This is a genomic window from Chitinophaga sp. (genome assembly GCF_035538455.1).
Lineage (GTDB): Bacteria > Bacteroidota > Bacteroidia > Chitinophagales > Chitinophagaceae > Chitinophaga.
Window position 1 is genome coordinate 1 of record NZ_DATLKJ010000051.1, and the last position, 49329, is coordinate 49329.

Genomic DNA, 49329 nt, shown 5'->3' on the forward strand with positions numbered 1-49329 from the left:
AGATCATGTACTATTGTCTATTCCTAAGAAAGTTCAATCTCCGCTACATTTCAAATACCTAAATACCTAAATCAATAAATACCTAAATAACTCTTACTTATTAAGCAGCTCCTTTACGAGAGCGGAAATAACCTTTCCATCAGCTTTTCCGGCGAGCTGTTTGGTGGCAGCCCCCATCACCTTTCCCATATCAGCAGGGGAAGAAGCGCCGGTAGTGGTAATAATTTCAGCGATAGCAGCACGAAGCTCCTCTTCTGTTAAGGGTTTCGGAAGGAAACGCTCTATAACAACCAGTTCTTCCTCTTCCTTCACAGCGAGGTCTTCACGGTTCTGCTGGCGGAAAATTTCAAGGGAATCTTTACGCTGCTTTGCCAGCTTCTGCAGAAGTTTGGCTTCGTCAGCTTCGGTGAGCTCACCGCTGCTGCCTTCCGCTGTTTTCGCCAGGAGAATAGCCGCTTTAATAGCGCGGAGTGCGCGAAGATCAGCTTCCTTTTTCCCCAGCATCGCAGTTTTGATCTCTGCGTTGATATTTAGTTCTAATGACATATGGTTACATTTAATGGATTATTTTCCTTCAGCCGTCTGTTTTTCCTGGAATTTTTTGAAGAAGTCACGTGCAAACGCGCGCAGCTCATCTGCCTGATCATTATAATGCGTGGCCCTCGCATAAGTGTCGGCCATGGTCATCATGGTCTGGAAGAAGAAGTCTGCCATTTCATCCACCATCATGTCTTTTGTCCACAGGTCTATACGCAGCGCTGCCTTCTCCGCACTGTCCCAGAAAGCCACCATCATGGCTTTAGCCTTGATCATCCGTTCTTCCTTATTATCCGTTGCGCTCCATTCTATTGTTTCAGGAACCTTATTATCGTCCAGTCCTACCTGGATCTGTATGGTAGATTTTTTACTCATGATTTTCTGTTAAAGCGCAAAAATAACTATCATTTAGGAAATAGCCGACCATAACGTTGTGGCGGCCAGCTCCCAGTCTGAAGCCGGCTTTACGGGAGGCTCCTGAGCCAGCAGCCTGGACCTCAGCTGTTCATCCTTATACAACACACTCATTTTTTCGGCAAGATCATCAATGTTGGCAGGATCAGTATACAATACAGCGTCTCCGCCTGCTTCCCTCACAGCCACGCCTTCCAGAGCCACCACCGGCACGCCACAACGGGCAGCAGCCAGTACCGGGTACGCGAGGCCGTCAAAACGGGTAGGGTATATGAGAGCATATGCTGCCGCTGTAGCCCGTGCCAACGCAGCTTCATCAAGATCCTTCAACCAAACCACGTCCTGCCGGAACTTAAATGTTTCCAGAGCGGTAGCGATTTCCGCCCCCGCAGCAGTAGCGCTGCCGGCTATTACTAATCTGAGGTTGGTACGCTGTCTCTTCTTCAGTGCAGAAAAAGCCTTGAGTACCGGCATAATATTATTGCGCGGGTGCATACTTCCTGTAACAAGGAAGTACTCCACTCCGCCGGAAAACTCCTTCTTGGCAGCCTCTCTGTCTTCCCACTCGAGTGGTCGGTAGATTTCGCTTACAGCAGGTTCCAGCTTCACCAGCTTCTCTGCGGCAGCAGGTGATACGCGCTTTACTTCATCGCCCGCGGTACTTGATAATACCACGATACGCCTGGCGCGATCAAAATATCTGAGGATATTCTTTTTAAGTGATGACTGTACTGCAGCAGGTTGCAGGCCGGCGCCCTTTGTGAAAGACAAATCCCTGACCAGTAAAGTGGCAGGAACCTTGCTTCGCAGCGGCAGGGCACTTTCCAGACCAATATAGTAATCAGCCTGTAATGCCTTCAAGGCACGTGGTAGCTTCCATTCGAGCCACCAGTAACGATCCCACTGGCGGTTACCCGTCAGCGGGAGCACCACCGGCTTCACGTTGGCAGGAAATTTAATGCCTTCCGGCACTCCACCATCAAAGAAAAAAGTAAACTGATGCCCGGGTTGCTGCCGGCACATCGCGATAATTATTTCAGTAGTTACCCGCCCGGTATCTGCAGGCATGTCCCGTCTTAAACAGGCGGCATTAACAGCAATTTGCATAATCGATACGTTAGTGTGCCAGCCTGCAAACCTAAACTATTTTGAAGTTCCCGTGCCCGGGAATTTTATGCGGTTGCTATAAGCTCTTCTTATTGGTGATGAAGAATTCGGTTGGTGTCGATATATTGGCGGTATTGCCCAGTGAGCTTAATGTTACAGTAACCTTATAAGGTTTCAGCTCTTTCAGGTGTCTGAGCGTAATACTGAAGGTCTTCTCTTTGGTATCCGGTATCTCTGTCTGTCCCAGTGGTATACCGGCAGGATCTGTAGCTACATTCAGCTCAACGCGCACTCCTTTCTCCGGCATTCTGGACGTAACGTTCACCTTAAAGGTATAGGTGCTGTCCATCGCGATGTTATATTTTCCCACCTGTATTTCAGGTACCTCAAATTTCAATGCTTCCTCTTCCACCGGCGGCGGCGGGGTAACATCACTTTTATTTTTTTTGCTGCACGAAGTAAAACTGATCAGGGCAAAGGCCAGTAATAACGGTAGGGAACTTCTGAAAAGCATAAATAAGGTTATAAGACGCGATAAAATTATGTTTTTTTGATATGTAAATCAAATTTTGCTTCTCACGTCCAGGGCATCGCGCAAGCCATTCCCTAACAGATTGAAAGCCAGCACCAATAGCATAATAGCCACGCCGGGAGCCAATGCCAGCAGGGGGTTATGGGTTATAATAAAATTGTAGTTTTCTTTTATCATGAGCCCCCATGAAGGTTGCGGAGGTTGTACCCCCACACCCAGAAAGCTGAGTCCCGCCTCTACTACGATGGCAGTAGCAAAATTACCGGCAGCCACCACCATTACAGGCCCCATAATATTAGGCAGTATGTGTTTGATGATAATCCGCGTATGCCCGTAGCCAAGCGCCCGCGTAGCTTCTATATATTCCAGCTCCCGGATGCTAAGTATCTGACCACGGATGATGCGGGCCACTCCCACCCACAGCGTAAACCCAACTGCGATGAATACCTGCCAGAAACCCTTTCCCAGCGCCAGCGTCAGCGCAAATACCAGTAGCAGCGAAGGCATGGACCATACCACATTTACCAGCCACATCACCATATCATCTGCGAAACCCCTGAAATAGCCCGCCAATGCACCCAGCAACACACCGATAGTCAACGACACCAACACGGCCACGCAGCCTACACCCAGGCTTACCCGTGTGCCCACGAGCAAGCGGCTTAAAATATCACGGCCAAATTTATCTGTGCCCAGCCAGTAGGTCTGTTCAAATATGCGTGTGTCACTGATCTTATCCTGCAGCTCTTTCAGTGACATGGAGGTAGTTGACCGCTTCCCCGCCCATACTTCTTCCAGGTTGTATTTCTCCTCCCGCACAGTGGATTCATCCACATAACGCTGTACAATAATGGCACTGTCCCTGAATGCCCATGAGCGTATGGGAATCCACGTTACATCCGACTCCTGACCGAAGAGCATTTTTTGAAAAACAGATACGCGGGGTACCGTCTGTTCCTTCTTTACTACCAGCATGTGAATATGGAATCCTGGTCGCTGGCCTTCAATTTCCAGCACCATCCTGTTGGCATCGGGCGTATTGTCCGGCGCCAGCAGATAAGCTGCAATACTGATAATAACTGAAAAGGTAATCACCAGCAACCCGGCCACTGCGGCTTTATTCCGCTTCAGCCGTTTCCAGGCGGATAGTGTATTGGACAAGTGATAAATAATTTAATTAACCTGCCGGCCTTTCCATTGATAGCTTCCGAATTTCCCCAGCCAGCCGGCAACAACAATATAAGGAATATGAAAGAATTGTCCGGGAATAAACCACGTAAGCAATGGTGTTTTATGAAAGAACCTTGCCACCGGCATCATGAAGTACAGTTCCAGTGTTACTTTAAACAGCATCAGGATCAGGAATGGCGGCAGCCATACTGGCAGGAACAACGCTATAGCACCTAATACCAACAGCCCTGCGTTGAAGAGATATACCAGCAGCAATACCCAGGTTATGCGTTTATCTTCATATTTATCCGCCTTGGACGACCAGCGGATACGCTGGTTCATAAAGTCTTTCAGCGTGTCTACCGGTAATGTACGTACGATTGCTTCTTCACTTTTGAGATACATTACCCCCTCCGGATAAGCGCTGTAGATTTTATACATCAACAGCATATCATCGCCGGAGGCGATACTATCAATCCCTGTAAAACCACCTACTTCATAAAAGGCAGATTTCTCGTAAGCCAGGTTAGCGCCGTTGCACATGGCTCCCGCCCGTAGTTGCGCAGCTGCTCCTGTGATACCCTGCATGGTCATAAAATCAAGTGACTGCAACTTTTTAAAGAAGTTCTGCTCTTTATAGAAACTGACCGGAGCTGCAATAAACTTAGGTTTATGTATCTCATAACTCTGCACGATCGTCTCTATCCAGCGCTGGCCCATTACGCAATCCGCATCAGTAGTAACGATCAGGTCTCCGGTAGCAAAGCCTACAGCCATTTCTATCGCTTTCTTCTTGTAGGAATTGAGTCGCTGTTCTCTATTGAGATGATCCTGCATGCGTAATACGCGGATGTTATCTGCCGGGAATCTCTCCACAATACCAGCAGTATCGTCAGTCGAAAAATCGTCTATCACGATTACTTCCAGCAAGGAGGCAGGATAGGTCTGTTGCTGTAAAGCATTGAGCAGCGGCGGCAGGTTATCAGCTTCATTCCTCGCCGGAATAATTACGGTCACCTTTGTGCTGCAGGTCTTCTGCTGTACAGGTGTGAATGCAGGCAGGCGTTTCCAGCCAAAGCTGTACCACAACATCAGTACGCCGTAACCTAAAGCCAGTCCGATAAGTATAATCAAGAAAAAGTACATCCAGATCTATCTAAAGATTGTTTTTAATGATGGTCCCCAATTGCGCTGATATAAGCTGATGCCCTTTTTCAAGTATCAGTTTTTTGCAGTTGAAGCTGCCATCTGCGAAGCGGTCACCCAGTACGGGAGGAATTACGCGGTCATATTTCCCGAATATCAGGAGTGTTAAAACGTTATATTTTGACAATAATTGTTTGCATAGCTGTTTATCCGGCATCATTTTTCTCATGATAGTCCATACATTATATACCTGCTCACGTTTCTCCAGCTGATCCATCCTCTGCGACACAAATTTATAAATGCTCTGATTAAGCAATCCTAATTTCTTTGCCACATCCATCAGGCTGAACAAAAATTGCGGATGATAAGTGACATACCGGAAAATCCGGTTACCAACAGTTGTCTGCGTAACAAACAGGTGCCAGGGATTGTTCCGCAAACCATCTGCCGCAAGCATGATCAGGTTATCTATACGATCCGCCATACGTTGCACAAGGCATAATGCGAGACGGCCACCCATGCTGTAACCCAGCAGTGAAAAGCGTTTGTGGCCGTACTGTTGCAGCGCCAGTTCCACCACGGCTACCAGGTCATCCTTCTCGAAGGGCCTGTCTTCATGCCATTCTGTACACCCATGCAGCGGCATATCCAGCGCCACAATAGTAAACATATCTCCCAGCCCTTCCGCCAGCGGAGTAAAATACACCGCACTTTCACCAAAACCGTGCAGGCAGATCAGGAGTTGTTCCCCGGAACCTGCAGTGCAGCCATGAAAGCGGCTTTTTAAATATGGTACATAAAAATCCAACATAACGAAAAGGGGGACAATGATAGTAAAAAAAAATTATGAATCGGTTACCGCAGATAAAGGAAAACCGGACAACATTAACATTTGGTGTTGTCCGTAATTCATAATTTATTAAGTAAATTACGGAAGTACAAAAAATTTCAGAAACATGGATGCAACAGTTGAAAATAAGGCTGCGCTTAAAGGCGCAGAGTTCCTGGTAAAGGAAAGCGCTCCAGAGGAAGTGTTTACACCAGAAGATTTTTCAGAAGAACAGCTGATGATCAAAGATATGGCCGACCAGTTCATCAGTAAGGAAGTTACTCCGCTGATCGACCGGCTCGACAAACTTGAGGAAGGGCTGATGCAATCACTGCTGGAGAAAGCCGGAGAACAGGGCCTGCTGGGCGCTGCTTTCCCGGAAGAATATGGCGGTTTGGGTAAAGATTTTGTAACAGCTACCATCATCAATGAAGGATTGGGCGCCGGCCACTCATTTTCAGTAGCTATGGCTGCGCATACAGGTATAGGCTCGCTCCCCATACTTTATTTTGGTACAGAAGAACAGAAACAGAAATATATTCCCAAACTGGCTACCGGTGAGATGAAAGGCGCATACGCGCTTACAGAGCCGGATTCCGGCTCCGATGCTCTCGGCGCCAGAACAACAGCTAAACTTACAGAAGACGGTAAACACTACCTGATCAATGGCCAGAAATGCTGGATCACCAACTCAGGTTTTGCAGATGTATTCACCGTTTTCGCCAAGATCGACGGCGATAAATTCACCGCTTTCATTGTTGAGAAAGACACCCCCGGATTTACGCTGGGCGCGGAAGAACACAAGATGGGTATCAAAGGCTCTTCCACCCGTCAGATCTATTTCCAGGATGCCAAAGTACCTGTTGAAAATGTGCTCGGCGTAATTGGTAAAGGCCACCTCATTGCGTTCAACATCCTGAACATAGGACGACTGAAACTCTGTGCCGCCGCCATCGGCGCTGCCAAGAAGTGTATCAACACCTCTGTACAGTATGCCAATACCCGCGTACAGTTCAAGCAACCTATCGCTAATTTCGGCGCCATCAAACACAAACTGGCTGAAATGGCCATCCGCACCTGGACATCGGAGTCAGCCCTGTTCCGTACAGCGCAACTGATCGATGATAAGGAAAAGGAACTCCTGGCTGAAGGCAAGCCATTCAATGAAGCCCTGCTGGGTGCAGCTGAAGAATATGCAGTGGAATGTGCCATCCTCAAAGTAAATGGCTCCGAAGTACTGGACTATGTTGTGGACGAAGGCGTACAGATTCACGGCGGCAACGGCTTCAGTGATGAGTACGTGATCTCCAAAGCCTACCGCGATTCCCGCATCAACCGCATCTTCGAAGGTACCAATGAGATCAACCGCCTCCTCACGCTTGATATGACACTCAAACGCGCCATGAAAGGCAAACTCGATCTCATGACGCCCGCCATGAACGTGATGAAGGAATTAATGAGCATTCCTGATTTTGGCAGTGATGATGAAAGCGCCTTCAGCAAGGAAAGAAAACTGATCACCAACTTCAAAAAAGCGATCCTGATGACTGCCGGCGCCGCTGCTCAGAAACTGATGGTGAAACTGGAAAACGAACAGGAAGTCCTGATGGATATCGCAGATATGGCAATCGAAACATTTGTGGCGGAAAGTGCCCTCCTGCGCCTGATTAAACTCACACAGCACAAAGGCGAAGCAGAAGCTGCTCTTCAGGCAGATATAGTACGCACCTACATTTACGATGCAGCAGACCGTATCAACAAATCCGGTAAAGATGCAATCAACGCCTTCGCTGAAGGCGATGAACAACGCATGATGCTGCTTGGCCTGAAACGCTTTACCAAAGCAGAACCATTCAACAGTAAAGATGCCCGCAGAAGAATAGCTGACAAGCTGATTGCGGACAATAAATATCCATGGTAAATATTTTTATTTTGGTATTTATTTATGTAGATATTTTGGTTAGATCGAAACCGTGTTTAAACTAAAATATCTACATAAATAAATACCAAAATAACTAAATATCAGACGTTTATCCCTCTCCGCCTTATCTTTACACAGATATCGATGAAAGGGCATGAAACAATTATCAATTCTCCTACTACATATACTGATTGTCATAGTTACTCCCAATACGGCCAGCAGCCAGGCTTTTATACGTCTTAGCCAGCCTTCCAGGGATGTAAGCAATGTAAGTTCTTCCAGGCAGTTCATTGCCGGGCGCACCTGTTCCGGATGTATCGTAAAAGTGAACAATGACACCGTCCACGTATACAGCACCGGCACATTTGCGGTAAAGCAGGATCTTACCACTGGGAGAAACACCACAGTGATCACCGCACAGGATCCTAACGGCGAGGTGTACACGAAAACACTTACCTGGTATTATGCACCACCACCCACCCCTAGGGTAACCTCCTCCTTCAGAATAGATTTTGTGGAAATCAGTCCTAAAGGTAATCTTCAGCTCTCTCCCGGCGACACGCTGCACGTAAAAATAAAAGGATACCCCGGCGCACAGGCCACCTGGTTCAACAATGTACCGCTCCGTGAAATGCCCGCTTCGCAAACCGGTGGCGTTGCAGGCTACTACACTGGCTCCTACATCATCCAACATGCCGACTCTCTGCTGAGCGGCAGAATAAAAGTGGCACTACGCAATACCAACGGCGAAACAGCTGTATTGTACAGCCCTTATCAATATTCCGTTATGCGGCATGAAATACCTTTCACCGGCCGCACTATCGATAACATGACTTATCTCACTTCCAGCACCGAAGGCGATCGCCTGGGGCCCAATAAAATAGGGTACCTCGATGAAGATGTGCTGCTGCACATCATAGGCCGGCAAGGCAGCTATTACAAGGTACGCCTGTCATCCAGACAAACTGCCTATATTCCCGATGCACTGGTGGATACCGAAATACCACAGGAACCACTACCGGTAAGTATTGCATCGGATGCAAAAGTTTGGGGAGACACTAAAGCGGATTATGTTTCTGTAGAGCTGTCGGAAAAAATTCCTTATACATCTACCCAGATCATCAACCCACACCAGGTAATTGTAGATGTACATGGCGCCTATGCGGAAGAGCGCATCAACACACTACTCCAGGGTACCAGGGAAATTACCGGTGTAACCTGGCAACAACCAGCGCCGGATGTACTCAGGATGGTCATTTCGCTGAAACACATGCCCTGGGGATACCAGATATATTATGAAGGGAACCGTATAACGGTGAAGGTTAAACGTGTACCGGAAAAGTTATCACTATCCGGGCTAATGATAGGCTTGGATGCAGGTCATGGCGGCAGTAATCCTGGTGCACAGGGACTTACCGGCATATATGAGAAACAGCTTACGCTTACGCTGGCCATACAGCTGAAAGCTGCACTGGAAAGAGAAGGCGCCTCCGTTCTTATGTCTCGCACCGCAGACCTTTCTGTACCCAATGAAGGCCGCCTCTCTACATTCCGTAAAGCCAATCCTGATTTGCTATTGAGCATTCACCTGAATTCATCCGCTAATCCTGTAGATGTATATGGTACGGCTACCTATTACAAACATCCATTCTGCGCGCCGCTGAATGAAGCTATACATGCTCGCCTTGTCACCACCGGCCTCGCTGATTTCAAAGCCAATGGTAATTTCAATTTCATCCTTAATAATCCTACAGAATTTCCTGATGCACTCGTAGAAACGCTCTTCCTCAGCAACCCCGGGGATGAAGAAAAGATACTGAATCCTTCTTTCCAGCAGGAACTGGTGGGCAAGATTGTACAAGGCATAAAAGACTACCTGGCAGAAGTAAGTCGTTAGGCCTTAGCTGCTAACTTTTAAATAGTCCCTTTCTTCAGTTGTGCGGTCAACCTGTTGATGGCGTCAGTCACATGAGTGATCTGCGCAGGAACATTGGCCCATTGGCGTTGTTCTATCGCTTCCCTTACACCGGGAACAGTCTTCACACCATACCCTGTATAGAAGCCGGGAGCATACAACATATGCTTGTACCAGGCGCGGGAAGGCAATCCTTCCACAGAGAGCAGCTGTTGTTCCGCCTGATAGAGCAGTTTATTAAATTGTTGCTTATCGGCAATTGTTTTGCCGGCAGAAAGAGCTGCGGTTACTGTATCCAGGCCTTTCAGCGCATGTTGCAGCGGCGTAAAATCGACAGTAGGCACTATCTCACGCACTACCAGAGGTTGCAGATGCAGAGCGGTATCAAGTGTCAGGTGATATTTGTTTTCTGTTATTAGTTGATTTTCTATAGCAGTGGATTCACGCAGGCTGTTGGTCATCTCCACCAGTTCATCTGCATAGCGGTTTACAGTTTCGTATAGTTTACGGAAATCAAAGGGCAGAATAATGGCGTCAGCTACACGCAATGCGGTATGTCCGGCTGTCTGCGATAACGCTACACCATAACTGAAGATTGGATCTTTAAACCGTACATAGTCATCATAAGAATCGTAGATGGAATGATATTCCCCGCCATCATCCTCTCCACCAAAGCCGAAGTCCAGCGAAGGCACTCCCAGATGCTGTATGAAAGCAGAATAGTCGGAGCCTGTGCCCATAGCGCCGAGGGGGAGTGTTTGCCGGGCCAGCTTCTCTTTCTTCAGCTTGGTAGTAGGCGCTGTTATCACATCCCTGGCAAGCCTGCGGGCAATGATGCTTACGCCTGTCTGCGGATCTGTGATATTGCTGCCGACTTCATTCACCAGCGTTTCAAGTGCATGTGATCCTTTGGCTTCCAGGAAGCCGCGGCCATTGCTGTCAGAGTTTATGTATAACACCGCTTTGTCCTGAAGCTCAGTGGCATGATCCTCTGCCCATTCAGTGGAGCCGAGGAGGCTGGGCTCTTCACCATCCCAGGCGCAGTACACAAGGGTGCGACGCGGGCGGTAGCCTTCCTTATGTAATTCTCCTATTGACTTTGCTTCTTCCAGCAGGGCGGCGAGGCCGCTGATGGGATCGGATGCGCCGTTCACCCAGGCATCGTGGTGGTTGCCGCGGATTACCCACTGGTCGGGGTATTCACTGCCTTTTATTTTTGCGATCACATCATAACAGGGCTTCGTCTGCCAGTTAAATGCAAGCTTCAGATGTACTTTAGCCTTACCCGGGCCTATATGATAAGTGAATGGCAAGGCGCCTCTCCATGCTTCAGGAGCCACAGGGCCATCAAGTGAACGCAGTAAGGGTTCTGCGTCATGATAGCTGATGGGGAGCACGGGAATTTTCAGCAGACTGGGTGCCTGCAACCTGTCGAGCCGCTTCGCTGCAGCAGTAGAGGCAATGCCGGGAGTAAGCGGGTCTCCAGGGTAAATGACCATGTCCATCACAGAGCCACGCTGTACGCCATATTCATTTTTATAAGCGCCTTTCGGATATACGTCACCATTATAGTAGCCGTCGTCTTTGGGGTCTGAGTAGATAATACAGCCAATAGCGCCATGCTCCTGTGCTACCTTAGGTTTGATACCCCGCCAGGAGCGACCATATTTGGCAATCACAATTTTACCTTTCACACTGACGCCGGCCCTTTCCAGGTATTCGTAATCATCCGGCAGACCATAATTTACAAACACCAGCTCTGCATTTACATCGCCGTCTGCGCTCCAGCAGTTGTAGGTAGGCAGCTGGCCTTCCTGACCGGAGGTGGCATCTTCTTTTAGCGCAGGCTCTTTCAATAATGCCTGGTAATGTCCGGGAGCAGTGAGCTCAAGCAGGCGCTCCTTTGGAGTAGGGAACAGTACCTGGTAAGTTACTATTTCCGCATCCCATCCGTAGCTTTTAAAACGTTGCAGGATCTCTTCCGCCACCGCTCTCCCGCGGGCAGAGCCTAGATGATGCGGCTGAGCGGAAAGTGTTTTGATAGTCTCACCAATAGAGCGGCTGCTGAGTTTTTTGTCGAACCTGGCTTCAAGTTCGAGGTGTTGTTTGGCGTCATCTTCTGTAAAGCCCAGCAATGGTTTGTTCTGTGCAGAAGCAATGCCCACTGTGCATAGCCATAAGGCCAGTATGCGGTAAAAATAGGTTGTTGTCATAAACAGGTCAGGAAAAGTTTTGGTTGATCTATGGTATATCATTCAATATACAAATAGTCTATAATTTCGATGGGCTTTTTTTACAAACGGAAGCCTTCATAACTTTTAGTTATGATCCATAATCATACATTATCAGCAGAATAGTCTACTTAACGAGTAGATTAATCTATATTTGTAAATCGTTTCATAGATTTATCCCTTTGAAATTTTAACTATCATTCAATAAAAGAGGAATTATATGGCGAATGCGATTCAGGAGTTTAATGACTATCGGGCAAAGATGAACGAAGTGATCCTGGGAAAACAGAACAAGGTAATTAACCGGCTGTTCAACCTGGATACCAACACTTATGCAGAAGGTGCTTTAAGCACCAAAACCAAGGAGATGCTGGGCCTGGTGGCCTCTATGGTGCTTCGTTGTGACGATTGTATCAAGTATCACCTGGGCAAGTGCCATGAGCAGGGCATTACAACGGAGGAAATGTATGAAATCTTTGCAGTGGCTAATATTGTGGGCGGTACCATTGTGATTCCGCATACACGGCGGGCTGCAGAGTATTGGGAAGAACTGCAGGCTACCAACAGTTAATGTTGCCGCCTGTTTATTACACTTATCTGTCGTAACTTTACAGACCATATATTATATTTTAATTCATACAAATGTCTACAGCAACTATAGCTCCGCAGACCTTAACGGCAAAAGATTTTGCAACGGACCAGGAAGTGCGCTGGTGCCCTGGCTGCGGCGACTACTCTATACTTAAACAGGTACAGACCATTATGCCATCGCTGGGTATTCCCCGCGAAAACATTGTGATTGTTTCCGGAATTGGTTGTTCATCGCGCTTTCCATATTACATGAACACCTATGGTATGCACTCTATCCACGGCCGTGCTACTGCTATTGCTTCCGGCCTGAAGGCTACACGCCCGGAACTGAGTGTCTGGATCGTAACCGGTGATGGTGACGGCCTTTCTATCGGCGGTAACCATACCATTCACCTGCTGCGTCGTAATTTCGATGTGAACATTATGCTGTTCAACAACCAAATCTACGGCCTCACCAAAGGACAGTACTCTCCTACTTCAGAAGAGAATAAAGTGACCAAATCCACTCCGGTTGGCAGTATCGATCATCCGTTCAATCCAGCGGCGCTGGCCCTGGGAGCAGATGCTACCTTTATTGCCCGCAGTATGGATCGTGATCCCAAGCACCTGCAGGAAATGCTGAAACGCAGCCATGCCCACAAAGGAGCATCTTTCCTGGAGATATACCAGAACTGTAACATCTTCAATGATGGAGCATTCGAAGTGTTCACTGAAAAATCCAGCAAAGCCGACGAAACCCTGTTCTTAGAACAAGGCCAGCCGCTTGTGTTTGGAGCACAGAAAAACAAAGGTGTCCGCCTCGATGGGCTGAAACCCGTAGTAGTAGAGTTAGGCAGCGAATACAGCGCAAGTGATCTCTGGATTCATGACGAAAACGATTTCTATAAAGCGCAGCTGCTTACCCGCATGTTCGACGATCCTCGTATTGAAGGTCATCTGCCTCGTCCGTTTGGTGTATTCTACCAGGTACAGCGTACAACCTACGAAGACATCCTGCAGCTACAAATAGCCGACGCAATCGGTAAAAAAGGCGCAGGTGATCTCGATAAACTGTTTGCTGGAAATGAAACCTGGACAATCAAATAAGATCGTAATAGTTTGACTTGTGATGATGATCCTGATAAAAGCGAAGATGGTCTGAACTGTGATTCTTTTGATTAGTGTGATTCAGGTGATAAGCGGAGATTGTAAAGAAGATGGTAATATTATAAAGCGAATGGCCCATTTAGAATGATTCTAAATGGGCCATTCGCTTTTATCTTTGGTTATCACCTGAATCACACTAATCAAAAGAATCACAGTTCAGACCATCTTCGCTTTTATCACAGTTAATGGGTGAGTGCCACTTCGAAAAGCACCTTATACAACAATACCACTCCAAAAATGATCATGCTGGCTCCGGCAATACGGTTGAGCCACTCTACGTTGGTGAGAGTCAGCTTATGCCTGATCTTATCAGATACAAATACTTTCAGAATATCAGCTGATAATACAAGACTTAAACAGACACCGTACATCACGATACGATGCCCAACAGTAGTGGCGCTGTTCGCAACACATACACCCAGCCAGAAAATGATTACCCCGGGATTCAGCGTATTCATCAGAAAACCGGCCAGCCATATTTTAAGATAGTCATGTGTACGGAACATTTCAGGCTTTTCATCGCCGGTACTGATCCTTACTTTTTTGAAGAAGAGTCCGTATACCCCCATTCCTATCAGCAGGAATCCGCCAACCACACCGATCGAGCGCTTATATTCCTCAAGGCCGCTGATAAAGGAAGTGGTGAGATTTCCGGTGAGTACAAACAGAATGTCACTGCAGGATACGCCCAGCGCGAAGCTGATGCCTGCCTTGAACCCATTGCTGATACTATATTTTATTATGGCGAATATTACCGGCCCTACCGATAACGATAGAAAAAGCCCCAGTCCTAGTCCTGCTACAATTGCTGCTACCATGCTTATATATTCCTGGTCACTGGATGTTCCTGATTCTTAACGGTTTTTCCTTCCAGAAATTTTTCCCAGTCCTTTAGTTTTTCTCCTTTCATTACTCTGGGAAACTTGTTCATAGCACCTTCTTTACCTTTGCAACGCAGGTATTCGATGAACAGGTCGTTGGACAGCACTTCCACGAACACTTCTTTCAGTGCGGAAGTTCTTTCAACAGCGTAGTCATCATTTACCTCAGCAAGCGTCTGGTCAATGATCTCGCGGATCTTTTCCTTATCTGCATTCAGGTTGTCTGTACCAATGTACCAGCGGTGTGCGAACAGATTTTCATAAGAAAAACCGGCAACAGTAAACTCTTTAACAGTGATGCCCAGTTTTTTCTGTACATTATCAATAGCCTTGTTCATGTTGTCGATGCTCATATGTTCCCCCGCGAGGCTGAGGAATTGTTTGGTACGACCCACAATCACAATTTCGTGTTCTTTTACAGAAGTGAATTTCACCACATCGCCGATCAGATAACGCCATGCACCAGCACAGGTAGACAGCATTACAGCATATTCCACATCTTCCACCACTTCATTGATCATGTACGATTTGGGGTTAGGCTTTACTTCGCCATCAGCATCAAAATTCTCCTCATTAAAAGGAATGAATTCGAAGAATATACCGGCATTCAGCACCAGCTTGATGCCCCTTACACCGGGACGCGCCTGGAAACCGAATGAGCCTTCAGAGGCCATATAGGTCTCAATGAAATTGACAGGTTTGCCAAGCAGCTTCTGGAAGCTCTCGCGATAAGGCTCGAAGGATACGCCACCATGAATATAGATAGCCAGGTTAGGCCATATCTCATGAATGTTTTTAACACCGTGGTATTTGATGATCTCCTCAAATACGATCTGTACCCATGCAGGTACACCGCACACAGTGCCTACATCCCATTGAGGAGCTTTGCGCACAATCAGCTTGATACGCTGTTCCCAGTTGGGTTTACGGGAGATGTTACCACCCGGCTTATAAAAACGGCGGAACCACCTGGGGATATTCTTAGCTTGAATACCGCTCATATCACCCTCGTAATAGTCGCCTTTTTCGAACAGGGAAGTAGTCCCTCCCAACATGAGAATCCCTTTGGTAAAGGATTTGGGAGGAATATTAAAATTGACCATGGAGTAAAGCTGCTTTACGCCTACTTTCTTCACGGTCTTCAGCATTGCCCTCGTTACAGGGATATGCTTGCTGGCAGATTCAGATGTACCGGAACTTAAAGCGAAATATTTGATTTTCTCCGGCCAGCTCACATTAGCTTCTCCTTCCAGGCAACGATACCACCACTCCTGGTGCATTTTACTATAGTTATGCACAGGCACTCTTTCCCTGTATTGCGCCAGAAAGTTAGGGCTATCCAGCATCTCCTGGAATCCATAATGACGACCAAACTCAGTGTCCTTAGCCTTCTCCAGCAAACGGTGCAGCACCTGCAGCTGGTATTGGCGAGGTGTCCCTAACTTAAACGTGAACTGCTTCCTGATACGTAGCGACCTGGAAATCAGATTACCTATAATGGCCATTAATTTTCCCTCTCTTTAATTGAACTGCAAAAATAAGTGGAATATTGATTACTAGCAGCTATATCGTGGCGAATTACAAATTATATTTTGAAAACAAATAATGTATACATGCAAAAACAATGCTACATGTAGGTTATAATTCGCAAGCAGTAATGCTCAATTCGTATTACCTTTGCGGCATGTTAAAAACAACTTTACTCAAAGCTACTGAAGCCGGCGGAAAAATACTGCAACAATATTTCAACGGCACTTTTGAAGTGAGCAGTAAGAGCACATTGAACGACCTGGTAACCGAAGCAGATAAGAAGTCTGAATCCGCTATTATCAACGTTATTCATGAAACTTATCCTGATCATTTCATTCTGAGTGAAGAGGTGGGAGAAATCAGAACCGCTTCCAATATCAAATGGATCATTGATCCCATAGATGGCACGGTGAATTTTGCTAACGGTATTCCCATCTGTTGCGTATCAATAGGAGTGGAAAAAGACGGAGAAGTTGTGCTGGGAGCCGTTTACAACCCTTTCATGAATGAGTTGTTTGTTGCGGAAAAAGGCAAAGGCGCTACCCTGAACGATAAACCTATCCATGTTTCTTCCAAACATAATGTGGAACAATCCTGCCTCGTGACAGGTTTTCCCTATAAATGGGAAGACGGACTCAATGATCCCCTGCAGGTACTGCAATATGTGATCAGGGAAGGCATTCCGGTGCGCCGCCTGGGATCAGCAGCCATAGACCTTTGCTGGGTGGCCTGCGGCCGCTTCGATGGTTTCTGGGAACATCACCTGCAACCCTGGGATGCCGCTGCCGGCTACCTCATGGTGGAAGAAGCAGGCGGAAAGATCACCGATTTCTCCGGTAATAAATATTCGCTCTACCAGAAGCAGATACTGGCTACTAATGGCCATATCCACAGCGGTTTACAGCATCTTATTAATGGTAAATAAGTACTTAAAAAATGGATCAGGAAAGAACTGAAATAAAAGACATGGGAGAATTCGGCCTGATCGAATACCTCACCAGGAATATAGAAATACAGAATGCCAGCACAGTACTGGGCGTAGGTGATGATGCAGCCGTAATAGATCATTTCGGCAAACAGACAGTGATCAGCACAGATATGCTGGTAGAAGGCATTCACTTCGACCTGATGTACACCCCACTGAAACATCTCGGTTACAAATCTGTAGTAGTAAACATTTCAGACATCTACGCCATGAATGCCACCCCCACCCAGATTACCATGAGTGTGGCATTTTCCAATCGTGTGTCTGTAGAAGCCCTCAACGAATTTTACGAAGGTGTATACGCTGCCTGCGAAAAGTATGGAGTTGACCTTATTGGCGGCGATACCAGTAACTCTCAGAAAGGATTCGTCATTAGTGTTACTGCCATCGGCGAAGTAACACCAGACCAGTTCGTAAGAAGATCCACTGCCCAGAAAGGCGACTTGCTCTGCGTTACAGGAGATCTTGGCGCTGCATATCTTGGACTCACACTGCTGGAAAGGGAAAAGAAAATCTTCCTCGAAAATCCTTCCCTGACACCTGATCTCGAAGACCAGACCTATATCATCGGCCGCCAGCTTAAACCAGAAGCACGTAAAGACATCATAGAGTTCTTACAGGAACAGGAGATCATCCCTACAGCCATGATGGATGTAAGTGATGGCCTCAGTTCTGAAATACTGCATGTTGCCAAACAAAGTAATCTGGGCGTAGTGCTGTATGAAGACAAAATTCCTATTGCTCAGGAAAGTCGTGAAATGGCACTGAAGTTCGGCCTCGATCCTACTGCCTGCGCCCTCAGCGGCGGTGAAGATTATGAACTGCTCTTCACCATGAAACAACAGGACTACGATAAGATCGTGTTGAATGAACAGATCAGTGTGATCGGCTACATGACCGATATTACTGAAGGAGCGCACATCCTTACCAAAGGTGGAAATAAATTCAAACTGGTAGCACAGGGCTGGAATGCATTCCAGCAGTAAGTTATTTCTTCACTGTTACCTTTACTACAGGGCTGTTATGCGTAGGTGGAAGATCTCCTGCAAATATGCAGAACTTCAGCTGATATTCGCCGGGCTTGTCTGGCATAATCACCTGAAGGTTGATCAACCGGCGTAAAACAGCCCTTTCCAATGTCATCTCAGATCTTACAGGCTGCAGATATTCATCTTTCTGTGTGAAGCCATAACCCAGCACTGCCTCACGTTCACGATCAATCGGAATAGGCTGCCGGTAGCCGTTATATGGCTGCAGGAATACATTCACCGCTTCACCAGGATGTGCAGTGATCTTTTGCAACGCAGGTTTCAACTGTATAAGTGAGTAAGAATGATAATCAGGCTCGATGTGATAATCCCAGGTTCCTCTTATTGTTTTAATACTATCTGTAATTGGAATCCCGGCTCCCGGCTCAAATACCAGCATTACCGGTTTGTTCCACAACTGGGTCTCCGTATTCCAGAAATTATACTGACTGCGGCGTGAATAACGGCTGTTAAGACTGTAAGACAGCTGCCCGCTGTAAAACATATACTTGGATGGCAATTGATAGCTGTTCAGGAATACCACCGGACGCCCTTCTGCGCGGGCTGCCACCTGCGACACCCATTCCTTGTTATGATGTATTTCGGGACGCACCTCCACGCCAGGCATAAAATCCCAGATCATATATACCCTTGTAACCACCACCAGCAGCAGGGTCACTGGCAATGAATAAAGCAACAGTTTCCTTGACCAGCCCTTTCTTACAATAGTATGGTGAGCCAGGATCACTGTAGGTGCAAATACCATCACCGTCCAGTTAGCTTCTACCCTGCCTTTGAAGGTACTCACCAGGAAAAATATCAGTACACCCGCAAGACTGAATTTAAGCGCACGCTCAAATGCATTCTGCACTGGACAGCGGAAAGCGTAATACAATAACAGCCATCCCATCAGCGGACCAAACAACAGCAGTTGTCCACCCAGGTAATCAAGCGTATAAGTGATGTCATAAGAGGTGGCATTACGCTCTATAAGATGGTATTGCAGTGATGGGAAACCGTGTGTATACTGCCAGTAGATATGTGGAAAGAAAAGAACGGTAGTGATGATACACGCCACATAGAATTTGAATACACGCAGTAGGTTCAGGTTCGACAACACCGTAAACGCCACCAGCAATATGCCGTGGTACTTGCTGTAAAACATCAACGCCATGGAAACGCCCAGCAACAACGTGCTTCGCCAGCTTTGCTTTTCCAGGAAATTGCGGTAAGCCCAAAAATACAGCGCAGCAAAAAATATCAACGGAATATCCGGCACGGCCAGGATGCCTCCTATCTGCATGGCGCCCATCGCGCCAATAATGAGGTAAAAGAGTATGTTGTCGCGGGATGCAATCAGCTTGGCTGTAGCCCAGATGGTGAGGGTATTCACTATCACAATCAGCAACCTTACGCCGAGTTCATTATGGAAGATACTGTAACCGGTCTTTATCAGCAGGGCAATCATGGGTGGATGATCGAAATATCCCCAGTCCATGTGACGGGAATATACCCAGTAGTAAGCCTCATCGTCCCAAAGTTCTGAAAAGCCTGCCTGGAAAAGGCCCAGGAGCAACCAGGATAAAAAGAAGAGGTTTTTGTACTGTGATCGTGTAAAAAAGCGCGTTATAGCATCCATGCGGACTAATAATGATTTAATCCTGCGAAGATAGCGCTTATTGTCAGTAAACAGAGAGGTTCCACTGAGGCGTTATCGCGACAAAGGCCGCCAGCGCACCCGGAGCAATACGCCCCAACTTATCATCAAGCTGCATGGCCTTTGCGGGATACAGAGATGCCATTCTTAACGCTTCCTCCATTGGAATATTCACTTTCTCCACACAGTTGCGTACTGCCTGCAGCATCGTCAGGCAGGAACCAGACAGCACGCCAGTGGCGCTCACAAACCTACCATCTGCACGTATATAGATATAGTCTCCTTCCCTGTTTTCCTCAATTGCATCGGTGATCAGGAATAAACGTTCTTTCATAATTTTCTTGCTAATGCCAATAGTAGCGAAGTCCACATGAAAGCCATCCGCTACAATGCTGGCCTGTACTTCCGGATGGTCATATATGGCCCCCACCAGACCGGGCGCACGGCTCTCCAGCTGTGACATCGCATTGAACAGATGTGTAGCATGATGGATACCATTTTCAAATGACGTATAGGCCTCTCCGTAAGTGGCGTTGCTGTGGCCGGCAAACACAGTGATACCAGCATCCCGTAACTGTCTCACCAAAGCAGGGTCACAACATTCCGGCGCCAGGGTCATAATCTTTACCACATCGCGGCCGTTGTTGAGTATCCAGTCAATATCTTCCTGCCGGGGCCTTCTGATATACTGCGTTAGGTGCGCACCCTTCTTTACCGGGTTGATAAACGGTCCTTCCAGATGCAATCCCAGTATACCTTTGCCGCCCGCCTGCCAATATTCTCTTACAGCCTTCATGGCCTCCAACATGATCTCAGGCGAATGGGTAGCCACTGTTGGTATAATATGCGCAGCGCCGCCCGCCCTGCTGTATTCATAAGTAGCGGTAAGTGATTCAACGGAAGGATACAGGGAGAAAACCTTTCCATTTCCGCCATAGATCTGTAGATCTACGAAAGCCGGGGCAAGCAGGGCGCCTGCAAGGTCTGTTCTCTTAAAAGAAGGATCTGCTTCAGCAACGGGTACAACAGCAGTGATGATTCCGTTATCTGTTATAACAGCATGGTCTTTCAGCGTCCTGCTTCCAGTGAAGATCAGGCCGTTTACATACGCAGTGGGCATGGTTATTATTTTACTGGTCGAACTTCGTACAACTCTAAAGGTAACCCGTCAGGGTCAGCAAAAAAAGTAAAACGCTGCCCGGTATGCGGATCAATACGTATCATTTCTGTAGTTATTCCTCTATTGTTCAGCACGGTCACGGCAGCTTCAATATCTGTTACACTGAAGGCCAGGTGCCGCAGTCCGCAGGCTTCCGGGCGGCTTACCCTTGGCGGCGGATCTGGGAAAGAAAACAACTCGATGATGTACTGATCTCCTAATGCCAGGTCAAGCTTCCAGGAATCACGCTCTTCACGATACACTTCCCGGATAATCCGCAGCTGCAGTACATCAGTATAAAAAGCCTTACTACGCGCGTAATCAGAGCAGATTACGGCGATATGATGAACTGCATGTAATAACATCAGACAGTTTGATTTTCGAGAATGGTAAAATGATCGGCGTCTTTGAGGAAAGGTATGTTTTTCCTTATCTCATCCAGGTGATCACGTTTAAGAGTATATGTAAATATATCCTCATCATGTGATTTGCGGTAAATGATCTCTCCCATCGGATCGATCAGGCTGGTGTCGCCGCTATGATAGATATTGTTGCCATCGTCTCCCACACGGTTAACGCCGATAGCATAACACTGGTTTTCGATAGCCCTTGCCTGTAGCAGCGTTTTCCAGGCTGTACTACGCCTCTCCGGCCAGTTGGCAACGTATACCAGCACGTCGTATGCAGGTGCGCCGGTTTCGGATTGTATGGTGTTGCGCGCCCATACCGGGAAACGCATATCGTAGCAGATATTCAGATTGATCTTCCAACCCTTCACCTGAGCGATCAGCCGTTTGTTGCCCGGCTCATAATGCTCATGTTCTCCGGCATAACCAAAGAGATGACGTTTGTCGTATGTGCCGTAGGTCCCGTTAGGCAACATCCAGATAAGGCGGTTCAGGTAATGGCCGTTCTCTTCTATGATCAGGCTTCCGGTAAGTATAATATTTTTCTCAGCGGCTTTTTTCTTCATCCATTGTACAGCACTGCCGTCCATTGTTTCGGCAAGACGTTCCGGTTGCATACTGAAACCGGTACTGAACATCTCGGGTAAAAACACTACTTCGGTCCGCTCTCCGATGTTGTTGATCTTTTCATCAAACATCTGCAGGTTGGCTGCTATATCTTCCCAGTATAAACGGGACTGGATCAATGTTACTTTTAGGTCTGACATTACTAGGTTATTATTCTTACAAATTTACTACCCCTGAGGTTAGAAACTTTTTAAATTATATGCCCTTCAGTCCTCATTATTTACAATCTGTTCAAGCGCCTGGTTGATCAGATCCGATTCAAAGCCTCGCTGTAACAGGTATTGCATTGTTTTATACCGCCGCTTCATAACAGTGTCACCTTTCAGCGACTGGTATTTCTTCTCTGCCTGCTTTTTCAACGCTGCCTCATAGTCATCCGGATCTATTTCTGCCAGCCCTTTCCGGATGCAGTAAGCCGATACCTGCTTTTGTTTCAGTTCCGACTCAATCTTCTTCCTTCCCCACTGTTTTATCCGAAACTTCCCCCCGGCAAAGGCTTTCGCATATCTTTCTTCATTCAGGAAATTATCGGCAATAAGGGTGGCGATGGCTTCATCCACTTCCGCTCCGCGCATGCCTATTTCCAGGGCTTTGTATTTCACTTCCTGGTGACAACGTTCCTGGTAGGCACAATACCTGCGGAGCTGTTCTATAGCTTGCTGCATACAGCTTTCAGCGTTTATTACCGGCACGCTGACAACATGCCTGCGCACCTGGTCTGAATTTATTTGTTGACGATCCTCAGCTTAGCGTAATTGAGCATGATCTTCTTTTCACCGCCGCCTTTGGGGAATACCACCGTAGCAATACGATTATTAGTCGCGCCCTCCATAGCAGTGATAGTGCCAAAACCAAACTTCTGGTGTTCCACCTCCATACCCGGCTCCATTGTGGCTGGATCATCAGGTGTAAAGCCAGGAGTGGGTACATGTGTACTCGCTGCGGATGTAGGCCTGGCCACTGGCTTGGATGCAGGCTGGGATTGCTGTGCAGGCGCTTTCTTCTGCAACCTGTCGAACATATTGCCGCCATTGCCCCAACCGGAGGTGTTTCCTCCGCCGAAAGCGTTGCGTACACTGCCTCCACCGGCATAGCTTCGGTCAATAAATTTCTCCGGCATTTCTTCCAGGAAGCGGCTCGGCTCATTCTGTACCAGGTTACCGAAGCGGTAACGGCTGTTGGCGTGTGTGAGCCACAGTTTCGCCTTTGCACGGGTAATGGCTACATAGAAAAGACGTCTCTCCTCTTCCAGCTCCTCACGTGTGTTGATAGACATTCCACTTGGAAACAGCGTTTCTTCCAAACCTACTGTGAATACCACCGGAAACTCCAGCCCCTTAGCAGCGTGGATAGTCATCAGTTTCACAACATCACTGTCTTCATTATTCCCCTGATCTGCATCGGTCAGCAGCGTAATCTGTTGCAGATAAGAACCCATGCTCTTATCCAGCAACTCTCCTTCCTCATCAGGTGTTTCCGTAAATTCTTTGATGGAGTTCAACAGCTCCTGCACGTTTTCGTAACGGGCAAGACCCTCTGTAGTTTTATCGTTGAAGAGTTCTTTTACAATGTTGGTGGATTTTCCTACCATTACAGCAACGTCGTAGGCATTGTGCTTGTCCAGCGATGCCTGGAAGCTGCGTATCATCATTACAAACCCTTCTATAGCTTCAAGCGTGCCTCCCTTGAAACCAAACTCCCGCGCACGTTCCAAAACTTCCCACATAGTGATATTGTGTTCATTGCTAAACACAATAGTCTTTTCGATAGTGGTTTTACCAATGCCACGCACCGGATAATTGATGATCCTTTTCAGGCTTTCTTCATCCCTTGTATTCATAACAACGCGGAGATAGGCTACAAAGTCCTTGATCTCTTTACGCTGGTAGAACGACAGGCCCCCATAGATACGGTAAGCAATACCTTTGCGACGCAGGCTTTCCTCGAAAGAACGGCTCTGCGCATTGGTTCGGTAAAGGATGGCAAAATCGCGGTTCTCAAAATGATTGCGGAGCTTTTGCTCTGCAATGGTGTCTGCCACAAATTTACCTTCTTCATTATCGGTCATGGTTCGCACCAGCTTGATGGTGTCGCCTTCCATGTTGTCAGTCCAAAGGTCTTTCTCTATCTGTCCGGTATTATGTGCAATCACCTCATTGGCCACATTCAGGATAGACTTGGTACTGCGGTAGTTCTGTTCCAGTTTTACCACTTTCACATCATCATAATCCTTCTCAAACTGGAGGATATTCTGGATGGTGGCGCCACGGAAAGAGTAGATACTCTGTGCATCATCACCAACCACACAAATATTTTCATGAACAGCGCCCAGCAGTTTGATGATCTCGTACTGTGCAGGGTTGGTATCCTGGTACTCATCGATCATGATATATTTGAACTTATGCTGATACTTGTGTAATACTTCGGGGAAACTCTTCAGAAGCTGATACATTTTGAAGAGCAGATCATCGAAGTCCATAGCGCCGTTTTTAAAACAGCGTTTGGCGTACATATCGTAAATCTTGCCAATCAGTGGCCTGTTAGCCCGCATATCTTCCTGCTGCACGTAATGGTCATGCTGATATTGCTCAGGGCTCATCAGGCTGTTTTTGGCAGCAGATATGCGGTTGTATACGAAGCTGGGTTTATAGTGTTTATCATCCAGATTTAGTTCGTTAATGATGGTTTTCAGCACGCTTCTGGCATCATCAGTATCGTAGATGGTGAAATCATTCGGATAACCAAGCCTATGGGCTTCAGCGCGCAGCAACCGGGCAAACACAGAGTGGAAAGTACCGATGTAGAGATTACGGGCTTCATTGCTGACCAGTATTTTCTCCACACGTTCTTTCATTTCGCGGGCCGCTTTGTTGGTAAATGTAAGCGACAGGATGTTAAAGGCATCTACACCATTCCGCATAAGATGGGCAATGCGGGTAGTAAGTACTTTTGTTTTTCCCGAACCGGCGCCTGCAACAATCATCAGGGGGCCATTGATATGTATAACCGCTTCCCTTTGCTGTTCGTTAAGTTCATCTAAATAGTTTGCCTTCATCACGACATTTTTGTAGGGTGTAAAAGTACGAAATGAAATTACGAATTACGAATTACGCTTTCCACACCACCCGTTTAAAACCGTGATAAAAAATAAAATGGTTAACCATGCAGCTGAAAAAGCAGAAGAACAAAGGATTGTAGCCGTTTACAGTAGCAACCGGGCTAACCAGAGCCCGCAAATATAGGTACAACAGGTATTGGCCGACTATCTGCCGGGTTATTGCAGATAATACAGTGATACATTCGCGCACAATAATCCAGCTTACTCCGGGGTATTCATCCGGGTGTTCATAGAAACAGCAGCTGTCTTTAATGGTTTGTCCTGAATTTGCAGGCCCGGGTTAAGCAAAAAATTGTCAATGCCTGGTGATCCTTGTTTTCAGCATCTTCCTGGCAAAATGAATACGGCTCTTTACAGTACCGAGTGGTTCATTCAGGATAGCAGCGATCTCATAATATTTATATCCTTCAAAATACAGCAGGAACGGCTGTTTAAAGATAACCGGCAGATTATAGATTGCCATCTGTACATCCTTCACACGCAGGTCTGCTTCAGCAAAATTGCCAATGGCTGAGGGTTGATGGCTCAGCAGGAAATCACCCACTGCATTGTCGATCAGTTTGTACTGACGGTTACCACGACGGTAATTATTAATGAAAATATTACGCATGATTGTATACAACCATGCACGGATATTAGTCCCTGCGAGGTATTTGTCACGATTGGATAAAGCCCTGAACAAGGTTTCCTGGTAGAGGTCTTTGGCAGACTCAGAGTCCTTGGTCAGTGTAACTGCATATGGGCGCAGGAAATCAGCGTTTCCTAGCAGCAGATTATTAAATTCGGTGGATGACATAACGGTTAACTTTAAGCTTTTGAGAATTGACTACGGCTGACAATCTTTTTTTGAGAGAAAACTTCAAATAGTAAGCGGATGCCGGCTCATGCGGCTCCGTTGCAGGCACCTATACAAGAACTGCCAGGGCGGTATCAACACCCTGAAAGACGATACAGGTGCCTTACACAAGTGTCTCGACTATCATTGTGAATTGTTTTTAGTTAGTAAATACAGCATATGGGGAAATTTGAATGACAATAACCAGATCTGTAATCAACCAGGAATGAACGCCAACGCAGGAAGTAACAAAGACACCGGTCCGTCAGGCCAATACAGCCATTAGGGCCGTCTATATAATTGTGCTATTCCACAGCGATTAAATACATAAAGTAAGGATACCGTATCTCGTGCCAACCAGCCAGGATTTCCATTTAACAAATTCTTCAGGGTTTACATGTCCACTTCATAAACTACACCGACCAATTTTTCGTTCGTTGAACAACTCTCAGATATGGTGAAAAAATCGCGCACAACCAGGTAATATGTTTCCGTAAAAATTTCATAGAACACCTTCTCAGCTTACCGGTAATAATACCGCTATATATAACTCTTCAACAGGTAGATACACACTCTCTCCGTTATGTAGGGTAAGGGGTCAAAACGAATAAGGTGATAGGTATTTTCATAATGGTAATTTTATATGGTTACCAATAAGCGGGGTACAAGCTTTCCAGTCACAACGGCCTGCTCTTATACACCGCCAGATACCCTGGATATCGATCGAACAACAAATAACAACAGGTTTCTAAAAACATCTAATGGGGCAGCCTTGACTCTCGAGATAGATCTCACCGGATTGCATTACAGCAATAACGATAACATCCTGTTTCACATATAATTATTGATATATATATATATTTAGGATAAGGTCACACCCACATACACAATTTATAAAATTTTGTTAAAATAAACAAAACCTTTTTCAAAAGCCCCTCCCGGGCATTCCTGTCTAACAGAAGAGACTATACGCAGACGATATTACCGCTCGTGTCGGTCAACTACCAACCGGCCTTCGCGGTTGGCAATTTCCCAGGCAGTGAAAAACACCAGCCTTGCTCTGCGGGCCAGCAACGGGAAATTGATTTTCTCAACGGTATCAGTAGGTTTATGATAGTCTGCATGTGTGCCGTTGAAATAAAAAATAATAGGAATGTTGTGCTGGGCAAACATATAATGATCAGACCTGTAATAGAAGCCCTGTGGATCATTAGGGTCATTGTACTTGTAATCCAGCTTCAGCCTGGCATGCATCGCATTGGCCTTTTCATTGATAGGACGTAGCTCAGAGCTGAGCTTGTTGTCGCCAATAATATAAACATAGTTCGTGTCTTTCTCATGTGCAGGATCAATGCGCCCAATCATATCAATATTCAGGTCCGCAACTGTTTTTTCCAATGGATACACAGGATGTGATGTATAATAGGCTGAGCCCAGCAATCCTTTCTCTTCTCCGGAAACCGTCATGAAAACAATGCTTCTCCTGGGGCTGTTACCAGCTTTCTTTGCGCGGCCAAAAGCAGCAGCCAGCTCAATCACAGCGGATGTGCCGGAACCGTCATCATCAGCGCCATAGTAGATCTGGTCTTTAATCGTTCCCAGATGGTCATAATGCGCGGTAATAAATACCACTTCATCTTTCTTATCTGTCCCTTCAAGATAACCCAGTACATTGGATGGCTGCATGTTGATCTCCTTCTTCCTGAAAGAAAGACTCAGTTTATTACGCACCGATGCATACAGCTCATTTCCCTTACTCATCACCTCTGTGAGGCTATCGCTCTGCACGCCGCCATATATGGCGGCAGCTATCGCCGGCATGATGAAATAAACATTGATATTACGGGTAGTGTCTTTCAGTGTATAAATACCGGTTTTACGGATCTGGTGCTGATCCAGCATTCTATACTTGTCGGCCATAGCACTTACTATCAAGAGCGACTGTACGCCCAGTGCAGAAGCTGTTTTCAGCTTGGTTGTCAAGTATCCTTTATCTCTGGGTACCCCGGTCGGCACCCCTTCTCTGATGATAACTACCTTACCCTTTACATCAAGCCCCGCATAATCATTACGGGTATCCGTTACAAGACCATATCCTGCAAACACCACCTCCTGCACCGTAGTATCCACATTCCGGCTGCTCTTTACATCAGCATAAAAATCCTCACCAAACCGGAATACTTTATCCCCTGCGGTAATGGTGCTACCCAGCAAACTATCTGTATACAGCGGGTAATATTGCTCCCAGCCGCCGTTGCCCCCCGGTTGTAACCCCGCTGCCTTGAACTGACTGATAATATAGGCCGCCGCCCTTTCCTGACCACGGGTAGCCGTTTCACGGCCCTCCATTTCACGACCGGCAATAATTTCCAGCTGCTTTTTTACACCTGCTGGTGTAATGGTAGCGGCAAATTTTTCAACAACAGCTGTTGGCTGTTTTACCTGTGCTCCAGCACAAGAGGTCAGTAACATACCGGCAAGGGCAATAAGCAAACGCTTCATAGCGATATATTTGATACAAATAAAAAGAGCCGGTGTCTAAGCCGGCTCTTTAATATTACGAAAAAAACGTGTATCCGTTCGGGTGAAAAATAAACCGCTTTACAGGCAAACCATTTTGGTCACCCGGTTCTGATGACGGCCACCTTCGAATGGCGTACTCAGGAAAACATCCACCATCTGATTGGCAACTGCCATATCCACAAAACGTGCAGGAACACAGAGAACATTTGCATTATTGTGGGAGCGCGCCAGTCTTGCCAGTTCTTCTCCCCAGCAAATTGCTGCACGTATTCCCTGATGTTTATTGGCCGTAATAGCCACCCCATTAGCGCTGCCGCATATCAATACACCAAATCCTGCTTCTCCTCTTTCTACCGCAAAAGATACCGGGTGCGCGTAATCCGGATAATCAACTGAATCTTTTGAGTGCGTGCCGAAATCTTTTACCTTCAACCCTTTAGCCTCCAGGTAGGAAATAATTTCCTCCTTATACTCAAATCCTGCATGATCAGATCCGATAGCTATAGGGAGCGATGTATCGAGTGTATTGTGTTGCATAGATGTAGTGTTTACAGGTTAAAATTTTCATTCATCACGACCATTCTTCCGGTTCTGCTTTTTTGGCCAGCTGCTTTTCTTCGCGGTCACGTAACGCCTTCTTGGATATAAAGATACTGATTTCATAAAGAAGGTATAACGGCGTGAATACAATCAGCTGATCCACGAGATCCGGCGGCGTGATAATAGCAGCCAGGATCAGGATTACCACCACCGCATGACGTCTGTAAGTACGCAGAAAATCCGGTGTAAGAACACCCAGTTTTGTCAGGAAAAATACCAGAACAGGTAATTCAAACAGCAATCCCAGCCCCAGTACAATCTGTGTAATCAGATCAAAATAATCGTCCATGAAAAACTGGTTGATCGCCTTGTCTGTAATTGTATAAGATGCCAGGAAATTAATAGTAAAGGGTGCCATCAGGAAATAAGCAAAACATATCCCCAGGAAGAACTGGAAAGACACCCAAAAAATAGCCCCCCTGGCTCCTTTCAACTCATTCTCTTTCAGAGCAGGCTTCACAAATCTCCAGAATTCCCAAAAGATATACGGAAATGCGCATATAAAACCAATCACAAAAGCCAGCTTGAACTGCAGCATAAGCTGCCCCGTCATTTTGAAATTCTGAAACTGAATCTTTGCAGGAGTGATACAGAGACTCTCGCTAAGTCCCAGCCAGTGGCCCAGTTTACAGAGAACGATATAGGACGGAAAATCAGCATTGGTTGGCCCGAAAATAACATTATCCAGGATCCATCCACCATAGGCAAATCCAAATCCACTGAATACCACAAGGGCAAATGCCGACCTTACCAGGTGCCACCGCAGGTCCTCAAGGTGATCGAAAAAAGACATCTCTGCCTTGTCGTCATTATTGGCGAATAGTTTCTTTAGCATGTGTTATGTTATAGTAGAACGAAATTCTAAACAGATCCTGCTTTCAGGATCACAAATATAGTTGTTGAATACAACAAATTACAGCCGTACATGGATAAAGTACAGTGATTTTAATGTCCATTTAAGAAAGAAAATTTTCCGGACGGAAGAAAGAGAGTATCGCTGAAAATGAGAAACAGCCCAGATAAAAGCCGCAAGAGTACAGATGAGTTGAAACAAAAAAAAGAGCCAGCCCGAGAAGAATCAAGAGCCGGCCTTTCATCCATTGTTTGTTAACCCCAAAAAAGTTGAATTCGAGAATGTCTTTGGCTTCCAGTCAAACTACTTACCTAATTGATGGCAAGCGTTCAGAATAAGTAAGATTACTGGTCGCTTTTATTTTGTAATACAAAAATAACAAGAATTATTTTATTATCAATGTTGGAACACTTTTTTTACAACCTTTTAACAAAAATCAAATCATTGTGTTACATCATCCACGGCAAATGTATACAATCCGTGTTAAATTCCTACTACTTTTTTAAAAACGTTTTAGCAGAGGATGTTATTGTGCCCGTTTTAAGCTAACATTAACAAAAACAATAAATCATATAAACATCGTATGCGCAATTGTAATCGGATCAATCCTACACGAGAATTTTCATTTTCACCATCTCAATGCGTGTATCCGTAACGTTCAGAATATCAAATTCATAGTCGTCTATAATGATCCGCTCTTTAATCTTAGGAATAGTCTCGTGATGATTGATGATATAACCGGACAGTGTTTCACTTTCGTCTTCAGGAAAATCGAGCCCATACTTTTCATTTAAGTAATCAAGCTCAAGACGGCCGGAGAAAATGTATTCCTTCTCAGCGATCTGTTTCTCCACAAACTCTTCTACATCATGTTCGTCTTTGATTTCACCAAAGATCTCTTCCAGCACATCTTCTATAGTTACGATACCTGCAGTGCCGCCAAATTCATCTACCACCCAGGCAATGCTCTTACGCTCTTTATTGAACTTACTCAGCAGATCAATAGCACTCATCGTCTCCGGCACCGCCAGTATCGGATGAATGATACTACTGATATCCTGCGGACTCTTGAACATATCCAGCTGATGAATATAACCGAGAATGTTATCGATAGAGCCTTCATAGATAATGATCTTTGAAAGCTTCGTGTCCATAAACTTATTCCGTGCTTCTGCTATAGGACTCTTGATGTCGAGCGCTTCTATTTCCTTGCGGGGAATAAGACAGCCACGGATCTTAACATGAGCAAGTGACAGTGCATTTTCAAACAGTTCCGTATTCAGCTCCTGGCTCTCAATGTGCTGCTGCGACTGACGGATGAAATGCTCCACATCCACGCGGGTAAAGGATTCCCGGTTCTCCAGTATCCGTACATTAAAGAGGTATTTCAGCACCCATTCTGAAATAGACACAAGTACATTGCCAATAATATACAATGGCTTTGCCACCATCGAAATGGGCAGTGCAAAAAAGCTCAGTAATGTTTCGGGGCGGGATCTGAACACCGCACGCGGAATGAAAAAGCCCAGAAAAAGTATTATCAGCGTAGCAAGCAGTATTTCCAGCAGGATTACCACCGGCATAGGCACACTTTCAGGAGTGGCGCTGCTGGCTTCCCATACAGGCTCGAAAAAGCCTGCTACCAGAATGCTGTAAACAACAAGGGTGATTGTGAGGCCCACCAGGCTCGTAGCCAGGAAGCGACTCGGGTTTTCGTTGAGACTGGCAAGGATCTTACCAGTAGCACGGCCTTGCTTCTTTTTCAACTCAATACTCAGCTTGTTCACATTCGCAAACGCAGCTTCAATACCGGCAAAGAAACCGGCCAGCAATACGAGAAAAACTAAAATGATAATTGTGTATCCGTCCATCCTGACAAAAATACTGAATTAGGACAACCAACGATCAACCTGCTATCTTATCTTCAAAAAATCAGTGATCAGGTTTTTCACTTCTTCATACGCCCTTTCAAGTTGGTCGTTTACTACCACATGATCGAATTCATGGGAAAAAGAAAGTTCATAACGCGCCTTGCCCAAACGCTCTTCCAGTGAAGTCTGTGTCTCCGTGCCCCGCTCACTGAGTCTGTCACGCAGTGTTTCCAGTGAAGGCGGTTCAATAAAGATCGTGAGCGCATTCTCCTGGTATAGTTCTTTGATGGATAATGCACCCTTCACATCAATGTCCACCATCGGGATCTGGCTTTGCTGCCAGATGCGCTCCAGTTCACTTTTCAGGGTACCATAATATTTCCCGGCATACACCATTTCATACTCAGCAAAAGCATGTTCGGCAATCTTCTGATGAAACGCTTCAGCAGAAAGAAAATAATAATCCCTTCCGTCTACTTCGCCGTCACGTGCTGCGCGTGTTGCGGCAGAAATAGAAAAGGCCAGCACAGGCATGCTGGCCAATAGTTTTTTTACTATGGTAGTCTTACCCGCTCCGGAGGGAGCGGTGATAATGATAATCCTTTTTTCCATTAATACTGTTTACACTCTCTTTATGTCAGCACCCAGGTTTCTCAATCTCTCATCTATATACTGGTAGCCTCGGTCAATCTGGTCTATATTCTGAATGGTGCTCTTGCCTTCCGCGCTGAGAGCGGCGATCAACAGAGATACACCAGCGCGTATATCCGGCGACGACATGGTAATGCCACGCAGGGCGTGCTGACGGCCCAGGCCTATCACTACTGCACGGTGCGGGTCACATAATACAATCTGTGCGCCCATATCTATCAGTTTGTCTACGAAGAACAGGCGGCTTTCGAACATCTTCTGGTGTATCATCACACTGCCTTTGGCCTGCGTAGCCACTACCAGCACAATACTGAGCAAGTCAGGTGTGAAGCCCGGCCAGGGATGATCTGCAATGGTGAGTATAGAACCGTCAAGGAAAGTCTGAATTTCATATGTTTCCTGAGACGGGATGTAAATATCATTTCCTTTTATTTCCAGCTGTATACCAAGCTGACGGAATTTTTCGGGGATAATGCCGAGACTGTCTACCCCTGCATTCTTGATGGTCAGCTCACTCTGCGTCATGGCGGCAAGACCAATGAAGGAACCGATCTCAATCATATCCGGCAACATGGTGTGCTGACAGCCTCCCAGTTTTCTTACGCCTTCAATGGTAAGCAGATTAGAACCAACGCCAGTGATACGTGCACCCATGCTGTTCAGCATCTTGCAGAGCTGCTGCAGATAAGGTTCACAGGCTGCATTATAAATAGTAGTGACGCCCTCCGCGAGAACGGCTGCCATTACGATGTTGGCAGTACCGGTAACACTTGGCTCATCCAGCAGCATATAGGTGCCCTTGAGACCATTTGGGGCTTCCAACCTGAAGAAGTTATCATCATTATCATACACAAAGCCGGCGCCCAATTTCTCGAAGCCGATAATATGTGTATCCAGACGGCGGCGGCCTATTTTGTCGCCTCCGGGCTTGGGGATAAACGCCTTCCCAAATCGCGCCAGCAACGGGCCCGCGATCATTACTGATCCGCGCAGCCTGCCTGATTTCTTTTTAAACTCCGGGCTCTGCAGATAATCCAGGTCAATGTCATCAGCCTGGAATTCACATTTGTCGCGGCTGATACGGTTAATCTTAACACCAGCATCCCCCAGTAATTCGATCAGCAGGTTAACATCGACAATGTCCGGAATATTGTGAATGGTCACTTTCTCCGGAGTTAACATTACTGCACTGATGATCTGTAAAGCTTCGTTCTTGGCACCCTGCGGTATAATTTCACCCTTCAGACGGTTGCCGCCTCTTACTTCAAAAGCGCTGCTCACTTGTTCCTGTTTTTGTATTTGTTCTTATTGTTATTTGCGTTCTTTCCGCCGCTATTGCCGCTTTTGAACTTATTGTTCTGTTGGAAGTTTTTACGTTTGCCGGAACGGAAGTGTTCTCCTCCGCTGGCAGCATTGCCGCCGCCGGAGCTGAAGTTCTGGGAAGATGGAACGCTGTGTCCGGGCTGATAATCCAGCTGGTTGTTGGAAATAGACAACAGCTCAGCCTTAACAGCGTCATCGTGTACATTCTCCTTATGCCAGTTGGAGTAAGCCAACTTCATATAGTTGCCTATACATTGGGTGAAGCCCTCCTTTTTTTCAGGGTTGTCTTCATGTAATGCCTTGTCTATAACGAGTTCCAGGTTCTTGCCGAAATGGCGGTTCCTGGGATATTTTTTAGGATAAGACAACTTTTCCGGCCTTTTAGACAGCGTTTCATGTGTCGGAATCGGATATGGTGACTCTACTTTCAGGGAAAAACCGGAAATATTAAAAATATGATCCCATAATTTGTGTCTGAAATCCTCCACATTCCTCAGATGAGGGTTGAGAGTACCCATCAACTCTATCACAGCCATAGCATTGCGTTGGCGGTCATCGTCATCTTCTATGGTAACCAGGAATTCCACCATTTTCTGGATATTCCTGCCATATTCCTTCATTATCAGGTGATTACGGGTGGTATTGTATTCCATTGTCAGTATTTAAAAAAGTATTATTGTTTGATGTAGAAGCATCTCAAAGTGAAGATAGTAAATGACAACATCAATGCAAACATAACAAAAAAATATGAGGAAGTGTTAAGTGTAGCCGTGGTCGTCAGCCGCTCCTGGCGTTCTGATACCGGCAATAAAAACTAATGTTGTGCTATTGCTTCATAATTCCTAGTTTTAGTCAATGCAAACGACTAAACTCCCCATACTCCTTTTACATGGCGCATTAGGTGCCAGCAGCCAGTTTAAAACGCTGGCAACACAGCTGGAGCCCCACTATGATATACACCTGTTAGATTTCAGCGGTCATGGCGCCACCCCATTCTCAGAAAAAGGATTCAGTATTCCTGTATTTGCGTCCGAGGTACTGGAATATCTCGAACAAAAGCAGCTGGATTACACACACATCTTTGGTTACAGCATGGGCGGCTATGTAGCCATGTACCTGGCCCGGCATCACCCGGAGCGGATAGGCCGCATTATAACACTGGCCACCAAATACAACTGGAATGAGGCCACTGCCGGCAAAGAGGTCAGACACCTGGACCCTGCATTGATTGAAGAAAAGGTCCCCGTCTTTGCCAGGGAGCTGGAAACACGCCACGCCCCCGGAAACTGGAAGGAAGTGGTAGCCCACACTGCCCAGCTGATCAGCGATCTCGGGCACCAGACGCTGCTGAAACAGCCGGATTACAATCAGATTATCTCTCCCTGCATGTTAATGATGGGCGATAAAGACAACATGGTTTCTTTCCAGGAGACAATTGAAGTGTACAGAGCATTGCCGCAAGCACAAATGACAGTGTTGCCGGATATGGCACACCCGCTGGAGAAAGTGGATGTACCGCTGCTGGCATATTTTATAAAAAGATTTACTACACAAAAACTCGACGTATAGGCTACTCACCCATCGCCAGCTTTCCCCAGTTGCTCAGCTCTTCTTCGGTCCATAGTTCCGGGAAGAATACGATGCGCTTATTTTTCGGAGGCAGATACTGCTGCCAGTTAGTACCGCCTGTAGCGGCAATATCCTCCGGCCTTTTGTGCAGGTACCTCACGGCTGACTTATAATGCATCAGTGGCCACCGTACATTGATATTCAGGTCATACTCCCTGAGCAACGGCGCCACTTCCTGTTGCTGTGCAGGCGTAAGTTTAAGGTAGCTGGCCTGAATATTACTTTCCCGGTAACGGGTGGCCAGTTTCAGAAAAGGCTCCATATACTTCAGTTCAAACTGACGCAGGGTAAGCGTCTTCTTACCTGTAGCCAATTCGGTAGCTCCGCTGCGCCAATATATGTGCTCAAGTACTTCCTTAAGCTCTTTATCTCTTAATTCCGGACGCTGGGGCTCATACACCAGGTTCAATAACCCAGTGGATGATATCTCTATCATGCGGAATTGTCCGCTCTGGAACCCGCTGGCAGGCAGCAGTGCCATACGGAACTGCAGAAACTGCTCCTTATCCATACCGTCAATCATAATCTCGAAAGAGTTGATGAGGTTACGGAAATAATTGTTGATCCGTTTCAATTGCGTATTGAAAATATCAACAGTCAGCTCCGGTGCAAGGCAAATCTGTTCGATCGCCTGCAGCGAAAGTTTAAAATACAATTCCGTTATCTGATGATAAATGATGAAGATGTTCTCATCCGGAATCGGCGTGCGCGGATGTTGCAGGTTAAGCAACACATCCAGTTGAATATAGTCCCAGTAAGTCAGGTAGTCGGCGTAAAGCAGGCCGTCGAGGTAGGCGGACAGGCTCTGGCCCATAGCGGCATACTTTTCTTCGAGCCGCTCAATTTTTTCAGCAATTTCTGTTGTAACCATGACGGAAATTAGTAATTAAGCATGAAATAGCAACAGGCCGTTTCATCCTTTCTTACGTTATTCCACCACGTTGATAGTACGATAAAAGCTTTCTTCCAGAGAGATCAGGGTTTCGGTTCTTTCTATTCCTTTGATTTTCTGTAGTTCATCATGCAGGATACGGCGAAGCTGCGTAATATCTTTACAGATGATCTCTGCAAACATACTATAACTTCCGGTGGTATAATTGAGGCGCACCATTTCAGGGATCTTCCTTAATTCTTTGGCAACAGTATCATACATGGAACTCTTTTCCAGGTAAATGCCTATAAAGGCAATAACATCGTAGCCAATCATTTTCAGATCTACATGTAATTTAGTACCTTTAACTATACCTAGTTCTTGCAATTTCTTCATTCTCACGTGGATAGTGCCTCCTGATACGAACAGCTTCTTCCCCAGATCAGCGTAGGAGATTTCAGCATTGTTCATCATCTCGCTGATAATCTGTAAATCGAGTTTGTCAATATTCAAATTGTGGCTCATTTTTACAATTTGTTTTTGAATGTTTTAAAGTTATATGCAAATATTTAAAAAATATCGAAAATTCAAAAATTTTTCTTAAAAAATTTGCAAGAAATAGCCAGTCTGTTTAGATTTGCATCATAATCATTACGAAAACAGTTACTGAAAAGCAATCGCTGGTAATGATAATAAAAATTGTGGGATGATGAAACTGGCAGACATGCCCTCTTGTCTCGAGGGTGGGGAATCCGGGATAAACCGTAATATAATTGGGTTGACCACTAATCTTACTTGTATTATGGCTAACCGCCCCGTGGAGGTTCGACTCCTCCTCCTACAGCTACGCAAAAGCAAAAGCTCATAAGTAATACTTATGGGCTTTTTTGTTTTTGGGAAGCCTAAATCCCATATGGATACCCCGAAGCCCCTAAAGCACCGCATCAAGTCCACCTCAACGCCCAGATTCCTGTATGGATCAGGGCCGTAGGATAGCAATATCCCATAGGAAAACACGCCTTTCTATTCCGTCTATTCAAAAAATCCCGCTACTTTTGCGGAAATGGGACAGAAAAAATTACAACGCTTTGCTGAAATCGAGACCTTCCCCAACGTATTAATATATCCGGAAGGCATGCAGGGAAACTGGCATCAATTCTTTAAAAATAACCTTCCGATTACCCTGGAGCTTGCTTGCGGCAAGGGCGATTACACCCTTGGACTAGGCCGCCTGGTGAAAGACGAGAACTTTATCGGTGTGGACCTGAAAGGCAACCGCATCTGGAAAGGCGCCAAAACAGCCCTCCATGAATCATTGACCAATGTGGCCTTTTTGCGTACCCAGATTGAAAAGCTGGCAGATTATTTTGCGCCTGGAGAGTTAAAAGACATATGGATCACTTTCCCGGACCCATTCCTCCGACAGTCCAAAGCCAAGAAAAGACTGACCCATCCCAGGTTTCTGCAGGTATACCAGCCACTCCTGGCGCCAGGAGCCACTATTAATCTGAAAACAGACTCGCCTGAGTTGTATGCTTTCACACAGGAAGTAATTACCGCAGCCGGCTGTACATTACTGGAAAATATTCCTGACGTATATGCGTTACCGGAAGTTCCACCACTGCTCAAAATACAGACCTTCTACGAAGGAATGCACCTCGCAGATGGCAGGATCATCCGGTACCTCAAATTCAGGCTGCCCGCCGAACCACTGGACTGGCGCAGCATAAAACTGCCTTCCGATGAAGCAACCGCTGGTGGAGAAGATTGATTTTTATTATAACGAGGAGGGTTACATGGTTTTTACTGAAAAATATCACCTCGACCGTGGCTACTGCTGTGGCAACGGTTGTAAACATTGTCCTTTTTCATATGAAAACGTACCAGAGCCCAAAAGAACTGCCCTCCTCCAAAAAAGGAGTGACAAAAAAGACAGAGAAAAAGACCAATGAATCGCCTTCTTTCTTCGATACTGTCTATAAAATAGTCCGTAAAATTCCGCGTGGCCGTGTTACCTCCTATGGCGCCATTGCAGAAGCATCAGGCATCAGGCTAACGGCCCGTATGGTCGGTTGGGCTATGCATGGCGCGGGTAGTGCAAAGCCCGCAGTGCCTGCACACCGTGTGGTAAACAGCTCGGGTATCCTAAGCGGCAGACATCATTTCGCCACCCCTACCCTCATGCAGGATCTGCTGGAACAGGAGGGTATCACAGTGAAAGGAGACAAAATCATCAACTTCAAAGAAGTCTTCTGGGACCCCGGAGAAAAAAAATCACGCAAGGTCATCAGAAAGAAATTATCGTAAAGTTCAACCGGCAGTATCACATTACAACCTTTACAGTGTTACTTTTGTAATATGTCAGTACTAAAATTAAAACTGGACCAGGAGCAACTGGTAGAAGACTTTTTCGAAAGCACCTACCTCATCGGTATTGCGTCTTCTGCCCGCGACTACCAGCTCTGCTGGCAAATTAACAGGCATATGCATACCAACTTCCGGGTCAATAATAACCTGGAAATCACACTGTCAAAGAAAAACAGGCTGTTTCACTTTACCGTCCTGGACTTCCACGAACCAACCAATTCTGTCTCGCACTATTTTTATAACAATCATTGCCAGGCAGAATTTTTGCTCCCGGAACTGAAACATATCCATTTTCTGTGGATGATTAAGGGTGACTATTATCAATCAGAAGACATAAAAAAATTATTGGAAGACTTACGGCAAGTTCCGCTGGTACAATTAGTATCTTTACTGGACACCAGGGATATCAAAAATAAGATGAACCTCATATTTTAAGCAGAAGCACATACAGCAGCATAATAATTTGACCAGTACCTAGTGGAAGGCCGCCAGTTTTTATCTTTTAAAATTCCAGTTTATGTGGGAGGAAAAAAACAATCAGCTTTACCGCGCCTTTACTTTCAAGGATTTCCGCGAAGCATTTGCTTTCATGACCAAAGTGGCCCTGGTAGCCGAAAAAATGGACCATCATCCTTATTGGACCAACGTGTACAATAAGGTGGAAATCTATCTGAATACACATGACGCAGGTAATATCGTAACCGCTAAAGATGAAGCGCTGGCAAAAGCCATCGATAACTTATTATAACAAAACTTATAACTTCTTGTGAAGCGCGTCGTCCTATTATTGGCACTGTTGTACACTGCACATTCTTTTGCCACTAAATCTTACACCCCGGTAGATACGCTCGTTACCGACTCTGTATTTGCTACGGCAAATATGGACTTGCGCCCCTACATGGCTAGTCTGGCAGATAGAGAAGGACAATTGACCATCCGCGAAGCGGCCCACCTGCCCTTCGTGCATCATGACGGCATCTTTCATAACTATAAAAAAAATAATGGCCGCGTAAACAACTGCTGGCTGCGGTTGCGTATAAGGAATACCAGCAACAAAGAGCTGTCTGCCACAATGTTTGCCGGTTGGCATGACTATATGTACTGGTATGTACAACCGCCCGGCGACTCCAGTCACCTGCTGATGAAAACAGGTCTCATGCTCGATATAGGAGGGGTGGAAAGATGGGACCATTACGGCTTCAGGGTAGTGGTCCCACCAGGAAGCACCCGTACCTTTTACCTGCACATTATCAACAAGTCCTACAATGAGAACCCCTTAATGCCCACCCTCTATAATGCTTCCGGCTTCGCAGAATTTCACAACAAACAACTCGCCATCTACAGGAAGGAGGCCCTCGTAATACAGGTACTGCTGGGCATGCTGATCGTTTTCTTCAGTATATCCATCATCAACTATATACAACTGCCAGACAGATCCTATCTGTACTTTGCCACCTATATACTCGGACTGATACTTTTTTTTGCGCTCCGGCTGGAAAGCAAACCTTACCAGCTTTCCTTCTTTCATCGCTGGCCGATGCTTAAATATTACTGGGATGTACCGGGGTTGCTGTTCTGCTTCTACCTGATGTACCTGCTGTTTGGCAATACCTTCCTTAACCTGCGGGAACGCTATCCCTTTATGGAACGCGTTTTCACCTGGGTAGCCGCCATAGTAGGCGGGCTGATCATTGTATGCATGTATTGTATTGCGACAGAACGATACCACTTGCCAACCATTATATACAGCTACGTCTATTTCTGCACGTTGGTACCACTGTTGGCTATTTTCATAGCGCTGGCAAAGCGTTCGCGGCACCACCCATTGGTGCGCTTCTTCCTGTTTGGCTCTGTGTGCCTCTATCTTGCCTGCCTCGGCTCTTTTCTGATGCACATACGTCCGCTTGGCCTGCTCAGCGCACTAGGCGAGCTGGCTGCTCCCACCATACTGTTGATCGGCGGCGTGCTGCTGCAGGCTATGTTTTTCCTCGCCGGTCTCAGCTATCGTAACAAGCTGGTACATCATGAAAGAACCAAGACCCAGGAGCTGCTGATCAAACAGCTGAACAAGAACAAGGAGCTGCAACGCAAACTGAATGAACAACTGGAAGAACTGGTAAAAGAACAGACCACAGAGATCCTCCGCAGGAAACAGGAGCTGGAAGAACAACGGAAAAAGCAACTGGAAATAGAATACGACAAAAAACTTACTGAAATTGAGCTAAAAGCCATCCGGGCACAAATTAACCCACACTTCATTTTCAACTGCCTCAATTCCATCCAGCTGTTTGTCATGCAGCGTGATTACGAGTACGCACAGAAATATCTTTCTGATTTTTCCTACCTGATCCGCAAGACGCTCGATTTCTCCCGCAGGAATTTCATATCGCTCGCAGATGAGATCACTTATCTGAACACCTACCTCGGACTGGAGAAAATGCGTTTTGAAAACAGGATGGAATACGAAATCATTGTTGACCCCGTTATTGCCACTGCCGAATTAGAAATACCGGCCATGCTACTGCAACCCTATGTGGAAAATGCTGTAAAACATGGCATGACCAACCCACAGCAGCCAATAGGCAAGCTGTCCATCCATTTTAACCAGGTTGCTGCAGATATGCTGGAATGTATAGTTGCAGACAATGGTATAGGCATTGCGAAATCAAAATCACTACGCACGCTACCCAAACACCATCAGTCTTCAGGCATGGAAATAAGCCTGAACCGCGCAGAACTGCTGAACAAAATGTACAACACAGAGATAGTAATTGAGATCATAGACAAATCTGCTCAAAACGAAGAAGAGAGCGGCACTGTAGTAAGGATACTCATACCGCAGCTGTAATCACATATGCACCACCGTTAGTAAGATACTTATGATAAAGGCAATCATTATAGATGACGAGAGAAACAGCCGGGACATCATTGCCCTGATGCTGGAGAAATATTGTCCGCACATCATTATAGCAGATATGGCATCGGACTGTACAGAGGGTATTGCCAAAATTTTGGAGCATCGCCCGGGGCTGGTATTCCTTGACCTTGAAATGCCCGATGGCACCGGGTTTGATGTGCTCATGGGCACCCAGCCGGAGGTGCCTTTCGAAGCAGTTTTTGTGACCGCTTTTGAGAAAAAGTTCATGCACATTATCCGGTGCAGCGAAGTAGAGCTGATACTGAAACCTATCGATAAAGAAAGCCTGGTGCAGGCTGTGAACCTCGTAACATCTCGGATCTCCAATAACAGCAGCAAACAGCGGTACCAGGTATTGCTGGAAAATTTCAACAATAACGGCCAGGCTTCGTTGCAACTACTGTTGCAGGATGATACCGGTGAAGTTCATACGGTTCTGCTGAAAACCGTGGAATACCTGGAAGCCAACCTGGACAACTGTCTTTTCCACCTCTCATCCGGAGCGTATATCCGCGCAGAGCGTCCATTCCGCTACTACGCCGACCTCTTTACCTCCCTCCACTTTTACCAGATCAACAATATGCAGATGGTACAGCTTTCCAATGTAAGCCACGCAGATGCGGGCAATGGAAAAGTAGTGCTGAAAAGCGGTGTAGTACTGGATATCACCGAGCGAAGGAAACGCGATCTGATGACCAGACTTCACGGTGCTTAATACTTTCCTATCGCGTATATACATTACCGTAATTAGCTGTTTTCAATTTTTTTTGTGGGCTTTTATTGATTCATTCAATAAAACAGTTTGTTTTTTACACGACATTGAGAGGTTTGTACTTTTCTTGTTGTTTCACTTAGTGCGCGAAGAATACGTAACAATTTCTTAACAAAAAAATTTGTGTGAATTACTTTTGGTTGTACTTTTGACTCGTCAAACGAAATAGTCAGACAGTCAGAACACAGACTGGTAAAGTATTCTATGGCAGAACAAGACCTAAAACGAACCTTAATACTGGAAGCAGCCCTAAAGCGCTTCAAACGGTTTGGATTGTCTAAAACTACCATGGAGGAGATAGCAAGAGATCTGGCCATTTCAAAAGGCTCTTTGTATTACTATTTTTCCGACAAGGAATCCATTTATGTGGCGGTGGTAGAGCGCATGATCGCAGATTGTTTTGTGGACATGTCTGACTACGTGGAGGAAGCGCCCTCCATTGATGCGATTATGAACCGGTATCTGGAGCTGAAAGAGAAGATGCTGTTAGAATACCACTTCCTGTTCGGCGTGAACGAGTGGGTAAAGGAAATGCCTTCCAGCCTGATGCGACAGATCAAAGAGTTATTGCAGCAGGTAGAAACAGCCTTTCTTTCTACCACTATCAAAAAGGGAATCAGTACCGGCGAGCTGTGTGAAGAGATTGACACAGAGTGTATTGCAGAATTGCTGGTAAGCGTGCTGTTTGGCCTCTGGGTAATCTGGTGTAAATGGCAGGCCACAAGCTTTGACCCAACCGACCGCAAGGGGCTGAGATGCTTCATGGACCGCGAAAAAAAAGTACTCACCATATTTTTCAATGGATTGAGATATCGACCAACATTCAACTAAGAATGGCTTTAATGTATGTAGAAGAATCAAAGAAGTATAGAACAGTTTTAATGTATATTTAAATTTTACGAAAGATGAAAAAGTTGATTGTAATGGCCGCAGTAGCACTGTTTGGTGCACAAGTAGCAAAGGCTCAGTTAAAGAAAGGCGATATTCTCCTGGGTGGAACAGTAAACGTTTACACAAAGTCTGAAAAAACTAAAGATACAGACAAGAAAACCACTAATACTGGTTTTGGTGTTAGCCCAAAAGTAGGTATGGCACTGAATTCTAACTGGGTAGTTGGTCTCTTCGCTGAAACTCAGTTCACTTTTGACAAAATCAACGGTGTAAAAAACAATACCACTGCTATCTATCCTGGTGTATTTGTTCGTAACTACCACATGCTGGGTCAGAGCAAATTTGCATTCTTCGCAGAAGCTAATGCAGGCTACGCTTACGAAAAAGAGAAAAGAGCAGATAAAGACTACAGCAAAACCAACGGTTTCAAAGTAAATGTACTGCCTGGTATCACTTACTTTGTTACTCCTCACTTCATGGTTGAAGGTGCATTCGGTGGCCTGAGCTACGCTTACGGTCAGGAGAAATTCGAAGGCACTGACGTTAAAGTTAACCATAGCAATTTCGACTTCACCTTTACCAGACAGTTCAACCTGGGTGTGAACTTTATCTTCTAATTGTTGATCAGTTAAGTGTTTAACATAAGATAGTTATAGGGTTAATAGATTGGAAAAACCCCGCCACTTTAAACGTGGCGGGGTTTTTGTCTTTTTATGCCGTATAAATAAAATTCAATCTGTCATGCGAAACTGTAAACTACTTCTGTTACTGGCGCTAACCAGCTTCATGGTGGGTAGCTGTGTAACAAGCTATCCTGTATATGAAGGAGGTAATCCACATGGATTGCCGCCGGGACAAGCGAAAAAGATCTATGGTACCAAATCCGCTAAACCATTTGCTCCGGGGCAGCAGAAGAAATACAACTATTAATCGTAAACATATTCAGCAAATAAAAAACCCGTCAGGAATACCGACGGGTTTTTTATTTGCTGAATATGTTTACGATTATCCGTTCATGGAAATCAGGAACTCTTCGTTATTCTTGGTTCCACGCATGTGTTGCAGCATGAAGTGCATAGATTCATCTGTATTCATGTCTGCCAGGTGGTTGCGCAGGATGTGGATACGTTTGAGTGAATCCTTGTCCAGCAGCAGATCGTCGCGGCGTGTAGAGGATGCAGAAACATCGATAGCCGGGAAAATCCGTTTGTTGGCCAGTTTACGATCCAGGAGCAACTCCATGTTGCCAGTTCCTTTAAACTCTTCGAAGATCACCTCATCCATCTTGGAGCCTGTATCAATCAGAGCAGTGGCCAGGATGGTGAGAGAGCCGCCGTGTTCTATTTTACGTGCAGCACCGAAGAATTGTTTAGGTTTCTGCATGGCATTTGCTTCCACACCACCACTCAACACTTTACCGGAAGCGGGAGCTACGGTATTGTGCGCTCTTGCGAGACGGGTGATGGAATCCAGCAGGATCACTACATCATGGCCGCATTCAACAAGACGTTTTGCTTTTTGCAATGCGATGGCAGATACCTTCACGTGCTTTTCAGCCGGCTCGTCGAAGGTGGAGGCAATCACTTCCGCCTTCACGCTACGTTCCATATCAGTTACCTCTTCAGGACGTTCGTCTATCAGTACCACCATCAGATAAATTTCAGGGTGGTTGGTAGCGATAGCGTTGGCTACTTCCTTCAGCAACATGGTTTTACCTACTTTCGGTTGGGCTACGATCAATCCGCGCTGCCCTTTACCAATCGGGGTAAACATATCCATGATACGGGTGGAGTAGTTATTGGAAGTGGTAGTGAGTCTTAATTTTTCGAATGGGAAAAGAGGAGTCAGGTAATCGAAAGGTACGCGGTCACGTACTTCTTCCGGTGACTTACCGTTGATAGTTTCCACTTTCAGCAGGGCAAAGTATTTCTCGCCTTCTTTTGGCGGACGTACAGAGCCTTTCACAGTATCTCCTGTTTTCAAACCAAACAATTTGATCTGGGAAGGAGACACATAAATATCGTCAGGAGAACTGAGATAGTTGTAATCAGAAGAGCGGAGGAAACCATAGCCATCAGGCATCATTTCCAGCACGCCTTCGCTTATAATCACACCGTCGAACTCAATGTTGAAAGCCACGTCCTTCTTAGGAAAGCGGTTTTTCTGAGCAGCTGGTGAAGAAGTTTCAATAGTATCAGGCATCACAAAGTCATCATCATCGTCGTCTTCCTCTTCTGCCTGTGGAGCAGCAACCGGTTCTTCTTCCTCCTCCTCTTCTTCTACTTCATCTTCAGTGAATGAAGGAATGATAATATCATCATCATCATCGAAAGTAAGGGAAGGAATACTATCCAGATCTATTTCGAAGTCTTTTACTTTGGGTTTGGGTGCCGGAGCTGGTGCTTCTTCAGCGTCTTTAGCTTTAGTGCCTGTAGTCTTCTTAGCAGCTTTTTTAGCAGCTGGTTTTTCTTCAGCAGCAGCCGGTTCTTCAGCAACGTGATTTATTTCGTCTTTCTTTACAGGCTTACGTTTGCGTGCTTTTTTCTCTTCTCCGTTGGACTGGTTATCTTCTGAGGCCATTACCGCTTGTTTGTCCAGAATTTTGTAGATAAGATCCTGTTTGTTCAGTTTTTTTGCGTTGGGAACATCAAGCTTCTCTGCAATGTCAAGCAGCTCAGGAACGAGCATGTCGTTCAGTTGTAAGATGTCGTACATCATCTGTGTTGTCAAATTTTAGAAGGTTGTGAGGCGGGTACCACTGCATACCAACATACACCAATTACAAATAATTGTTTTTGCGTCAAGAAATTTAATAGATTATTAAATTTGATAGGGAATGATTGAGTTTAGGAACTGCTGATGAAGATTGGAAAATGAACTTAATCAGTCAGATTATACCGCAAGATTAAAACAACTTTTATTATTATCCAAAAAAATTTAGCCCCGGAAGCCCTACAGCACCCCGTATTACGATGTTTATACTGCTCTTGTTAACCAGTGGTAGCGGCGTTGCGGCCGGGCCGCCCACGCTTGCTGCTCCTATGGCTGACTTTTCAAGTTATAAAGATTTTTAACATTTTATTTGCAATATAAGACAGTAAATATCTGAAGAAGCAACCGCAGGGGTATATGGACTATGAAGGATAACACTTATTTTTGCAAACCTAAAAATTTTAAATTTTATGAGCCAAAGAGTGAAAGTCAAGAAAATCCTGTCGGACGACAAGACGCATTACGAAGTAACGGTTAAAGGTTGGGTACGGTCATTCCGTAACAATCAGTTTATAGCGTTGAATGATGGCTCTACCAATAATAATTTACAGGTTGTAATTAACCTTGATGATACAGATCCTGCGCTGCTGAAGCGTATTACCACCGGTGCAGCAATCAGCGCTACCGGTGAGGTTATTCCCTCTATGGGCAAAGGCCAGAAAGTGGAACTGAAAGCCAGCAGCGTGGAAATACTTGGCGACTGCGATCCGGAGAAATATCCACTGCAGCTGAAGAACAGGCCAAGCCTGGAATACCTGCGTGAGATAGCTCACCTGCGCTTCCGCACCAATACTTTCGGCGCTATTTTCCGCCTGCGTCATGCGCTGGCATTTGCAGTGCACAAATTTTTCAACGAACAGGGTTTCGTTTACCTGCACACACCCATTATCACAGCATCCGATGCGGAAGGCGCCGGCGAGATGTTCCGCGTCACTACACTGGACCTGAAGAATCCGCCCCGTACAGAAAACGGCGAAATAGACTTTAAAGAAGATTTCTTCGGCAGGTCTACCAACCTCACCGTATCTGGTCAGCTGGAAGGCGAACTGGGCGCCATGGCCTTCGGAGATATCTACACATTCGGACCAACTTTCCGTGCAGAGAACTCCAATACAACCCGCCACCTCGCTGAATTCTGGATGATAGAACCAGAAATGGCCTTCTATGAGCTGGAAGACAACATGGCGCTGGCAGAGGCTTTCATTAAATCCATCATCGGATATGTAATGGAGCACAATCGCGAAGATCTCGAATTCCTTGCAGCACGCCTGGTTGAAGAAGAAAAACAAAAACCCCAGCAGGAGCGCAGTGAAATGGGGCTGCTGGAGAAACTGGAATTCGTACTGAACAACGAATTTGTAAGGATTACTTATACTGAAGCTATCGAGATCCTCAAAAACAGTAAGCCTAATAAAAGCAAAAAGTTCCAGTACCTCATCGAAGCCTGGGGCGCCGATCTGCAGAGTGAACACGAGCGTTATCTCGTAGAAAAACACTTCAAAAAACCTGTCATCCTCACAGACTATCCGAAAGAAATCAAATCTTTCTATATGAAGCTGAATGAGGACGGCAAAACAGTCCGTGCCATGGATATTCTGTTCCCAGGCATCGGTGAAATGGTAGGCGGCTCCCAGCGTGAAGAAGACTATGATAAACTCGTAAAACGTATGGAAGAAATGCATGTACCTGTTGAAGAACTAAGCTGGTATCTTGATACCCGCCGCTTCGGTACTGCCCCCCACGCCGGCTTCGGTCTGGGTTTCGAACGTATGATGCTCTTCATCACCGGTATGACCAACATCCGTGATGTGATCGCATTTCCGAGAGCGCCCAAGAGCGCAGACTTTTAACTGTGATTATATTGATATTTCTGATAAGCGAATATCAAGGCTGATTTAAAAAATATAATAAAAGCCCTGTTTCAGAAAACTGAAACAGGGCTTTTCCTTTTCATCAAAAAAATAATCATTGCCCAAAAACTGATCACGCCTATATCTCCGCCCATCAGGCTAATCAAAAGAAATCAACCGTATGGAATTAGCATAGTTCCTCATCTTATTATCACAGTTCTTTCGTATACCCTTAAACGTTATTTTATGGCTGAAATGAATACCAACAACGGAAGCAGCCGCCATAGCGGCAAGAGAAACAGGAGCACTAAAAAATCTACCCGTGTGGATATGACCCCGCTGGTTGATCTTGGTTTTCTGCTGATCACCTTTTTCATGCTCACCACTACGCTCTCCCAGCCACGGACCATGAACCTCCTGATGCCGCGCACCGACGGTAATCCGATGTCGTTGCAGGCCAGTAAAGCGCTGAAATTGATACTGGGGCCGGATGGCCGCATCGCCTGGTATGAAGGCATCGGCAATGACCCCGCCGCGCCACCACAGATACACTATAGCAGCTTTGCCAACCAGGGCGGAATCAGGGACGTTATCATCCGGAAAAAAGATGCCGTTTATCAAGCTTCTCATAAAAACGACCTGATGATTCTCATCAAAGCAGACGCAAAAGCCCGCTATGAAAATGTGGTGGATGTTATGGATGAAATGCTGATCAATAAAATTGATCGATATGCCGTGGTAGATATGGACAAAGGAGAAGACCGCTATTTTGAATAATTCCCTACCTTTAGCGCTCCAAAACAATAAAAGATATGGCAACTACCCACTCCATCCCCTCCGTAGACCTGGCGGATTTTACCTCCGGCGACGCCGGTCGCAAAGCAGCCTTTGTGCAACAATTGGGAAAAGCTTATGAAGAAGTAGGTTTTGTAGCTGTTAAGAATCACGGTATTCCTGATGAACTGATTGCTGATCTCTACAATTACGTACAACAATTTTTCAAGCTGCCCTACGATACCAAACATCACTATGAGATCCCGGAACTGGCAGGCCAGCGCGGCTATACCTCATTTGGTAAAGAACATGCCAAAGGCTATGATGCACCAGACCTGAAAGAATTTTTCCAGTTTGGTCAGACCGTGGAAGATAATGACCCCATCAGTGCAGAATACCCGCCAAACGTACAGGTGGGAGAAGTTCCGGCATTTACGCCTACATTCTTTCACGCCTATCGCGGCTTTGAAACGTCAGGCAAATACCTGCTGCAGGCTATCGCCCTCTACCTGGGCCTCGATGAAAATTATTTCGACAATAAAATACATAATGGCAACTCTATCCTGAGAGCGATTCACTACCCTCCTATTACACAGGAGCCGAAATCAGCGATCAGGGCAGAACAGCACGAAGATATCAACCTCATTACCCTGCTGGTGGGTGCCTCCGCAGATGGATTACAGATCCTGGACAAACAAAACAACTGGGTACCTGTAACTTCCCTGCCGGAGCAAATTGTGGTAAACGTAGGCGACATGCTACAACGTCTGACCAACAACCGTCTGAAATCCACCACGCATCGCGTTGTGAACCCGCCACGCGAACGCTGGAACACATCCAGGTACTCTATCCCATTCTTCCTGCATCCTAAATCGGATATGAAACTGGATTGCCTGGAA

Annotated in this window: 47 protein-coding genes; 20 read left to right on the forward strand and 27 right to left on the reverse strand. The window is 46.0% G+C overall.

The annotated features are described in order from the left end of the window. Window positions 1–93: 93 nt before the first annotated feature. The 7 genes from VM802_RS06590 to VM802_RS06620 all read right to left on the reverse strand — a co-directional run bounded on the left by VM802_RS06590 (window position 94) and on the right by VM802_RS06620 (window position 5717). Window positions 94–546 (reverse strand): GatB/YqeY domain-containing protein, encoded by a 453-nt coding sequence (locus tag VM802_RS06590; RefSeq protein ID WP_325529025.1) that lies wholly within the window; start codon window positions 544–546, stop codon window positions 94–96. Window positions 547–564: 18 nt separating this feature from the next. Next, window positions 565–912 (reverse strand): gliding motility protein GldC, encoded by a 348-nt coding sequence (gldC, locus tag VM802_RS06595; protein WP_325529026.1) that lies wholly within the window; start codon window positions 910–912, stop codon window positions 565–567. A gap of 33 nt (window positions 913–945) precedes the next feature. After that, entirely contained in the window at window positions 946–2058 is a 1113-nt protein-coding gene (locus VM802_RS06600; RefSeq protein ID WP_325529027.1) for a glycosyltransferase, read from the reverse strand. Between the two features lie 76 nt (window positions 2059–2134). Beyond that, window positions 2135–2572 carry a hypothetical protein gene (locus tag VM802_RS06605; protein WP_325529028.1) on the reverse strand — a complete coding sequence of 146 codons (438 nt, stop codon included), beginning with the start codon at window positions 2570–2572 and terminating at the stop codon, window positions 2135–2137. Between the two features lie 48 nt (window positions 2573–2620). Next, on the reverse strand, window positions 2621–3751 hold the full coding sequence (locus VM802_RS06610) for an ABC transporter permease (RefSeq protein WP_325529029.1): 1131 nt from the start codon (window positions 3749–3751) through the stop codon (window positions 2621–2623). Window positions 3752–3763: 12 nt separating this feature from the next. Next, a complete protein-coding gene (locus VM802_RS06615) occupies window positions 3764–4906 on the reverse strand; it encodes a glycosyltransferase family 2 protein (RefSeq protein ID WP_325529030.1) in 1143 nt (380 codons plus the stop codon). Window positions 4907–4916: 10 nt separating this feature from the next. Then, window positions 4917–5717, reverse strand: coding sequence for an alpha/beta hydrolase (locus tag VM802_RS06620; RefSeq protein ID WP_325529031.1), 801 nt, complete (start codon window positions 5715–5717; stop codon window positions 4917–4919). Window positions 5718–5862: 145 nt separating this feature from the next. On the opposite strand from VM802_RS06620, the gene VM802_RS06625 reads away from it, so the two are divergent. Further along, window positions 5863–7656, forward strand: coding sequence for an acyl-CoA dehydrogenase FadE (locus VM802_RS06625; protein WP_325529032.1), 1794 nt, complete (start codon window positions 5863–5865; stop codon window positions 7654–7656). A 154-nt stretch (window positions 7657–7810) separates the two neighbouring features. Beyond that, window positions 7811–9553, forward strand: a complete 1743-nt coding sequence (locus VM802_RS06630) for an N-acetylmuramoyl-L-alanine amidase (protein ID WP_325529033.1) — start codon at window positions 7811–7813, stop codon at window positions 9551–9553. A 17-nt stretch (window positions 9554–9570) separates the two neighbouring features. On the opposite strand, the gene VM802_RS06635 is transcribed toward VM802_RS06630, so the two are convergent. Next, window positions 9571–11784, reverse strand: a complete 2214-nt coding sequence (locus tag VM802_RS06635) for a transferrin receptor-like dimerization domain-containing protein (RefSeq protein ID WP_325529034.1) — start codon at window positions 11782–11784, stop codon at window positions 9571–9573. Between the two features lie 238 nt (window positions 11785–12022). Between VM802_RS06635 and VM802_RS06640 the strand changes: the two genes are divergently transcribed. Together VM802_RS06640 and VM802_RS06645 are read left to right on the forward strand one after the other, a co-directional pair. Then, a complete protein-coding gene (locus VM802_RS06640) occupies window positions 12023–12373 on the forward strand; it encodes a carboxymuconolactone decarboxylase family protein (protein WP_325529035.1) in 351 nt (116 codons plus the stop codon). A gap of 71 nt (window positions 12374–12444) precedes the next feature. Next, entirely contained in the window at window positions 12445–13479 is a 1035-nt protein-coding gene (locus tag VM802_RS06645; RefSeq protein WP_325529036.1) for a 2-oxoacid:ferredoxin oxidoreductase subunit beta, read from the forward strand. 242 nt (window positions 13480–13721) lie between these two features. Here the strand turns inward: VM802_RS06645 and VM802_RS06650 are convergent, their stop codons facing one another. Both VM802_RS06650 and VM802_RS06655 read right to left on the reverse strand, forming a co-directional pair. After that, complete coding sequence (locus VM802_RS06650; RefSeq protein ID WP_325529037.1) at window positions 13722–14357, reverse strand: LysE family translocator; 636 nt, start codon at window positions 14355–14357, stop codon at window positions 13722–13724. Window positions 14358–14359: 2 nt separating this feature from the next. Then, on the reverse strand, window positions 14360–15925 hold the full coding sequence (locus tag VM802_RS06655; RefSeq protein ID WP_325529038.1) for a GH3 family acyl-acid amido synthetase: 1566 nt from the start codon (window positions 15923–15925) through the stop codon (window positions 14360–14362). A gap of 179 nt (window positions 15926–16104) precedes the next feature. Here VM802_RS06655 and VM802_RS06660 point away from each other — a divergent pair, with 179 nt between their 5' ends. Then, window positions 16105–16875, forward strand: a complete 771-nt coding sequence (locus VM802_RS06660; RefSeq protein WP_325529039.1) for an inositol monophosphatase family protein — start codon at window positions 16105–16107, stop codon at window positions 16873–16875. Window positions 16876–16886: 11 nt separating this feature from the next. Then, entirely contained in the window at window positions 16887–17921 is a 1035-nt protein-coding gene (gene thiL, locus VM802_RS06665) for a thiamine-phosphate kinase (protein WP_325529040.1), read from the forward strand. 1 nt (window position 17922) lies between these two features. Here the strand turns inward: thiL and VM802_RS06670 are convergent, their stop codons facing one another. The 14 genes from VM802_RS06670 to VM802_RS06735 all read right to left on the reverse strand — a co-directional run bounded on the left by VM802_RS06670 (window position 17923) and on the right by VM802_RS06735 (window position 34240). After that, window positions 17923–19602 carry an ArnT family glycosyltransferase gene (locus VM802_RS06670; RefSeq protein WP_325529041.1) on the reverse strand — a complete coding sequence of 560 codons (1680 nt, stop codon included), beginning with the start codon at window positions 19600–19602 and terminating at the stop codon, window positions 17923–17925. A gap of 43 nt (window positions 19603–19645) precedes the next feature. Beyond that, the gene (nagA, locus tag VM802_RS06675) at window positions 19646–20740 is read right to left on the reverse strand and encodes an N-acetylglucosamine-6-phosphate deacetylase (protein WP_325529042.1); all 1095 of its coding nucleotides are present in this window, start codon (window positions 20738–20740) and stop codon (window positions 19646–19648) included. A gap of 5 nt (window positions 20741–20745) precedes the next feature. Beyond that, window positions 20746–21144 carry a VOC family protein gene (locus tag VM802_RS06680; protein ID WP_325529043.1) on the reverse strand — a complete coding sequence of 133 codons (399 nt, stop codon included), beginning with the start codon at window positions 21142–21144 and terminating at the stop codon, window positions 20746–20748. Then, on the reverse strand, window positions 21144–21953 hold the full coding sequence (locus VM802_RS06685) for an amidohydrolase (RefSeq protein ID WP_325529044.1): 810 nt from the start codon (window positions 21951–21953) through the stop codon (window positions 21144–21146). Before VM802_RS06685 ends, VM802_RS06680 begins: the two co-directional genes overlap by 1 nt. 66 nt (window positions 21954–22019) lie before the next feature. Continuing rightward, the gene (locus VM802_RS06690) at window positions 22020–22478 is read right to left on the reverse strand and encodes a regulatory protein RecX (protein ID WP_325529045.1); all 459 of its coding nucleotides are present in this window, start codon (window positions 22476–22478) and stop codon (window positions 22020–22022) included. Between the two features lie 59 nt (window positions 22479–22537). Then, window positions 22538–24868, reverse strand: a complete 2331-nt coding sequence (locus tag VM802_RS06695) for an ATP-dependent helicase (RefSeq protein WP_325529046.1) — start codon at window positions 24866–24868, stop codon at window positions 22538–22540. A 358-nt stretch (window positions 24869–25226) separates the two neighbouring features. Next, entirely contained in the window at window positions 25227–25727 is a 501-nt protein-coding gene (locus tag VM802_RS06700) for an RNA polymerase sigma factor (RefSeq protein WP_325529047.1), read from the reverse strand. 1020 nt (window positions 25728–26747) lie between these two features. Continuing rightward, a complete protein-coding gene (locus tag VM802_RS06705; RefSeq protein ID WP_325529048.1) occupies window positions 26748–28268 on the reverse strand; it encodes a M28 family peptidase in 1521 nt (506 codons plus the stop codon). Between the two features lie 99 nt (window positions 28269–28367). Next, window positions 28368–28826 carry a ribose 5-phosphate isomerase B gene (gene rpiB / locus VM802_RS06710; protein WP_325529049.1) on the reverse strand — a complete coding sequence of 153 codons (459 nt, stop codon included), beginning with the start codon at window positions 28824–28826 and terminating at the stop codon, window positions 28368–28370. A 34-nt stretch (window positions 28827–28860) separates the two neighbouring features. Next, window positions 28861–29724, reverse strand: coding sequence for a twin-arginine translocase subunit TatC (gene tatC / locus VM802_RS06715; protein ID WP_325529050.1), 864 nt, complete (start codon window positions 29722–29724; stop codon window positions 28861–28863). A 626-nt stretch (window positions 29725–30350) separates the two neighbouring features. After that, window positions 30351–31613, reverse strand: a complete 1263-nt coding sequence (locus VM802_RS06720) for a hemolysin family protein (protein WP_325529051.1) — start codon at window positions 31611–31613, stop codon at window positions 30351–30353. 42 nt (window positions 31614–31655) lie between these two features. Then, entirely contained in the window at window positions 31656–32225 is a 570-nt protein-coding gene (gene gmk, locus VM802_RS06725; protein WP_325529052.1) for a guanylate kinase, read from the reverse strand. A gap of 9 nt (window positions 32226–32234) precedes the next feature. Beyond that, entirely contained in the window at window positions 32235–33545 is a 1311-nt protein-coding gene (gene murA / locus VM802_RS06730) for a UDP-N-acetylglucosamine 1-carboxyvinyltransferase (protein ID WP_325529053.1), read from the reverse strand. Continuing rightward, window positions 33542–34240 carry a DUF4290 domain-containing protein gene (locus VM802_RS06735; protein WP_325529054.1) on the reverse strand — a complete coding sequence of 233 codons (699 nt, stop codon included), beginning with the start codon at window positions 34238–34240 and terminating at the stop codon, window positions 33542–33544. Before VM802_RS06735 ends, murA begins: the two co-directional genes overlap by 4 nt. A gap of 202 nt (window positions 34241–34442) precedes the next feature. Between VM802_RS06735 and VM802_RS06740 the strand changes: the two genes are divergently transcribed. Then, window positions 34443–35156, forward strand: a complete 714-nt coding sequence (locus VM802_RS06740) for an alpha/beta fold hydrolase (RefSeq protein WP_325529055.1) — start codon at window positions 34443–34445, stop codon at window positions 35154–35156. A 1-nt stretch (window position 35157) separates the two neighbouring features. Here VM802_RS06740 and VM802_RS06745 read toward each other — a convergent pair whose 3' ends face one another. Beyond that, window positions 35158–36087 (reverse strand): tryptophan 2,3-dioxygenase family protein, encoded by a 930-nt coding sequence (locus tag VM802_RS06745; protein ID WP_325529056.1) that lies wholly within the window; start codon window positions 36085–36087, stop codon window positions 35158–35160. A 57-nt stretch (window positions 36088–36144) separates the two neighbouring features. Beyond that, window positions 36145–36612: an Lrp/AsnC ligand binding domain-containing protein gene (locus VM802_RS06750; RefSeq protein ID WP_029465139.1), complete on the reverse strand. Its 468-nt coding sequence runs from the start codon at window positions 36610–36612 to the stop codon at window positions 36145–36147. Between the two features lie 538 nt (window positions 36613–37150). On the opposite strand from VM802_RS06750, the gene trmB reads away from it, so the two are divergent. From trmB to VM802_RS06800, 10 genes are all read left to right on the forward strand, one after another. Then, complete coding sequence (gene trmB / locus VM802_RS06755; protein ID WP_325529057.1) at window positions 37151–37858, forward strand: tRNA (guanosine(46)-N7)-methyltransferase TrmB; 708 nt, start codon at window positions 37151–37153, stop codon at window positions 37856–37858. Continuing rightward, window positions 37830–38039, forward strand: a complete 210-nt coding sequence (locus tag VM802_RS06760; protein ID WP_325529058.1) for a C1orf53 family protein — start codon at window positions 37830–37832, stop codon at window positions 38037–38039. Before trmB ends, VM802_RS06760 begins: the two co-directional genes overlap by 29 nt. Beyond that, on the forward strand, window positions 37960–38394 hold the full coding sequence (locus VM802_RS06765; RefSeq protein WP_325529059.1) for an MGMT family protein: 435 nt from the start codon (window positions 37960–37962) through the stop codon (window positions 38392–38394). Before VM802_RS06760 ends, VM802_RS06765 begins: the two co-directional genes overlap by 80 nt. 51 nt (window positions 38395–38445) lie before the next feature. After that, window positions 38446–38889: an IPExxxVDY family protein gene (locus VM802_RS06770; RefSeq protein ID WP_325529060.1), complete on the forward strand. Its 444-nt coding sequence runs from the start codon at window positions 38446–38448 to the stop codon at window positions 38887–38889. A gap of 82 nt (window positions 38890–38971) precedes the next feature. Continuing rightward, on the forward strand, window positions 38972–39202 hold the full coding sequence (locus VM802_RS06775) for a 4a-hydroxytetrahydrobiopterin dehydratase (protein WP_325529061.1): 231 nt from the start codon (window positions 38972–38974) through the stop codon (window positions 39200–39202). 18 nt (window positions 39203–39220) lie between these two features. After that, entirely contained in the window at window positions 39221–41302 is a 2082-nt protein-coding gene (locus VM802_RS06780) for a histidine kinase (protein ID WP_325529062.1), read from the forward strand. A gap of 31 nt (window positions 41303–41333) precedes the next feature. After that, window positions 41334–42086, forward strand: a complete 753-nt coding sequence (locus VM802_RS06785) for a LytR/AlgR family response regulator transcription factor (RefSeq protein WP_325529063.1) — start codon at window positions 41334–41336, stop codon at window positions 42084–42086. Window positions 42087–42347: 261 nt separating this feature from the next. Further along, window positions 42348–42974 carry a TetR/AcrR family transcriptional regulator gene (locus tag VM802_RS06790; RefSeq protein ID WP_325529064.1) on the forward strand — a complete coding sequence of 209 codons (627 nt, stop codon included), beginning with the start codon at window positions 42348–42350 and terminating at the stop codon, window positions 42972–42974. A 74-nt stretch (window positions 42975–43048) separates the two neighbouring features. Further along, a complete protein-coding gene (locus VM802_RS06795; protein ID WP_325529065.1) occupies window positions 43049–43651 on the forward strand; it encodes an outer membrane beta-barrel protein in 603 nt (200 codons plus the stop codon). Window positions 43652–43775: 124 nt separating this feature from the next. Further along, window positions 43776–43964 carry a hypothetical protein gene (locus VM802_RS06800; RefSeq protein ID WP_325529066.1) on the forward strand — a complete coding sequence of 63 codons (189 nt, stop codon included), beginning with the start codon at window positions 43776–43778 and terminating at the stop codon, window positions 43962–43964. Between the two features lie 75 nt (window positions 43965–44039). Here the strand turns inward: VM802_RS06800 and rho are convergent, their stop codons facing one another. After that, on the reverse strand, window positions 44040–45749 hold the full coding sequence (gene rho, locus VM802_RS06805) for a transcription termination factor Rho (protein ID WP_414647051.1): 1710 nt from the start codon (window positions 45747–45749) through the stop codon (window positions 44040–44042). A 467-nt stretch (window positions 45750–46216) separates the two neighbouring features. On the opposite strand from rho, the gene asnS reads away from it, so the two are divergent. From asnS to VM802_RS06820, 3 genes are all read left to right on the forward strand, one after another. Continuing rightward, window positions 46217–47656 (forward strand): asparagine--tRNA ligase, encoded by a 1440-nt coding sequence (asnS, locus tag VM802_RS06810; protein WP_325529068.1) that lies wholly within the window; start codon window positions 46217–46219, stop codon window positions 47654–47656. Window positions 47657–47902: 246 nt separating this feature from the next. Then, window positions 47903–48433: an ExbD/TolR family protein gene (locus tag VM802_RS06815; protein ID WP_325529069.1), complete on the forward strand. Its 531-nt coding sequence runs from the start codon at window positions 47903–47905 to the stop codon at window positions 48431–48433. Between the two features lie 35 nt (window positions 48434–48468). Next, window positions 48469–49329: isopenicillin N synthase family dioxygenase (locus tag VM802_RS06820; RefSeq protein WP_325529070.1), on the forward strand; the 861-nt coding region annotated here is incomplete at its 3' end.

What these genes read in the sequence shown, in the direction of transcription:
- thiL (WP_325529040.1), top strand. Translation starts at nt 16,887, where the DNA reads ATGGATCAGGAAAGAACTGAAATAAAAGACATGGGAGAATTCGGCCTG.
- VM802_RS06620 (WP_325529031.1), bottom strand. Translation starts at nt 5,717, where the DNA reads ATGTTGGATTTTTATGTACCATATTTAAAAAGCCGCTTTCATGGCTGC.
- asnS (WP_325529068.1), top strand. Translation starts at nt 46,217, where the DNA reads ATGAGCCAAAGAGTGAAAGTCAAGAAAATCCTGTCGGACGACAAGACG.
- VM802_RS06790 (WP_325529064.1), top strand. Translation starts at nt 42,348, where the DNA reads ATGGCAGAACAAGACCTAAAACGAACCTTAATACTGGAAGCAGCCCTA.
- VM802_RS06635 (WP_325529034.1), bottom strand. Translation starts at nt 11,784, where the DNA reads ATGACAACAACCTATTTTTACCGCATACTGGCCTTATGGCTATGCACA.
- VM802_RS06770 (WP_325529060.1), top strand. Translation starts at nt 38,446, where the DNA reads ATGTCAGTACTAAAATTAAAACTGGACCAGGAGCAACTGGTAGAAGAC.
- VM802_RS06590 (WP_325529025.1), bottom strand. Translation starts at nt 546, where the DNA reads ATGTCATTAGAACTAAATATCAACGCAGAGATCAAAACTGCGATGCTG.
- VM802_RS06615 (WP_325529030.1), bottom strand. Translation starts at nt 4,906, where the DNA reads ATGTACTTTTTCTTGATTATACTTATCGGACTGGCTTTAGGTTACGGC.
- rpiB (WP_325529049.1), bottom strand. Translation starts at nt 28,826, where the DNA reads ATGCAACACAATACACTCGATACATCGCTCCCTATAGCTATCGGATCT.
- VM802_RS06670 (WP_325529041.1), bottom strand. Translation starts at nt 19,602, where the DNA reads ATGGATGCTATAACGCGCTTTTTTACACGATCACAGTACAAAAACCTC.
- VM802_RS06745 (WP_325529056.1), bottom strand. Translation starts at nt 36,087, where the DNA reads ATGGTTACAACAGAAATTGCTGAAAAAATTGAGCGGCTCGAAGAAAAG.
- VM802_RS06640 (WP_325529035.1), top strand. Translation starts at nt 12,023, where the DNA reads ATGGCGAATGCGATTCAGGAGTTTAATGACTATCGGGCAAAGATGAAC.
- VM802_RS06600 (WP_325529027.1), bottom strand. Translation starts at nt 2,058, where the DNA reads ATGCAAATTGCTGTTAATGCCGCCTGTTTAAGACGGGACATGCCTGCA.
- rho (WP_414647051.1), bottom strand. Translation starts at nt 45,749, where the DNA reads ATGTACGACATCTTACAACTGAACGACATGCTCGTTCCTGAGCTGCTT.
- nagA (WP_325529042.1), bottom strand. Translation starts at nt 20,740, where the DNA reads ATGCCCACTGCGTATGTAAACGGCCTGATCTTCACTGGAAGCAGGACG.
- VM802_RS06660 (WP_325529039.1), top strand. Translation starts at nt 16,105, where the DNA reads ATGTTAAAAACAACTTTACTCAAAGCTACTGAAGCCGGCGGAAAAATA.
- VM802_RS06735 (WP_325529054.1), bottom strand. Translation starts at nt 34,240, where the DNA reads ATGGAATACAATACCACCCGTAATCACCTGATAATGAAGGAATATGGC.
- VM802_RS06605 (WP_325529028.1), bottom strand. Translation starts at nt 2,572, where the DNA reads ATGCTTTTCAGAAGTTCCCTACCGTTATTACTGGCCTTTGCCCTGATC.
- gldC (WP_325529026.1), bottom strand. Translation starts at nt 912, where the DNA reads ATGAGTAAAAAATCTACCATACAGATCCAGGTAGGACTGGACGATAAT.
- VM802_RS06655 (WP_325529038.1), bottom strand. Translation starts at nt 15,925, where the DNA reads ATGGCCATTATAGGTAATCTGATTTCCAGGTCGCTACGTATCAGGAAG.
- trmB (WP_325529057.1), top strand. Translation starts at nt 37,151, where the DNA reads ATGGGACAGAAAAAATTACAACGCTTTGCTGAAATCGAGACCTTCCCC.
- VM802_RS06700 (WP_325529047.1), bottom strand. Translation starts at nt 25,727, where the DNA reads ATGTCATCCACCGAATTTAATAATCTGCTGCTAGGAAACGCTGATTTC.
- VM802_RS06740 (WP_325529055.1), top strand. Translation starts at nt 34,443, where the DNA reads ATGCAAACGACTAAACTCCCCATACTCCTTTTACATGGCGCATTAGGT.
- VM802_RS06650 (WP_325529037.1), bottom strand. Translation starts at nt 14,357, where the DNA reads ATGGTAGCAGCAATTGTAGCAGGACTAGGACTGGGGCTTTTTCTATCG.
- VM802_RS06785 (WP_325529063.1), top strand. Translation starts at nt 41,334, where the DNA reads ATGATAAAGGCAATCATTATAGATGACGAGAGAAACAGCCGGGACATC.
- VM802_RS06775 (WP_325529061.1), top strand. Translation starts at nt 38,972, where the DNA reads ATGTGGGAGGAAAAAAACAATCAGCTTTACCGCGCCTTTACTTTCAAG.
- VM802_RS06795 (WP_325529065.1), top strand. Translation starts at nt 43,049, where the DNA reads ATGAAAAAGTTGATTGTAATGGCCGCAGTAGCACTGTTTGGTGCACAA.
- VM802_RS06630 (WP_325529033.1), top strand. Translation starts at nt 7,811, where the DNA reads ATGAAACAATTATCAATTCTCCTACTACATATACTGATTGTCATAGTT.
- VM802_RS06625 (WP_325529032.1), top strand. Translation starts at nt 5,863, where the DNA reads ATGGATGCAACAGTTGAAAATAAGGCTGCGCTTAAAGGCGCAGAGTTC.
- VM802_RS06800 (WP_325529066.1), top strand. Translation starts at nt 43,776, where the DNA reads ATGCGAAACTGTAAACTACTTCTGTTACTGGCGCTAACCAGCTTCATG.
- VM802_RS06720 (WP_325529051.1), bottom strand. Translation starts at nt 31,613, where the DNA reads ATGGACGGATACACAATTATCATTTTAGTTTTTCTCGTATTGCTGGCC.
- VM802_RS06690 (WP_325529045.1), bottom strand. Translation starts at nt 22,478, where the DNA reads ATGCAGCAAGCTATAGAACAGCTCCGCAGGTATTGTGCCTACCAGGAA.
- VM802_RS06695 (WP_325529046.1), bottom strand. Translation starts at nt 24,868, where the DNA reads ATGAAGGCAAACTATTTAGATGAACTTAACGAACAGCAAAGGGAAGCG.
- VM802_RS06760 (WP_325529058.1), top strand. Translation starts at nt 37,830, where the DNA reads ATGAAGCAACCGCTGGTGGAGAAGATTGATTTTTATTATAACGAGGAG.
- VM802_RS06765 (WP_325529059.1), top strand. Translation starts at nt 37,960, where the DNA reads ATGAAAACGTACCAGAGCCCAAAAGAACTGCCCTCCTCCAAAAAAGGA.
- VM802_RS06685 (WP_325529044.1), bottom strand. Translation starts at nt 21,953, where the DNA reads ATGTCAGACCTAAAAGTAACATTGATCCAGTCCCGTTTATACTGGGAA.
- gmk (WP_325529052.1), bottom strand. Translation starts at nt 32,225, where the DNA reads ATGGAAAAAAGGATTATCATTATCACCGCTCCCTCCGGAGCGGGTAAG.
- VM802_RS06680 (WP_325529043.1), bottom strand. Translation starts at nt 21,144, where the DNA reads ATGTTATTACATGCAGTTCATCATATCGCCGTAATCTGCTCTGATTAC.
- tatC (WP_325529050.1), bottom strand. Translation starts at nt 29,724, where the DNA reads ATGCTAAAGAAACTATTCGCCAATAATGACGACAAGGCAGAGATGTCT.
- VM802_RS06645 (WP_325529036.1), top strand. Translation starts at nt 12,445, where the DNA reads ATGTCTACAGCAACTATAGCTCCGCAGACCTTAACGGCAAAAGATTTT.
- VM802_RS06815 (WP_325529069.1), top strand. Translation starts at nt 47,903, where the DNA reads ATGGCTGAAATGAATACCAACAACGGAAGCAGCCGCCATAGCGGCAAG.
- VM802_RS06705 (WP_325529048.1), bottom strand. Translation starts at nt 28,268, where the DNA reads ATGAAGCGTTTGCTTATTGCCCTTGCCGGTATGTTACTGACCTCTTGT.
- VM802_RS06750 (WP_029465139.1), bottom strand. Translation starts at nt 36,612, where the DNA reads ATGAGCCACAATTTGAATATTGACAAACTCGATTTACAGATTATCAGC.